The 57,671-nt window shown below is 44.0% G+C and carries 45 protein-coding genes (1 of these 45 running past the window's edge); 26 read left to right on the top strand and 19 right to left on the bottom strand.

Going from position 1 to position 57,671, the window contains the following annotated elements; translation table 11 throughout:
- Nucleotides 1-730 carry the 5' portion of a glutamate racemase gene (gene murI, locus FTV13_RS09830; protein WP_166138033.1) on the bottom strand. The gene continues 149 nt to the left of window position 1, outside the view, so 730 of the gene's 879 nt are visible here — the first part of the coding sequence; it begins with the start codon at nt 728-730; its stop codon lies off the left edge, out of view.
- 49 nt (nt 731-779) lie between these two features.
- Nucleotides 780-1,391: a DUF1285 domain-containing protein gene (locus tag FTV13_RS09825; protein WP_159123934.1), complete on the bottom strand. Its 612-nt coding sequence runs from the start codon at nt 1,389-1,391 to the stop codon at nt 780-782.
- 187 nt (nt 1,392-1,578) lie between these two features.
- On the opposite strand from FTV13_RS09825, the gene FTV13_RS09820 reads away from it, so the two are divergent.
- Nucleotides 1,579-3,291: an electron transfer flavoprotein-ubiquinone oxidoreductase gene (locus tag FTV13_RS09820; protein WP_005232462.1), complete on the top strand. Its 1,713-nt coding sequence runs from the start codon at nt 1,579-1,581 to the stop codon at nt 3,289-3,291.
- Between the two features lie 69 nt (nt 3,292-3,360).
- On the opposite strand, the gene FTV13_RS09815 is transcribed toward FTV13_RS09820, so the two are convergent.
- The 5 genes from FTV13_RS09815 to tusA all read right to left on the bottom strand — a co-directional run bounded on the left by FTV13_RS09815 (nt 3,361) and on the right by tusA (nt 9,419).
- Entirely contained in the window at nt 3,361-4,323 is a 963-nt protein-coding gene (locus FTV13_RS09815) for an IS30 family transposase (RefSeq protein WP_180011878.1), read from the bottom strand.
- A 248-nt stretch (nt 4,324-4,571) separates the two neighbouring features.
- Entirely contained in the window at nt 4,572-4,994 is a 423-nt protein-coding gene (locus tag FTV13_RS09810) for a hypothetical protein (protein WP_180011876.1), read from the bottom strand.
- Nucleotides 4,995-5,012: 18 nt separating this feature from the next.
- Complete coding sequence (locus tag FTV13_RS09805; RefSeq protein ID WP_180011874.1) at nt 5,013-6,131, bottom strand: hypothetical protein; 1,119 nt, start codon at nt 6,129-6,131, stop codon at nt 5,013-5,015.
- On the bottom strand, nt 6,128-8,914 hold the full coding sequence (locus FTV13_RS09800; protein WP_180011872.1) for a type VI secretion system Vgr family protein: 2,787 nt from the start codon (nt 8,912-8,914) through the stop codon (nt 6,128-6,130). The genes FTV13_RS09805 and FTV13_RS09800 overlap by 4 nt, the downstream gene beginning before the upstream one ends.
- Nucleotides 8,915-9,158: 244 nt before the next feature.
- Nucleotides 9,159-9,419 carry a sulfurtransferase TusA gene (gene tusA, locus FTV13_RS09795; protein ID WP_004781744.1) on the bottom strand — a complete coding sequence of 87 codons (261 nt, stop codon included), beginning with the start codon at nt 9,417-9,419 and terminating at the stop codon, nt 9,159-9,161.
- 200 nt (nt 9,420-9,619) lie between these two features.
- Here tusA and FTV13_RS09790 point away from each other — a divergent pair, with 200 nt between their 5' ends.
- Both FTV13_RS09790 and lnt read left to right on the top strand, forming a co-directional pair.
- Nucleotides 9,620-10,459 (top strand): HlyC/CorC family transporter, encoded by an 840-nt coding sequence (locus FTV13_RS09790; protein ID WP_004781742.1) that lies wholly within the window; start codon nt 9,620-9,622, stop codon nt 10,457-10,459.
- A complete protein-coding gene (gene lnt / locus FTV13_RS09785; RefSeq protein WP_180011870.1) occupies nt 10,456-12,015 on the top strand; it encodes an apolipoprotein N-acyltransferase in 1,560 nt (519 codons plus the stop codon). Before FTV13_RS09790 ends, lnt begins: the two co-directional genes overlap by 4 nt.
- A gap of 160 nt (nt 12,016-12,175) precedes the next feature.
- On the opposite strand, the gene FTV13_RS09780 is transcribed toward lnt, so the two are convergent.
- From FTV13_RS09780 to gspF, 3 genes are all read right to left on the bottom strand, one after another.
- Nucleotides 12,176-12,511: a hypothetical protein gene (locus tag FTV13_RS09780; protein ID WP_034705833.1), complete on the bottom strand. Its 336-nt coding sequence runs from the start codon at nt 12,509-12,511 to the stop codon at nt 12,176-12,178.
- Between the two features lie 284 nt (nt 12,512-12,795).
- Complete coding sequence (gene gspG, locus FTV13_RS09775) at nt 12,796-13,293, bottom strand: type II secretion system major pseudopilin GspG (RefSeq protein ID WP_218946463.1); 498 nt, start codon at nt 13,291-13,293, stop codon at nt 12,796-12,798.
- A gap of 70 nt (nt 13,294-13,363) precedes the next feature.
- On the bottom strand, nt 13,364-14,569 hold the full coding sequence (gspF, locus tag FTV13_RS09770; RefSeq protein WP_034705070.1) for a type II secretion system inner membrane protein GspF: 1,206 nt from the start codon (nt 14,567-14,569) through the stop codon (nt 13,364-13,366).
- 149 nt (nt 14,570-14,718) lie between these two features.
- On the opposite strand from gspF, the gene FTV13_RS09765 reads away from it, so the two are divergent.
- The 8 genes from FTV13_RS09765 to FTV13_RS09730 all read left to right on the top strand — a co-directional run bounded on the left by FTV13_RS09765 (nt 14,719) and on the right by FTV13_RS09730 (nt 23,050).
- Nucleotides 14,719-16,941 (top strand): primosomal protein N', encoded by a 2,223-nt coding sequence (locus FTV13_RS09765; RefSeq protein WP_180011868.1) that lies wholly within the window; start codon nt 14,719-14,721, stop codon nt 16,939-16,941.
- A gap of 73 nt (nt 16,942-17,014) precedes the next feature.
- Complete coding sequence (locus FTV13_RS09760; protein WP_180011866.1) at nt 17,015-18,871, top strand: cation:proton antiporter; 1,857 nt, start codon at nt 17,015-17,017, stop codon at nt 18,869-18,871.
- Between the two features lie 50 nt (nt 18,872-18,921).
- Nucleotides 18,922-19,797, top strand: a complete 876-nt coding sequence (hslO, locus tag FTV13_RS09755; protein ID WP_180011864.1) for an Hsp33 family molecular chaperone HslO — start codon at nt 18,922-18,924, stop codon at nt 19,795-19,797.
- Nucleotides 19,798-20,014: 217 nt separating this feature from the next.
- The gene (locus tag FTV13_RS09750) at nt 20,015-20,464 is read left to right on the top strand and encodes a DUF2147 domain-containing protein (RefSeq protein ID WP_179991985.1); all 450 of its coding nucleotides are present in this window, start codon (nt 20,015-20,017) and stop codon (nt 20,462-20,464) included.
- A gap of 277 nt (nt 20,465-20,741) precedes the next feature.
- On the top strand, nt 20,742-21,203 hold the full coding sequence (locus tag FTV13_RS09745) for a DUF2147 domain-containing protein (protein WP_180011908.1): 462 nt from the start codon (nt 20,742-20,744) through the stop codon (nt 21,201-21,203).
- A gap of 187 nt (nt 21,204-21,390) precedes the next feature.
- The gene (locus tag FTV13_RS09740) at nt 21,391-21,852 is read left to right on the top strand and encodes a DUF2147 domain-containing protein (protein ID WP_159123422.1); all 462 of its coding nucleotides are present in this window, start codon (nt 21,391-21,393) and stop codon (nt 21,850-21,852) included.
- A gap of 511 nt (nt 21,853-22,363) precedes the next feature.
- Complete coding sequence (locus FTV13_RS09735; protein WP_004781729.1) at nt 22,364-22,693, top strand: chaperone modulator CbpM; 330 nt, start codon at nt 22,364-22,366, stop codon at nt 22,691-22,693.
- 93 nt (nt 22,694-22,786) lie between these two features.
- Nucleotides 22,787-23,050 (top strand): YdcH family protein, encoded by a 264-nt coding sequence (locus FTV13_RS09730; protein ID WP_004781728.1) that lies wholly within the window; start codon nt 22,787-22,789, stop codon nt 23,048-23,050.
- 110 nt (nt 23,051-23,160) lie between these two features.
- Here FTV13_RS09730 and FTV13_RS09725 read toward each other — a convergent pair whose 3' ends face one another.
- From FTV13_RS09725 to FTV13_RS09700, 6 genes are all read right to left on the bottom strand, one after another.
- A complete protein-coding gene (locus FTV13_RS09725; RefSeq protein WP_016653396.1) occupies nt 23,161-24,030 on the bottom strand; it encodes an IS982-like element ISAcsp2 family transposase in 870 nt (289 codons plus the stop codon).
- A 161-nt stretch (nt 24,031-24,191) separates the two neighbouring features.
- Nucleotides 24,192-26,279, bottom strand: a complete 2,088-nt coding sequence (gene pnp / locus FTV13_RS09720; RefSeq protein ID WP_180011906.1) for a polyribonucleotide nucleotidyltransferase — start codon at nt 26,277-26,279, stop codon at nt 24,192-24,194.
- Nucleotides 26,280-26,528: 249 nt separating this feature from the next.
- Nucleotides 26,529-26,798, bottom strand: a complete 270-nt coding sequence (gene rpsO / locus FTV13_RS09715) for a 30S ribosomal protein S15 (protein ID WP_004637724.1) — start codon at nt 26,796-26,798, stop codon at nt 26,529-26,531.
- Between the two features lie 894 nt (nt 26,799-27,692).
- Complete coding sequence (gene recD, locus FTV13_RS09710; protein WP_373686354.1) at nt 27,693-29,465, bottom strand: exodeoxyribonuclease V subunit alpha; 1,773 nt, start codon at nt 29,463-29,465, stop codon at nt 27,693-27,695.
- Nucleotides 29,466-29,536: 71 nt separating this feature from the next.
- Complete coding sequence (locus FTV13_RS09705) at nt 29,537-33,658, bottom strand: UvrD-helicase domain-containing protein (RefSeq protein ID WP_180011902.1); 4,122 nt, start codon at nt 33,656-33,658, stop codon at nt 29,537-29,539.
- Complete coding sequence (locus FTV13_RS09700; RefSeq protein WP_180011861.1) at nt 33,655-37,368, bottom strand: exodeoxyribonuclease V subunit gamma; 3,714 nt, start codon at nt 37,366-37,368, stop codon at nt 33,655-33,657. The genes FTV13_RS09705 and FTV13_RS09700 overlap by 4 nt, the downstream gene beginning before the upstream one ends.
- A 181-nt stretch (nt 37,369-37,549) precedes the next feature.
- Here FTV13_RS09700 and FTV13_RS09695 point away from each other — a divergent pair, with 181 nt between their 5' ends.
- Complete coding sequence (locus FTV13_RS09695; RefSeq protein WP_159123426.1) at nt 37,550-38,053, top strand: hypothetical protein; 504 nt, start codon at nt 37,550-37,552, stop codon at nt 38,051-38,053.
- A 48-nt stretch (nt 38,054-38,101) separates the two neighbouring features.
- Here FTV13_RS09695 and FTV13_RS09690 read toward each other — a convergent pair whose 3' ends face one another.
- Nucleotides 38,102-39,523: a phosphate--AMP phosphotransferase gene (locus tag FTV13_RS09690; RefSeq protein ID WP_159123427.1), complete on the bottom strand. Its 1,422-nt coding sequence runs from the start codon at nt 39,521-39,523 to the stop codon at nt 38,102-38,104.
- Between the two features lie 206 nt (nt 39,524-39,729).
- On the opposite strand from FTV13_RS09690, the gene FTV13_RS09685 reads away from it, so the two are divergent.
- The 6 genes from FTV13_RS09685 (at nt 39,730) to FTV13_RS09660 (ending at nt 45,613) form a co-directional block, all read left to right on the top strand.
- A complete protein-coding gene (locus tag FTV13_RS09685) occupies nt 39,730-40,434 on the top strand; it encodes a hypothetical protein (protein WP_104426682.1) in 705 nt (234 codons plus the stop codon).
- 260 nt (nt 40,435-40,694) lie between these two features.
- Nucleotides 40,695-41,639, top strand: coding sequence for a bifunctional demethylmenaquinone methyltransferase/2-methoxy-6-polyprenyl-1,4-benzoquinol methylase UbiE (ubiE, locus tag FTV13_RS09680; RefSeq protein WP_005232491.1), 945 nt, complete (start codon nt 40,695-40,697; stop codon nt 41,637-41,639).
- Nucleotides 41,640-41,653: 14 nt separating this feature from the next.
- Nucleotides 41,654-42,367 (top strand): SCP2 domain-containing protein, encoded by a 714-nt coding sequence (locus tag FTV13_RS09675; protein ID WP_159123428.1) that lies wholly within the window; start codon nt 41,654-41,656, stop codon nt 42,365-42,367.
- Between the two features lie 12 nt (nt 42,368-42,379).
- Nucleotides 42,380-43,999, top strand: coding sequence for an AarF/ABC1/UbiB kinase family protein (locus tag FTV13_RS09670; protein WP_159123429.1), 1,620 nt, complete (start codon nt 42,380-42,382; stop codon nt 43,997-43,999).
- A 158-nt stretch (nt 44,000-44,157) separates the two neighbouring features.
- Nucleotides 44,158-45,234: a patatin-like phospholipase family protein gene (locus FTV13_RS09665; protein ID WP_159123430.1), complete on the top strand. Its 1,077-nt coding sequence runs from the start codon at nt 44,158-44,160 to the stop codon at nt 45,232-45,234.
- Between the two features lie 61 nt (nt 45,235-45,295).
- A complete protein-coding gene (locus FTV13_RS09660; RefSeq protein ID WP_159123431.1) occupies nt 45,296-45,613 on the top strand; it encodes a hypothetical protein in 318 nt (105 codons plus the stop codon).
- Between the two features lie 54 nt (nt 45,614-45,667).
- Here FTV13_RS09660 and FTV13_RS09655 read toward each other — a convergent pair whose 3' ends face one another.
- The gene (locus tag FTV13_RS09655; protein ID WP_159123432.1) at nt 45,668-48,019 is read right to left on the bottom strand and encodes a Tex family protein; all 2,352 of its coding nucleotides are present in this window, start codon (nt 48,017-48,019) and stop codon (nt 45,668-45,670) included.
- Between the two features lie 336 nt (nt 48,020-48,355).
- Between FTV13_RS09655 and ompR the strand changes: the two genes are divergently transcribed.
- The 4 genes from ompR (at nt 48,356) to FTV13_RS09635 (ending at nt 53,518) form a co-directional block, all read left to right on the top strand.
- A complete protein-coding gene (gene ompR, locus FTV13_RS09650) occupies nt 48,356-49,120 on the top strand; it encodes a two-component system response regulator OmpR (protein ID WP_004781707.1) in 765 nt (254 codons plus the stop codon).
- A gap of 310 nt (nt 49,121-49,430) precedes the next feature.
- Entirely contained in the window at nt 49,431-50,891 is a 1,461-nt protein-coding gene (locus tag FTV13_RS09645) for an ATP-binding protein (protein ID WP_180011859.1), read from the top strand.
- Nucleotides 50,892-51,096: 205 nt separating this feature from the next.
- The gene (locus tag FTV13_RS09640) at nt 51,097-52,614 is read left to right on the top strand and encodes an acetyl-CoA hydrolase/transferase family protein (RefSeq protein WP_159123434.1); all 1,518 of its coding nucleotides are present in this window, start codon (nt 51,097-51,099) and stop codon (nt 52,612-52,614) included.
- 208 nt (nt 52,615-52,822) lie between these two features.
- A complete protein-coding gene (locus tag FTV13_RS09635) occupies nt 52,823-53,518 on the top strand; it encodes a DsbA family oxidoreductase (RefSeq protein ID WP_159123435.1) in 696 nt (231 codons plus the stop codon).
- Nucleotides 53,519-53,574: 56 nt separating this feature from the next.
- Here FTV13_RS09635 and FTV13_RS09630 read toward each other — a convergent pair whose 3' ends face one another.
- Nucleotides 53,575-53,775 (bottom strand): dodecin family protein, encoded by a 201-nt coding sequence (locus tag FTV13_RS09630; RefSeq protein WP_005232506.1) that lies wholly within the window; start codon nt 53,773-53,775, stop codon nt 53,575-53,577.
- A gap of 416 nt (nt 53,776-54,191) precedes the next feature.
- Between FTV13_RS09630 and FTV13_RS09625 the strand changes: the two genes are divergently transcribed.
- The 4 genes from FTV13_RS09625 (at nt 54,192) to FTV13_RS09610 (ending at nt 57,505) form a co-directional block, all read left to right on the top strand.
- Nucleotides 54,192-54,359 (top strand): hypothetical protein, encoded by a 168-nt coding sequence (locus FTV13_RS09625; protein WP_004781698.1) that lies wholly within the window; start codon nt 54,192-54,194, stop codon nt 54,357-54,359.
- A gap of 256 nt (nt 54,360-54,615) precedes the next feature.
- Entirely contained in the window at nt 54,616-54,795 is a 180-nt protein-coding gene (locus FTV13_RS09620; RefSeq protein WP_004781696.1) for a hypothetical protein, read from the top strand.
- Nucleotides 54,796-54,804: 9 nt separating this feature from the next.
- Nucleotides 54,805-56,223: a hypothetical protein gene (locus FTV13_RS09615; RefSeq protein ID WP_159123436.1), complete on the top strand. Its 1,419-nt coding sequence runs from the start codon at nt 54,805-54,807 to the stop codon at nt 56,221-56,223.
- Between the two features lie 94 nt (nt 56,224-56,317).
- Nucleotides 56,318-57,505, top strand: coding sequence for a hypothetical protein (locus tag FTV13_RS09610; protein WP_180011857.1), 1,188 nt, complete (start codon nt 56,318-56,320; stop codon nt 57,503-57,505).
- The last annotated feature ends 166 nt before the right edge of the window (nt 57,506-57,671 follow it).

Genomic DNA, 57,671 nt, shown 5'->3' with positions numbered 1-57,671 from the left:
ACCCATTTTTGATCAAAATTCGGGCCGTTTGTCTCGCAACCGCGAATCCTGAGTCAATTAATGTCAGCTTTTGACCAAAAATATACTGAATTGACGATTTTAGGAAGGGGTAATGTGTACATCCTAGCACTAAATAATCAGCACCCTGATCAACAACCGGTTGTAAAATCTGAGTTAATGTCGCCAGACACTCAGGACTCATCTGCTGACCGGCTTCTACAAAAGGCACCAGATCCAGACAGGTCACCGGAATTACTTTGACCTGTGCCGGCTCGGCAAAACGGGTCATGACATCCTTAATCAGCTGGCCACGAAAGGTTGCAGGTGTGGCCAGAACGGCCACCGTTTTGGATTGGGTATTGAGGACTGCAGGTTTGAGCGCTGGCACCAGTCCAATGATAGGAAAGTTTTCACCATAATGCTCACGTAAATAATCCAGGCTAAATGCAGAAGCGGTATTACAGGCAACGACTGCAACTTTACAGCCTTCACGATACAGCCATTCAATCGCTCGCGCAGTTAGGTCACGGATTTCCTGATCTTTACGGGGCCCATAAGGTACGTAAGCCGTGTCGGCATAATAAACAAAGCGTTCATTGGGCAAATACCGGGCAATTTCCAAAGCAACCGACAACCCTCCCACACCAGAATCAAAAATCCCGATAGGTGCATCAGCACTGGCTTTAGGCATGGGATCTACTAAGGGATAAATCGGTTGGATAGCGCTCATAACGTTGCTAGTTGCTTGTTTCAAATGACCTTGCGACAAAGCTTAAACCTCAGGTGCTTAAATGCAAGTCTAAATCACCACTTTTCAAGCTTAAAACCGTCTCTCCAGCAGCATTTTCACCAAGCTCGCCCATCTCCACCAGATGTAAAAAAGCAGCCCGCTGAATAAGCGCATTGATTCCAAAACGCACATGCACATAAGGGCGCAATTCATCCTGATACTGACGCATAAAGATAGGATGTTCGCTATCGACAATAATGATGTCCTGAGTCGTGGTGGTCAGTTGCAGGTAAGTCCTGCCTTCAATCTTGACCTGATCGACCTGATTTACAAACAGAGGTTCATCTTCGACCTCGATTTCAATCATTTCAACCGGCGTCTTTAGATAGAATTTTCCTTCTTCTTTCCAGAGTACCGTGGAAAACAGGTCTATCATCGGCTGACGCTTGATCAATTGACCTTCGTGCCACCATTCTCCATTGGCCAAAACCTTGAGATCCATTGCGCCACAATGCTTTGGCTGCCATTGATCCAAAGGCGGGATTGACCTTTTGTGACTGCCCTGTGCATCTTTTAAGTATTGTGCGATATCCATTAAATTTTTATCATCGCTAGAAGCTACTTTTTTCGTCGGATTTTTATCGGGTGCTGACTTATTCATATAAAGAAGACCTTAATGACGGAAAAATAATATGTTTCAGCCAATTGGCTTAACCTGGGTTTAAAACTATACTAGCCCAGATGCTTAAAGACACTACTATTTTTGTGTCTAGGAATTCAGAACACTCATGGCAGCACCCAATCATCCGATTATGGTTGCCACCGAATAGAAATATGAGGAGTCCTACATGGAACACATCGAACGTGAATCGATGGAGTTTGACGTTGTGATCGTAGGTGCGGGTCCTGCCGGCCTGTCTGCTGCAATCAAGATCCGTCAACTTGCAATTGAAAACAATTTAAATGATCTGTCCGTTTGTGTCGTAGAAAAAGGCTCCGAAGTCGGTGCACATATTCTTTCGGGTGCTGTGCTTGAACCACGTGCCATGAACGAACTATTCCCGAACTGGAAAGAAGAAGGTGCACCTTTAAATGTGCCAGTGACAGAAGACAAAACTTTCTTCCTTCTTTCAGATGAAAAATCACAAGAAGCACCGCACTGGATGGTGCCTAAAACTATGCATAACGATGGTAACTACGTGATCTCACTGGGTAACGTGGTGCGCTGGTTAGGCCAGAAAGCCGAAGAGCTGGAAGTATCGATCTTCCCGGGCTTTGCTGCTTCTGAAATTCTGTATCATGAAGATGGTACGGTGAAAGGTATCCAAACCGGTGACATGGGTATTGGTAAAGATGGCGAACCGACGCATAACTTTGCACCAGGTTATGAGTTGCATGCCAAATACACCATTTTTGCTGAAGGCTGTCGCGGTCATTTAGGTAAACGCCTGATCCAAAAATTCAATCTGGATAAAGATGCTGATCCGCAGCACTACGGGATCGGCATTAAAGAACTCTGGGAAATCGATCCAGCGAAACACAAACCAGGCCTGGTAATGCACGGTGCAGGCTGGCCTTTATCTGAAACCGGTTCTTCAGGTGGCTGGTGGCTCTACCACGCTGAAAACAATCAGGTAACCCTAGGCATGATCGTGGATCTTTCTTATGAAAATCCACACATGTATCCATTTATGGAAATGCAGCGCTGGAAAACCCACCCACTGATCAAACAGTACCTGGAAGGCGGCAAGCGTATTTCATATGGTGCGCGTGCAGTAACTAAAGGTGGCTTTAACTCCCTGCCGAAATTTACCTTCCCGGGTGGATCTTTAATTGGTGATGATGCAGGCTTCCTGAACTTTGCCAAAATCAAAGGCTCACACACTGCGATGAAATCAGGCATGTTGTGTGGCGAAGCAGTCTTTGAAGCGATTGCTGCCGGTGTAGAAAAAGGTGGTGATCTGGCGATTGCGCGTGTGACCGAAGGCGAAGACTTCTTTGTTAAAGAACTCACATCTTATACAGACAAGTTCAACAATAGCTGGCTGAAAGAAGAGTTGTATAGCGCACGTAACTTTGGCCCGGCAATGCACAAGTTCGGTCAATGGATGGGTGGTGCATTCAACTTCATCGACCAGAACGTGTTTAAAGTGCCGTTCACCCTACATGATCTGGTGCCAGACTTTAAAACTCTGAAAACGGTCGATGCAGTGAACTTCAAGCCGAACTATCCAAAACCGGATGGCAAGCTGACCTTTGACCGTCTGTCTTCAGTATTTGTATCGAATACGGTGCATGAAGAAAACCAGCCTGCGCACTTAAAGTTAACTGATGCTTCGATTCCGGTAGATGTGAATCTGCCGAAATGGGATGAGCCTGCACAGCGCTACTGCCCGGCAGGTGTGTATGAAATCATGGAAAATGATGACGGTTCGAAACGCTTCCAGATCAACGCCGCGAACTGTGTGCACTGCAAGACCTGTGACATCAAAGATCCATCTCAGAATATCACCTGGGTAACACCGGAAGGTGGCGGTGGTCCGAACTACCCGAATATGTAATGCTTAATTAGCTTGCATAAGCCTCTAAAATAATTAATTACTTTAGAGGCTTTTTTTATATTGGCGGATTCAAGCGGCAAGTGCAACAGTATAAAAACCAGCCATAACTTCACTCGGTGTATACCAACCTAGTGTTTTTCTAGGACGATGGTTGAGTGCAAATTCTATCTGCTCTATTTGTTCGTTTGACACGCCATCAAACGATGATGATTTTGGCAGATATTGCCGGATTAAACCATTCGTATTTTCATTTCTAGCTCGCTGAATAGACTTGTAAGGATCAGCAAAATAAGTATCTATGCCGACATCAGTAATTCTTTTGTGTTCGGCAAATTCCTTTCCATTATCAAATGTTACACTATAAGCATGGCTCATTCGTAAACGATCTAATGCACAAGTAATCGTTTTAGAGGATTCTCTCGTTGGCCCTAAATGAACAATATGTACGTACAGGCTCTTTCGATCAACGAGGGTCAATAAAGCTCCTTTATGATGTTTACCAATTACCGTGTCACCTTCGAAATCTCCTAAACGTTGTCGTTGATCAATGACCTGGTCTCGGCAGTAAATACTTGTTTTATCAATGATTTGACCCCTACGATCCGTGTTTTTGTAACCGCGTTTTCGATATTTCTTCTGATGCCTTAAATGTAGATGAAGTTTACCGCCTTTTGATTTATCTTGATAAATGTACTGGTAAATCCACTCATGTGAAGGTACATCCAGCCAACCGCGTTGTGTTAAAGCACCTGAAATTTGTTCGGGTGACCAGTCCAAACCAATCAAATAATCAATATAAGCGAAGGCAAATGCTGTCATTGATGATGAAGGACGGTACCGTCTTTGACTTGCAAATTTAGCTGCCTGTTGAGCTCTATATCCACGTTGCCCAGTATTTCTTTTTAATTCACGGTAGATGGTTGATCGTGAACGTCCTAATTCCCGAGCAAGGGTAGCGATTGAACTTTTACTTTTCAAAGTAGCATAAATTTCGTATCTTTCATCTTGAGAAAGTTGGGTGTATTTCTTCATTGTGTGCTTTCCAATTGCGAGTTGAAAAAGTCTAATGATTCTATGAATACACCTAACTTTTTCAACTAACTACAAATGTGTTGCACTTGGGATTTGAATCTGCGATTTATAAGATTATGAAATAAACATCATTAAATTTTTTTAGTATTGAATTACTTCGCTTTGAAGTTTTGACTAGATAAAGGACGCTAGAAAACTAAAATTATTCATCACTTCATTTAATTTTAGTGTGCAAGAAATAATTAGCTTTAAATAGATTTAAATATTTTATCTGCATCATGGCGCTGCCAAATATGAAATAGGCTGTTATGGGTACAATTCATAGCTTTTAATATTTCTGCTTGGGTTTGAACTGAGTTGTAACCTTCTATTTTTTTATTAAGAACCTCAAAAAATAATTTATCTGTATTATTTAATTCATTCGGTATATCAATAATGTCTTTTATTGTTTGCACAGTCCAGATTGGTTGAGGGAGTAAATCTTCCTCATAAACCATAATAGATATCCTTACGATGTCTATATAAGGTATTTTTATTATTACATCATCTATATTTACGCCCACAATCTGATCATGCTCTAAGCTAAAATTTTTAATTTTAGTTTTATAATTACTCGTATCTAAATTTTTATTAGCTTCTTTTCTTACTAACCTTTTTAAAAACTTAAACATACAGGCTACCTACTGGAATTAAAATAAAGTCCATTCTGTAAAAGCTTCCAACTCTTCATCATAAGCTTCAACTAATTTATATGCTCCATACCCTCCCGCTAGACCGCCAATTATTACACCTACTGTTGAACATATGGGAGACCCGGGGCCACAAATTCCTCCTGCAATAGCGCCGCTCACAGCGCCAGCTGCCACTCCTGAGCCTATGGTTGCGACTTCTTTATAAAATTCCTTTTCTTTATTCTCAGCTGAATAAATTTCATACCAAGCATAGGAAATTGAAATAACGACAATTACTTTGCCTAGTGGTTTCATATACTTTGCTGCTTTATCAAAGGTTCCATGGGATGACCCTGATCCTTTAACTACACTATAAAAAACTTTATTTTTATCTGCTGTTGAAAGTGCCTGAAAATATGAATTTCTTGTACCTATTGATGCTTTTACATAATTATCCAAGGTTTGTCTTGACTGATCTTTCAGTTTTTTCCATTTACCAGGATCTTTTAATTTCAATGCATAATATTCTAAGAATTGATCTAAACTTTTAGCCGCTATTTTTTCTTTTTGTGATACTGCTAACGCGATTGGAGAATTCTTTTTCCTGGTCTGTTCTAAAATATCATTTCTTAATGTATGAGCCTCTTTCGAAGCGTCTTTTACAGTCATTCTTCCATTTTCGACATCCTTTAAGTAATCATGACTCATTTTTTTAATTGCTTTCATATAAGCAATTCTTAAGGAGCTATCATGATCTAAAAAGTTATTACTAAAGTAAAGTGCTGTACCATGTAAAGCTTCAAGTGCTATTTCTAATTCATTTTTAACTTTAACAGGTACTTTATTTGATTCTGCTTGTTTTGTTGTACCTGTAGTTGATTTTAATTTATATATCGATTTATTAAATTCGCCATTTTCTAGTGCGGGAACACGTACTCTGGCAATTTTTGAATTATTTAAAATTAACTCTACAAAGATTAAATCTAATTTATTGCAATTATAGATTTTGGTACAACCATTCGGATCAATTTTTCCTCCATAACTTTTTTGAGTTGTCGTATTTAGTAAGGTATAGCTTAATTTTGATAAAAGGTCTTTATTATCACAGGATACTTTTAAACGAGCCGTATAAGTCATTCTTCTAACTCCGATATCTCTGCATCATATTTATGCACCATAACCGTATATTCTTCTTCCTTATTTTCTGAGGTAATTCTAATAATTCCATCTTTGGGAATCTCTCCTGTTCGTACATTCCCCTTAGAATCGATAAGACTAAAAATTGGAGAGCTTTCTAATAATTTATTGTTTATTTTATGTCGCACATCGAACTCTAAAACATAGGAACTATTATGCGAGGCAGGGAGATAAGGAATATCATTTATTACCTTTTTCTCTGATAAAAATTGATGTTGTCCTGCCTTTATCTCAAAATGACCACCCGTCGTCGGCAAAATTCCGGCACTACTGATCTCAACTTGAGAACCGCCCGCAGTTAAAACAATTTCCTTCGCTGCTGTAATTTCGATCTGATCTTCAGTAGAGACAACTTTGATACCTTTACGCGCAATAATATCCATCCCATCATTTTGCGCCTGTAGTTCAACTTTGCCTTTTGCGGCATAAGCTCTTAAGCCTTGTTGGGCTGCAAACAGACTCACTTTAGAAGAGGCATGACCAATAATCTTTTTCTGCGAACTTAGGTTAATACTGTCCGCTGCCTGGTGGCTAATTTGACCTTCCGCAGACAAATGAATATCCTGCTGAGTACTCAGCGCAATGGATTTTGGTGCTGTCAGAATCATGATTGCCTGTTTAAAGGCAGCTGCTTTGTCTTGATCTTGCTGTTCAATGTGCTCAATAAAGCTTTTTAGGGTCTCAAAGATTTCAAGCGGATCAGTTTGCTGGTTTTCAGCAACATCACTCAGTGCTTGGCTCATCTGCAAGCCTGATTCAAGCTGGCTTTTCGCTGGTTCAGCATCCATATGTGAACCATCTGCAGCTTGCTGTTTATGAGCCGAAATCAATAACCCTTTACCTGCACGGACTGCACCCCATTGGTCAGTTCTAAGTTCAAAGCCTTCACCCCGTCCTTCATTTTCAGCCTGTTCTTTTGAATAACTTAAGTTACCCAGATTGAGCTGACTGGCAGCTTGACTACTATGTAACTGTATACTGATCTGGCCAGTCGTATCATCAAAACGTAACTGGTTAAAGCCTTGCCCCTGTACTTCTTGCGAGCGAATACCACTGAGTTTTTTGGTATCTGGTAGTTGTCCTTTTTGATCAAACTTCGTCGGAGAACGTTGGCCTTCATGAATCCGACCTACCACAAAAGGCCGATCAATATTGCCATCAAAAAAGTCGACGACCACAATTTCACCAATGCGTGGCAAGAAACGGACCCCATAACCTATACCTGCCCACGGGGTCAGAACATCTACCCAGGCTGAATCTGTATCACTGTCATTGCTGCCTGCGCCACCATCGTGAGCATGGTCATCCGGACGAGTGAACAGAAAACGGATTTTGATCCGCCCCCATTCATCCACATAAATTTCTTCATCTTCTGGCCCGACTACCTTGGCGCATTGCGGATAGGCCTGTGGCCGCTGCAATAAAGGTTGATACTCAGGAACCAAGTGAATATGGCGACGTTGCAAGACTAGCTGGTTGGCCTGACGCTCACCTGCGTCCTTGGATTCTGTCATCTGCCAACAGCTTTGCTGAATTAAAGCATGAACCTGCTCATTTAAGTCTTTAGGCAAATTATTTTGGTTATAAAATTTCCTAGAGATGATTAAAAATTCTTTATCTACTGCTGGATGCTGGTCAATTTCAGGATGCTGATCCAGCCGAAACCAGTAACCCACTTGGGCATCACGTACCGTGGATGTTGCTAAAAATTGTTTGGCCTGTGCATCATAGAAATGCTGCAAATTTTGGTTTATTTTCTCGATTTGTGCATCCGAGGCTAGAGTTGCCTGATCTGCATGCCTAAGATCAGTGATCCATGCCGGGCTGATGTTCCAGCCTTGTTCCAATGCCAGGCTGGCATTATCCTGAACCTGACTCTGCTGGTGCTTGCTTTGTACTGAACCTATGCCTTCTTCCTGATTCAAGCGACCGGCATGCCAGCGCTGGATATGTACAGCGGTCGGCTGCAACTGTCGTTCTGCAATAAAACTGGTCATGCTATCTTCTTGTTCAGTAGCACTGGAACGATGGAAACGGATCGCTCTGCGGCTTAAAGCTTGGTAGTAGCTATTGTCATCAATTAATCTAAGCTTTTGCGCTGCAATCGCTGCAGATGAATGCACAACTATAAGCTCAGACTCATCAATCAGCCAGTTAATCCCTTCACTACGCCATAAACGGGTTAAAAAGTCATAGTCGCTTTCATTCAACTGCATAGTAAAAGGACGTACATCATAAGTTTGCTGCAAACCGGATAAATCCAGCTTAAGTGCAGCCGCAAATAATGGACTCTTACCCTGCCATTCTTTGAATAAGATTTCAGTAATCTCTCGGACACTCTTGTCCATGAACACACGACTATTACGGCGTTTATGCCATAGCGACGTTGCATCTTCCAGGGTGAGTTTATAAAGCACTAATGCACCACTCTGTCCCTGAGTTGCTGCAGTAATAATTCCGGAACTGCGAAATAACTGTCCTTGATCCGTGACCTGATCTATCGCTACTTGAGTTCCAATAAATTCTTTAAGGGGAATCAAGGCATTAGTCGACACACAAATCAGCTCAATCTTTAGTCCCTGATTTAGGACATGTTGGCCATCAATACGTTGCAGAAAAACTTCGGAATTAAGTTTTTGATGGGAAAACTGAACAAGCAAAGCACGCTTCTGTGCGCTAAGACCCAATTGCTCTAATACTTGAGCGATATGATTTTTTATCATTTTTAATTGTTATAAATATTTTTGCGGCATTATAGTGAATTATTTATATCCAGCCTAGATTCATTGGTCTGGCCATGGTTCCGATTCATCACTGTAATTCTGGAAGAGGCTTTAATATCAAATTTTTATTTTCTGAAAGTCAGGAACTTCAAGCAGATCAAGTATTCAAAAAAAATAGCTTTCTTTTCATTTTAATCTTTCAACAATATGGGCAAATAAATCACTCATCTGCCCAAAAAATCTCTTAACCGCCTTTTTTCACCAGATAATGGAACTCTTTATTGCCATTTTCATCCAGACGTTCTTCTTGAAGCAGCAGTTCATGGCCGAGATGCATACAGAATTTTGGAATATCCCAAGAGGTCGAATTATCCGTAGCAAAAACTTCAACTACATCACCAGCTTTAGACTTACGGATGGCTTGATGCAACATCATCACTGGCTCAGGGCAGCGTAATCCACGGGTATTCAATTGCAGGCTTGGCGTAATTTCGGCTTCAGACATCGACAGACTCAGGAATTTAAGATTAGCCTATTTTAGCATAAAGCGGCTATCGCATTGCAGCCCGCGCTTTGAACCAATTCACAAAACCATACTGACCCGCGCGATCAAGTCTGCGCAGCATAATTACAATAGACAAGCGTATTTTCTGCGGTATGATAAAATCACGTTTTTTTAGATATTAAGAGTCTTTAGGAAAGATCATGCACGAGGAATCAGGCCCGTCGTGGGGTATGCGCGGCTTACGTAAATGGCTGGGAACTGCACCCGAAACTCGCGACGAACTGCTAAAATTAGTACAAGATTCACGTCGATTTTTAGAACCCGATACTGTTGCAATGCTGGAAGGCGTATTGGATCTGCCAGCCACCAAAATTCGTGAAGTCATGACGCCAAGAACGTCCATGATTAGCTTGCAGGAAGATGACCAACTTCTGGAAATTCTGCATGTTTTAGTTGAATCTGCGCATTCGCGATTCCCTGTGTTCTCATCGGATCAACCGGATAATGTAGTTGGTATTTTACTGGCCAAAGATCTGCTTCCTTTCCTGACCGAGCCTTCTTCCAAAGTCGATATTCGTGCCTTGATGCGTCAGCCGCTGTTTGTGCCGGAAAGTGCGCGTTCGGATCAGGTTCTACGTATGCTGAAAAATACCCAGACTCATATTGCGGTAGTGATTGATGAGTACGGTACAACTTCAGGCCTGGTGACATTAGAAGATATTCTCGAAGAAATTGTGGGTGAAATTGAAGACGAACATGATATTGCGGATGAAGAAGCACAATATATTGTTCCGGATCAAGACCCGAAGACAGCCAATACCTGGGTAGTACAAGCGCTGACGCCAATCGAGCATTTTAACAATATGCTAGATGCCAATTTCTCCGATGATGAAGTTGAAACCATGGGCGGTTTGTTATTACAAGAAATTGGTCTGGTAAATGATTTGGAAGGTCAGACGATTGAACTGGAAAACTGGCAATTTACCATTCTTGAGGCAGATTCACGTTCTATTCGTTTAATTCGAGCTGTGCGCCAATGAGAGCATATTTCGATAAGCTATTAAATCCAGCCCAGCAGCAAAAGCAGCTAGCCTTAATTTATCCTGTATTGATTGCCTTATTTGCCGGCGCTATTTTTAGCCTGGCACTGGCACCTTATCATTACTGGTGGCTGGCGATTCTCTCTCCTGCCTTACTGTATGCTTGCGTCCGTGGTCGTAGTGCGAAACAGGCCTTTGGGATTGGCTGGGCTTATGGGATTGGATTGTGGTTTGTGGGTGCATTCTGGCTCTATACCTCTATTCATGTGTATGGCGATACCAGTGCTTTCCTGAGCGTAATCATGATCCTGATCATGGCGATCGTCATGGGACTGTTTACTGCGCTTCAGACTTTTATTTATCGTCGATTTTTCCCGGAAACACCCCTTACCTTCGCCCCACTTTGGGTGATCTTTGAATGGGCCAAAACCTGGGTATTTACCGGTTTCCCATGGCTCTTTGCAGGTTATGCTTTTACTGAGCTCTATCTGGATGCCTATGCGCCTTTATTTGGCGTATTTGGGGTGTCCTTTGTGGTGATTGTTCTAGCCTGTGCACTGGTTGAAATTTTAAGTAAACGGGTCTTCTGGATCGTTCCTTCTGCACTCTTGTTATTGGGTGCCTGGGGTGCTGCACAACTGACTTTCGTGCAAGAAAAAAATGAAAAGCCGCTCACTGTTTCTCTGATTCAGGGCAATATCCCTCAGGACCTGAAATGGTTAACTGAATATCAGGTAAAAACTCTGCTGATCTATGCCAATCTGAGCAAGACTGAATGGGGACGTGACCTAATTGTCTGGCCAGAATCTTCGATTCCGATGTTCCAGACCGACATCGAACCTTTCTTGGATGCCATGAAAATTCAGGCAGAAAAATCTGGAACAGCTTGGGTCACAGGTATTCCGTTCTGGGATCTGGCTGAGTCACAGGAAGCAGGCACGCCAAAATATTACAATAGCATCATGGCGACCGGTAATGAGTCGAGTGGTTTGTATAAGAAGCAGCGTCTGGTGCCTTTTGGGGAATATATTCCACTTTCTGGCGCACTTAGCTGGGTACTGCCAGCTCTGCAAAACGACCCTTCGGTGAGTGGTTTCTCGCGTGGTGCGGATATCCAGAAACCATTAAATGTGAAAAACCATCCTCTAGGTGCGGCAATTTGCTATGAAGTGGCTTATCCAAACCTGACTCGTCGTAATGCCAGCCAAAGCGATTTTCTGGTGACCGTATCTAATGATGCCTGGTTTACTGGCACTGCCGGTCCACAGCAACATTTACAGATGGTACAAATGCGGGCCAAGGAAAATGGTCGCTGGTTTATTCGTGCTACCAATACTGGGGTAACTGCGTTCATCGACCACAATGGTCATATTGTGAAACGTGCACCCATGGATAAAGAAGCTATACTCCGCGGTGAGCTACCCGCCATGCAGGGTGAAACGCTTTACATGAAACTCAGCGACTGGCCAGTATTGATTTTCTCCGTATTGTTATTATTACTGGGTTGGCGCTTCCGCCCACGTAAAGTGGATATCAGCTTTAAGTCTAGAAGATAGTTCTCTCAAAAGCCCCCTTTGCAAAAGGTGAGTCCTATATGGCGCAAGAAGGGGGATTAATTTTCTAAACCCCTCCCGACCTCCCTTTTAAAAAGAGAGGGGCGATAAAAAACCGAGGTTCATGCCTCGTTTTTTATCTATATATTTATTAAGAATGTTATTAAAACTGGATCACCAGATAAGACAACATGCTCGCCAGTGACAACATTGGAATATAACGATAGATCTGTACAATACCGTTTTCAAATGCAGAAGCCTGTTCTTGTTTAAACTGCACGACAGATGCTTTTAATGCTGACCAGAAGCATAGTACGAATAAGGTACTCATCATGCTAATGGCAAAGAAACCCACCATAATCTGGCTGCTGCCTTCAGTGGTCTGCCATAAATGCAAAATTCCTTGGCTGGCTGGAAGAATGCTTAAAACCAAAAGAACAGATTTCAGCATCGACCAATGAAACTGGTTTATTTCATCCGACAATATTAATGCTTTCATACCATTCTCCTTTGGCTAAAAAAGGGCCATTAAGAATATTATGAGCTATTTTTTGTAAATAGAAAGTCTATATTTATTCACATTTTACGATAATTGTAATAGATAAATATGGGAATAATTCTTATTATAACTATCAAATCATCAATATTATAGTAATAGCATTAAATTCAGTTATTTATATTATATTTTATGATTGAGAGTTATTATCACTTCACCCAATATTGAAACAATCAATCAAGTGAAGTGATATATTCAATAACCTACTAATTTATAATAATTATCAGTTAAGGTTGGTAATAAATATCAGCATCAGTTCCTTCCCCACCTGCCTGTCCATCGGCACCAAAAGAGTACAAATCAAAAGCACGACCATTGGTTCCTGGAATCACGTATTGCAGGTCATTATCCCAGCTGTCTTTTGGGTAACCTCCTTTCACATAGCCACCTGGGAGCCAGTTCTTCGCTGTTGCTGGCTGATTTACCAGTGCATCCAAACCACCTTCTTGCATGCTTGGATATTTGCCATTGTCCAGCTTATATTGATCCAGTGAACCCGCAATACTTTGCAATTTGATGACTGTGGTATCCACTTTAGCCTTTTCACCGCGTCCCATTACATTTGGAACAATTAGGGCCGCAAGCACACCGAGAATAACAATAACCACCATTACTTCAATCAGGGTAAAACCTGAGGCACGATGGGCACGTAACTGGCTCACACGTACGGTAGGTTTAACAGCTGTAATTGAAGGGGCTTTGGCTTGATTTGGATTCCTTTTCATTCAATATCTCTCATTCATCTTTAGAAAGTTTCAGGCACTTTCAATTCTTCGTAGACGTTACACATGTTATTTAAATCATATTATTCATATTGACAATTGGCAGCATCACCGCGATCACAATTACCAGCACAATACTGGCCATGAGTACCAGCATCAGCGGTTCCAGAAGCGCGAGTAATGTTGATATCAGCGTGGTCACTTCCCGATCCTGCATGGTCGATGCCCGTTCCAGCATACGATCCAGCTCCCCCGAGGCTTCACCACTTTTGATCATTTGTACCATCATCGGGGGGAAATAACCACTACGTTCCAGCTGGGTAGCCAGGTTCCCACCTTCAGTGACTTTTTCAGCAGCCAGATTAACCGAATCCCGGATCACCCAGTTATTGCTTACCGCTGCCCCGATGCGTAAGGCATCCACCAGCGGCACACCAGACTGGGTTAGAATTGATAAGGTACTGGCAAAACGGGCAGCATTAATGCCACGTGATAATTTTCCGAATAAAGGTAGTTTCAGAGTCAGGCGATCAAAAGCATAATGCCCAGCCGTTGTTCTTAAAAACCGTACCAGAAGAAAAATACCTACCGCACTCCCTATCAATAAAAATGGCCACGCGATCCGGATAAAATCGCTGGCTTTCATTAAAGTCACTGTAATCCAAGGCAAGGCATCTTTACTTTGATCAAAGGTCTTGACGATATCCGGTACTACATAGGTCATCAGACCCATCACAATTGCAAAAGACATCAAGAGCAAAATAATCGGATAGATCATCGCCCCTTGAATCTTTTTCTGCATAGCAAAACGGTTTTCGGTATAGTCAGCTAACTGATCCAGAATCAGGTCCAAGTGACCAGAACGTTCACCAGCCGCAATGGTGGCAATATACAGCTCTGGAAAACGTCCAGACTGTTGTAGCGCCTGAGCCAAGCTATGTCCTTCCAGCACTTTAGAACGTACTGACATCAGCAGATTTTGCACATGAACTTTTTCGCTCTGCTTGCCGACGGCGCGAATAGCTTCTTCCAGCGGAATTGCGGCAGCGACCAGTACCGAGAGTTGTCGGGTCATAAGAGCCAAATCATAAGCAGTAATGCTTTTTTCAAACCATTTGCGACGGTAGTGCTGGTCTTTTTTCTCAACCGGATCTACAGAGACCGGAATCAGCGCCTGATCCCGAAGCTGTTGCCGGATTTGTCGTGCTGAATCCCCCTCAAGCACGCCTTTTTGCTGCTTCCCTGAAGCGTCAAGCGCAGTAAACTGATATGCAGGCATTGTAATGCTCTAATTTTCCAAAATTTTGCTTAACGCTGTTGCGTCAGACCATCAAAATCATTCATATTCTTCAATATAAATTATCTGCTCACTCTAACATAACTGAACTTTGAGCACGACGAAATTTCATCAGGACCCACTCTGTTACTATGCCAAATTCTGTTCCCGTTACTGCCCCTGTTTATCGTGTTCGTGTTGCAGTGCCGGTGCATCTGTTTGACTGTTTTGACTATAGCTTGAGTCAGGAACAATATCAGCAGGCAGAAGTGGGTGCCCGAGTCGCGGTTTCTTTTGGCCGGCAAAATCTGGTCGGCGTGATTACTGAAAAATTACCGCTAGATGCTCCGATTGATCCCAGTTTCAAACTGAAAGCAATTACCGAGCTTTTAGATGACCGTGCCATTATCAATTCCCAGGTTTTAAGTGTATTGACCTGGTCAGCACAGTATTACCAGTTTCCTATCGGGGAAGTGATCCAGACTGCCTTGCCGACCTTATTGCGTCAGGGCAAACCTTATAACCTGCTGGCCCGAAACTGGAAATTGCTGGATCATGAGGCTGAAGCCAAGGTTCGCCGTTCCGAGAGGCAACAGGAAGCCTATCGGATTCTAAAACTACATCCGGTGGGAACAACTGAGAATCTCTTAAATCTGGCCGGAATAGAAACAGCGACTTTAAAAGCGCTCGAAAAAAAAGGGATTTGCGAATGTGTACTGGAAGCACAGGATTTTAGCCCGCAACCTGTACAACTGGCCCAGATGCCATTAACGGCCAATCCGGAACAAAAGCATGCGATTCAGCAAGTGCTGAAATACCGCAAGCAATATCAGGCCTTTTTACTTGATGGCCTGACTGGCAGTGGCAAAACTGAAGTCTATCTTCAGATCATGGAACAGGTACTTAAACAGGGCAAGCAGGTACTGGTACTGGTGCCTGAAATCGGACTGACGCCACAAACGATTAGCCGCTTTCAGTCTCGTTTCCATTGTCATATTGCCCTGCTTCACTCTGGCCTGAATGACAGTAAACGCTTACAAGCCTGGCAAGCCGCTGAAACCGGTAAAGCGTCCATTGTGCTTGGCACCCGTTCTGCGATCTATACACCGATGCCGAATCTGGGTTTGATCATTCTGGATGAAGAGCATGACCTGTCTTTTAAACAACAGGAAGGTTTTCGCTATCATGCCCGTGATGTGGCATTGTACCGGGGACATTTACAGCAATGTCCAGTCCTCTTGGGTTCGGCCACCCCCAGCATTGACAGCTATGCGCTGGTGCAGCAAGGCAAAATGCAGGTGCTGGAACTGAATCAACGCGCGGGTACAGCACTAATGCCAAAAATCCATATTCTGGATTTAAAAGTGGCACCAAAGCAGCATGGCATCAGCCTGCATCTGATTGAAGAAATCAAAAAGCGCCTGGCTAAAAAAGAACAGGTACTCATTTTCCTAAATCGTCGTGGTTATGCACCCGTATTGATCTGTGGCAGTTGTGGTTGGCAGGCGCAGTGTCCGAATTGTGATGCCAATTTCACTGTGCACCGGCAACCTTATCAGCATCTGCATTGTCATCATTGTGGCACCATTCATCGTATGCCTGAACAATGCCCGCAATGCCAGCATCAGGAGTTGGCTACTTTAGGCATGGGGACTGGAAAAGTTGAAGAACATCTGAATGAGCTTTTTCCAGATTTTGAAGTGATCCGGGTCGATCGCGACTCAACCAGCCGGGTTGGCAGCTGGCAGAAAATCTATGACAAGATTCAGAAAAGTGAGCCTGCGATTCTGCTCGGCACCCAGATGCTCGCCAAAGGCCATCATTTTCCTTATGTCACGCTGGTTGCAATTTTGGATATCGATTCTGGTCTTCTTAGCGTTGATTTCCGGGCCACAGAACGTACAGCACAATTGATCGTACAGGTCGCAGGTCGTGCAGGACGTGGGGAACATAAAGGGGATGTATATTTACAGACCCTAAGACCTGATCATGCGCTGCTAAATACCTTAGTCACTGAAAATTACCGCGCTTTTGCCAAGCAGACTTTGACCGAACGGCAAATCGCCCAGATGCCTCCTTTTCGTTATGCCGTGCTGATTCGCTGTGAATCCAAAGATCAGGCACAAAATACCGAATTCTTACAGAAACATGCTGCCCTGCTCAGGCAATATCCCGATCTGGTGCTGGACATCTGGGGTCCCATTCCTGCCCCGATGGAACGCAAAGCCGGACGCTATCAATCCCATATGGTGCTATTGTCCGCAGACCGTGCCCGTTTGCATTATTATGTCCGTAGCTGGTGGCAAAACCTGTTACAGGATAAGCCATCCAATATGAAGCTGACACTGGATATCGATCCACAAGAACTCAGCTAAAATATTGAGACCATCTTCATTTGATAAAGGCTCAACTTTAAGACTGGATGAAAATAAAATTTAAGGCGGAAAAATGTCGATACTGTTACAAATAGCGCTGGTTCTGGCGATTGCACTGTTCATGGTGCCACTGAGCCATAAACTCAGACTGCCAACAGTGCTGGGCTATTTACTGACAGGTTTAATCATTGGGTCGAGTGCCTTAGCGCTGATCTCTGCTCCTGAGGTGATGCAGACTTTTATTCAAATCAGCCTGTTGGCCCTAATGTTCTGGATTGGTCTGCAACTCAGACCACAACGAATTCTTCAGCTTGGGCAACCCCTGTGGTTTATGGCCATTTTACAGGTACTGAGCACGGCCCTGATTTTGAGCCTGCTGGCCTGGTTCTTTCTCGATCAGCATCTGGTTTCCAGCATTGTCATCGGACTGGCCGGCAGCCTCTCTGCCATGACGTTGGTGACCCAGTTTTTAAATAATCAGCAACAACTGGCGACCAGTTATGGTCAATCCGCTTATGCCAACACCCTGATTCATGCACTGATTGCAATTCCTATCATTGCAGCGATTCCGCTTTTTGCTGGGGTCAGTTCAACAGAACATGGCATAGCTTATTTTGCGGCCATGATGGCTACCTTTACTGGCTTATTTCTATGTAACCGCTATTTCATGCAGCCGCTCTATCGCTGGATTGCCAAAAGTGGTCGTCATGAATTGCATAGCATTGTTACCATTGTCATTTTCTTGGGCTTACTAGTCCTGATGGATACGCTGGGACTGAATCTGTACCTGGCAGCATTATTTTCCGGTATGTTACTGGCAGATTCTGATTTCCGGATTTCGATTGAAAAGAGTCTGCAGCCTTTTAGCGGTTTATTGATTGGGTTGGCTTTTATCAGTCTGGGCATGTCATTGCAGTTTGCCGATGTGCTGACGCAACCCGTATTGATTATTGCCGGAACACTTTCGCTGATCCTGATTAAATTTGCGATTACCTTAGGATTGGCACGTTATTATCAGCATAGTTGGCGCAACAGTACGCTACTGGCTGCCAGTGTGGCACAAAGTGGTGAATTCGCTTTTCTGGCACTCATCATTGCACTTTCGCAGCAGATCATTACTCCAACCCTGCTCTCTCCATTAATGTGGATGGCAAGTTTATCCATGCTACTCACACCGGCATTTTACTGGTTATTGCATAACCAGATTCTGCCACGACTGGATCGGCAAAATCATTTGGCAGCGACCTTTGACATTGAAAGCCTTCCACCAAATACCGCACCAATTTTATTAATCGGTTTTGGCCGTTTTGGCCAGATCATTGCCCGTATTTTGCTGCAACAGCAGCAAAAATTCAGTGTAATGGACAGCAATATCGAAGCAACTGAATTGCTGACCTCTTACGGTATTACCTTCTATCAGGCCAATGCGACTGAGCCAGAGGCTTTAGCTCAGGCAAATCTGGATACGGTTCAGCATGTGATTGTCGCCATTGATGATATTGAAGATTCACTGCTGACCGTCCGACATCTGCGCTTAAATTATCCTGACATGTCTTTATGGGTACGGGCACGTAACCGGCATCATGTCCATCTACTTCAGGAGCTGGGCGTGGAACGAATCTGGCGAGAAACCTATGCTTCTGCACTAGAACTAAGTCAGTGTCTGCTAGTTCAGCTGAGCGGACTGTCTGAAGAACAGGCGCAACAAAAGATCCATGAGTTTCATACTCATGATCAGAAACTGCTCAATCGTCAATTTCATCCGGATACGGAGAGTCCGTTTAATTTCGCAGGCTCAAGGAATACACTGGCAGAACTGGAGCATCTTCTTGCTCAGGATCAGCTAAAAAAAGCACCAGAACAGGATACGGACACGCAACAGGACAACAACGCTTCAGGAATTGATGCCATAAGAGATGATCTGGCATAACTTGTGTTTTACAATAATGCCACCATTAAAGCAGGGTTATGGAGAATTTTATGTCTGATTTACGCCAACGCTTTTTTATTGAAGATAGCCCTGTTCGTGGTGAAGTGGTGCATCTTGAAGAAGCTTTACAAACAATTTTGACCCAGCGTGACTATGCGCCTGCAGTAAAAATCCTGTTAGGTGAAATGCTGAGCGCCACTGCACTATTGGCCAGCACCCTGAAAATTAAAGGGCGTATCAGCCTACAAATTCAGGCTTCAGGCACATTTAAATGGGCAATGGCTGAATGTAACCATCGCGGTGAAGTACGTGCACTGGCGGATTATGAAGAAGATCCACACTTTCAGGCAGCAGAAGATAGCAGCACAGTTTTAAAATCACTGACTAATCCAGTGCTGTTTATCAATATCGAGCCTGAATTTGGTGAACGTTATCAGGGTATTGTTCCGCTTGATCAGGAAAATCTGGCTGGCTGTCTGATGCAATATTATGACCTGTCTGCCCAGATTCCGACACGTATCGTGCTGGCCAGTGATAACAATCGTGCAGGCGGTTTACTGATTCAACTGCTACCGCGTAACAGTGAAGAAGAACAACGCCGTGTCGATGAAGACTTATGGCCACGTCTGACCATGCTGACTGAAACATTAAAAACAGAAGAACTGGTCACTCTGGAGGCCAATGAAATTCTCTATCGTTTATATAACGAAGAAGAAGTGCGCTTACCAGAAGTAGAACATTTGCAGTTTGGCTGTACCTGTTCTAAAGAACGTTGTGCGATTGCCTTACAGCAGATTGGTGTAGAATCGGTTCGTGAAACTTTAGAATTCCAGAATCCAATTGAGATGGACTGTCAGTTCTGTAATAGCCGTTATATTTTTACGGCTGAAGAAGCTTTGAGCCTGTTTGGTGAACACCTCAGTTAATAACAGCCCCTGCTCGACTCAAAAAAAGCACTCAATATTGAGTGCTTTTTTCATTTTATATTTTCATAAAATATTGACCAAAATTCCTCATAAAAAAAAGACAAATGTACTTAATTTCAAGCTTGCCTCATGATTAAAATTTGCACACCGATAGAATCAGAAGATCAACGGTATTTTCAAAGTAAAAAAATCAAAAAAAATAAGTGGAAGATTTTAAATGAAATTTCGATATTTAATGGGTGTGATGTTATGTGCTGCGCAGAGCTTCAGCTATGCAGCCGAAATCACGGGGACATGGAAAGCCATTGATGACAAAACGGGCTATGCGCGTGCTGATGTTGAAATCAGTAAACTCAATAATGGTACTTATCAGGGTAAAGTTGTTCGTATCCATGCCATTCCAAATCGTCCTGCACATACCCACTGTTCTAAATGTAAAGGCGCACTGAAAGACGTGCCTATTCTGGGTCTATCTGTCTTATCAGGTCTAAAACCAAATCCAGAAAAGAAAAATGAATTCGTTAATGGAGCAATTCTCGATCCACTAACCGGTAATGTCTATAAAAGCAAGGCAACTCTGAATTCCCGAGGCAATGTACTGACGCTTCGTGGCTATGTAGGTACACCCATGCTCGGACGAACAGTATCCTGGGTGAAAGTCGAATAAATCTCATTTTTTATAAATTCTCATCTGCAAGCTGTCTGGCCAGATCAAAGGCTTGGACAGCTTAAAATCATTATCTTTATCCCATTCCTTATCACGTAAATACTTACTCATTCTCATCATGCTGAATGAACGTAATTTTTAACTCATATTCATTTTTCTTAATTTAATGTGATTATTGACTGGTATTTAGTGTATTTTTCACGCTATATTAATCCCATAATTTTTTTATGCCTTTAAGAAGTTAAATATATTTTCAATAGCATGGGGTAATGTGGCAATGAGATTCAAACTGCTTTGTTCTATCATTCTTACAGCAGTAAGCACCATCAGTCTATCTGCTTTCGCCAACAGTGATCCATTGCTTGGCCACTGGAAAACCATTGATGACCGTACCGGTTATTCCCTGGCAGATGTGGTGATTAGTAAGGATGCTCAGAATCACTATATTGCCAAAATTGTGCATGTTCGTGAGATTCCAGGGGCAGCTCGACAGCAGACTTGCACCCTATGCAAAGGCGCATTGAAGGATCAGCCGCTCATTGGACTGACGATGCTTAAGGGACTGAGTAGTCATCCCGAGCATAGCAATGAATTTATTAACGGCACTCTGCTCGACCCGGTTTCTGGTCAGCTTTATCAGGCTCGTGCCCGCCTGAAAAATAATGGCAGGCATCTTGCCATTCATAGTCGTGCTGAAGGTGCACCGGTCGGACGCAATATGACCTGGATTAAAAACTAGTTTCGAATTCAGAGTATTAATAAAAGCTCCTTAGGAGCTTTTTTATTTTAGGTCATGTGATAATTCACATGAATTCATTAGTTTTATGCCAATCTCATCACATTTTGTGCTATTGATTTCGTTACATTTTATGAATAAATTAGAGTAATAAATCTAATACGAATAATCATTGATCAACAGGCATGTTATGAAGAAAATTTTAAGTCGCTTAATGATGGGGATCACATTGGCAACAGCAGCAGGTTTAAGCTTTGCTTCTGAAGATCCACTACTGGGGAAATGGAAGACTATCGATGATCAATCCGGTTATTCTCGTGCTGATGTCGAAATCCGTAAAAAACCAGATGGCAGCTATGAGGGAATTATCGTAGAAACCCGTAGCCTGCCAGGTGCAGAAAAACTGGGAATCTGTAGCAAATGTCCAGGACAGCTTAAGAATAAACCATTTATTGGCTTGCCATTTATCTGGGATTTTAAGGCAGACCCCAAAAAACCTCGCGAATTCCATGATGGCAAGATACTTGATCCAATCAGCGGTAAAGTTTACAAAGGTAAAGCACGTTTAAGCGCCAATGGCAAACGCCTGACCCTGCGTGGTTATGTAGGCGTTTCGGTTATCGGACGCAGTGTTACCTGGGTAAAATACTAATTTTTGTCAGTTTTCCATGCCCCTGTTTCAGGGGCTTTTTTAATGGTTATGATTTGAAACAATTAAGTACAAATAAAAACTGTTTCCCTTAGCGCAAACTCATAATAATGAATTGAAGACGGTTATTTTTTATTCACACAATGATCTATCTTCAGCTGCAATTCAATCTGCTAAGGACTCTGAAACGGAGTATTCATGCGACATGTATTCCTCAATTCATAGGCATGGGTAAATGTGTGTTGCAAACAGCGGATGGTTTGCAAATGACAGATAAAACTATAAAAACAGATGCCCGCCTAGATCTTTGTTTCCCTGCTCAGACTGAGCTGTTCAGGTTCAAGCAGGATTTCCATAGGATAGGAGTTCCTCTTCTAGGCAGGATGCTGGTTCAACTAGCATCCCATACCGTTAGGGCACAGCGCAGCGGCCATAAAATATTATGGCATTCCCCTACTTCAGGACGACCTTCCTTTCTGAATGTCTCAAGCCTGGCTGTTTAAGGAGTAGAGCTATGACTACAATTCAATATAGAGAAAACTTTTCCAACGGTTATATCCCCTCTGAAATCATGGATGATCGTACCTTTGATTTGTTCCACTTTTCTGAAGCATGTGGCCAAAGTCCGGAATGGGTGATGCAACTCATTGAACATGGAATTTTGCCGAACCGTTCTAAAACGCATCCTGGTACCTTCCTCGGGGAAGATATTACTCGAGCACAACGGGCTTACCGTTTGCAGCGTGATTTTGATGCTTCCTTTAGTGCCGTTGCCATGATGCTGGATCTCATTGATGAAGTGCAGGAATTACGTCGTGAGGTGAAACATCTGCATTTCAAGTAATGCGTTTTAATGTCCGGTCTGCTTGAGTTAGATCAATGCGGACTAGGGCATATTTTGCTTTTTTCTTTTATTTTTTGAGTGATAAATATCCCTATGAAAACCAAAGACTGCAATAAAAAGATCAAATATATGTTCCCAGAATACCGTGATTTAATTGTGCAATTACGTGAGGAAAATCCGTACTTTGCCCGACTGTTTGAGGAACATAGTGAATTGGACAAACAGATTAGCCAGCTTGAACTCGATCCAGTCAATCATATCAATGATGATATCGATGCGATTAAACGCAAAAAACTAAAACTGAAAGACGAAATTTATCGCATGCTGAAAAACTCTGAAGCCGATCCGCTTACCTAAATGAGAACAGCTTTCTCAACCAAGAATGTTTCAATATAAGGTTTAATCATCCGTTTTATCTACAATGTGATTATTAAATGATTTCGGTTCTTAAATAACCCGGATCCTGCTTAAGCCGATGATTCCTTAATTTGAATTGTTGGCTTATTTTGATGGGTTAATTGATATGCACATAGTGAGGCGTAAATTCCACTCAGAAATCCATGAAGACTACGTGCTTTACTCGTCACTAAATTGTATTGCCCCTTCAATAAACTAAATAATGTTTCTATCTTATTGCGTTGTCTTAGGTGATATTCATCTGATGCACAGAGTTGAATAGCCTGCATATTCTTTCGATGATAAGTAATTAAATCAATACCTTGATCTTTCAATCTGATTTTTAATTCTTGGCTGATGTAACCTCGATCCCCGTAAAGTTTTGCTTCTATACCAGCAACCAATTGCTCAACCATTTTTATGTCAGCAACATGTCCATTCGATAAAGCAGAACAGGCAATTTCACCAAATTGATTCATCGCAATATGTAATTTACAGCCATAAAACCAGCCCATTGAGCTTCTACCACGTGACGCAATTTGGACTAATGATTTATGGCGTTGAATACGTTGATTTTTACAAACTGGCAGAGTTGTTGAATCAATCCATAAATATTGTGTAGCTTGGTCTTTCATCAGCGCCACATGTAAAGCGTGTAGGGCCAATTGGTGCATATTGATCAGATGAATCATCCTTTGATAGCAAGGCAAGTACTTAAATAAATGGCTTTTATCTTCTTTTAACCAGGTGAAAAAGGCTTTGAAATTATTGAAATGAGAGCATTTGTACCAAATGGCAATAAAGCAGATTTCTGAAATTGTGAGTTGAGCAGTTCTGATTCTTAAGGAACCACAGTTTTGTTTGAGAAACTCCCAATAAGTTGATTCAAATTTAAGAAAAAAATCATCAATTACGCAGAATAATTCGGTACTATTGAACATCAGGACTAGAGTTGTGAGTTTGGTGTGGTAACTCAACTGATGGCTCTAGTCCTCTTATTTTTCAAGTCAATTTCTTATCCGCGATTCGGGTTAAATAAAGAATCTGTCCAAATAAAAAAGCCCGCATGATGCAGGCTTTTTCAGACTTAAAAGTAATCGAATTATGCTTGTTCGATGTCTTTCATGGTCAATTTAATACGACCACGGTTGTCAACGTCAGCAACTTGTACTTTCACTTCCTGACCTTCTTTCAATACGTCAGCCACGTTGGCAATACGTTCGTTAGAGATTTGAGAAATATGAAGCAGACCGTCAGTACCTGGCAGGATGTTCACGAATGCACCGAATTCAACGATACGAATCACTTTACCTGTGTAGATTGTGCCTGGCTCAACTTCAGCAGTCAGTGCCTGGATTTTTGCAATCGCAGCCTGTGCAGCAGCTTTAGTTTCACCAAATACGCGTACTGTACCGTTATCTTCGATGTCAATCGCAGCTTTAGTTTCTTCAGTGATTTGACGGATAGTCGCACCACCTTTACCAATCACGTCACGGATCTTGTCAGGGTTGATGTTGATCACTTGGAAAGTCGGCGCGTGCATAGAAATTTCTGGACGAGCACGTGAAATCACTTGATTCATTGCGTTCAGAATGTGCATACGACCTGCATAAGCCTGGTTCAATGCAACTTCCATGATCTCTTCAGTAATACCTTCGATCTTGATGTCCATTTGTAGTGCAGTAATACCGTTAGCAGAACCCGCTACTTTAAAGTCCATATCACCAAGATGGTCTTCGTCACCCAGGATGTCAGAAAGTACTGCGAAACGTTCGCCCTCTTTCACTAGACCCATTGCAATACCCGCAACTGGTGCTTTAAGTGGAACACCGGCATCCATCAATGATAGAGAAGCACCACATACAGATGCCATTGAAGATGAACCATTAGATTCAGTGATGTCAGATACGATACGGATTACGTACGGGAAGCGGTCAGCTGCTGGAAGCACGGCTTGAACACCACGACGAGCCAGACGGCCATGACCGATTTCACGACGTTTAGGACCAGACTCACGACCTGTTTCACCTACAGAATATGCAGGGAAGTTGTAGTGAAGCATGAAGTTGTCAGTTTTAGTACCAGCCAAGGTATCTACCATCAACGCATCACGAGTATTACCCAGAGTAGTAGTTACCAATGCCTGAGTTTCACCACGTGTGAATAATGCAGAACCGTGAGCACGGTCTAATACGCCAACCTGTACATCAAGGGCACGAACAGTTTTAGTATCACGACCGTCAATACGCGGTTTACCAGACAAGATGTTGTCACGTACGGTACGGTATTTAAGATCTTCAAATAATTCGTTTACGTCATCAGCAAGACCAGTTTCGTCACCTTCTGGAACGAACTGAGCGAGCGCTTCTGCTTGAAGTGCATCAAGTGCTGCATAACGGTCTTGTTTCACCGCAATGGTATATGCTTCAGAGATTTTCGCTTCGAATGCTTCTTTCAGTTTTGCACGAAGGTCTTCGTTTTTCTCAGGAGCCACCCAAGTTGATTCTTTCGCACCAGCTGCGGTCGCGAATTCTTTGATTGCTTGGATCGCGATTTGCATTTCATCATGACCGAACAATACTGCACCCAGCATTTGGTCTTCTGAAAGTTCTTTCGCTTCTGATTCAACCATCAGTACTGCAGATTCCGTACCTGCAACGACAAGATCAAGATCACTTTCTTTCAATTGTTCAAAGCTTGGGTTTAGAACGTATTCACCGTTGATCAGACCCACACGTGCCGCACCGATTGGACCACGGAATGGTGTACCTGCAATCGCAAGTGCTGCAGAAGTACCCAGCATTGCTGCAATGTCAGCTTCCATAGTCTTGTCAGAAGATACAACAGTCGCAGTCACCTGGATTTCGTTATAGTAACCTTCTGGGAACAATGGACGGATTGGACGGTCGATCAGACGTGAAATCAGCGTTTCAGATTCAGATGCACGGCCTTCACGTTTACCGTAACCACCAGGAATACGGCCAGCTGCATATTGTTTTTCTTGATAGTTAACAGTCAGTGGGAAAAAGTCTTGACCTGCTTTAGCAGTTGGTTGAGCAACAACAGCAACTAATACAGTTACGCCGCCCATAGTAATCAATACGGTATTGGCCTGACGCGCAACACGACCTGTTTCTAGGACAACCTGATGTTGGCCAAATTGGAATTCTTTACGAACAATATTAAACATCGACATGTTTTATTTTTTCCTGATTTTATTCTAGTGGAGACCCCTAAGGTTTGGCATTCACATCCAAATGGACGGGTAAATGACAAAGCTTAGAAGCCGACCTCACCAGAAATAAACACTATTTTTAAACACAAAGAAGGAGCGAACATTCGCCCCTTCCCCTGATCTAGCCAAAGGCTAAACCGACTTTAGTTTTCAGCAATAAAGCATAAGGCATGCGATAAACCCGAAAATAAAGTTTAAATCGAATTAACGACGTAAACCTAAAGCACCGATCAATGCAACATAACGACCGTGGTCTTTACCATTTAGGTAGTCAAGAAGCTTACGACGTTGGTTAACCATACGGATCAGACCGCGACGGCTATGATGGTCGTGTTTGTGCTCTTTGAAGTGACCTTGTAAGTCATTGATTTGAGCAGTTAAAAGAGCTACTTGAACTTCTGGTGAACCAGTGTCGTTTTCAGCGCGAGCAAATTTAGCAATGATCTCTGCGCGATCTGCGTTTGTTAAAGCCATTCGATTTCTCCGAGATGCTTATATATCTTGATAAAAATCAAAGTAATGAGAATTCAATACATTGACTGCCGTGCATCACTACAGCAAGTTGCATATTTTAAGGGAAATTGCGTCAGATTGCAAAAATAGATCATGAATTTTGATAGTTTTAGCTGCCAGATGTCTTTGCTTATTTACTGATATGAAGAAATCCCATATGGTTCAATTTACAACGGATTTCAGGAATTGGACTTGATCTGGCTTACGAATAGCTGTTTAGATAACTGCAGAAATTAACTGATCTTTTTATATTTAAAATATTTCTGGTCGCGCTTAGAAATAAATGATAAAAAAAAGCCCGAGTAAACTCGGGCTTTTTCGCGCTGTAGTTTCTTCTATTATCATTTTTTATTTATTGTTTTTTTTAGTGCGTTTTACGCTTTATTATTTTCAAATCTTCCTGACTAAAAATAACTTCCTTGTGTGGTAGATTTTGCCATATTGTCGAAATGCTCATAGAGGCATTTATCCTCACTCGCTGTAAGCCATTGCGTACAAAATTGTCATCGAAATTTGCAAAATATTACACTTATATATCTTTTAATTACACTATTTACTTAAATTTACTTATTCTGCCAACTTAATTGAACTATAAGATTACGGCAAAATTCCATTAACGGCAGATATAAAAAAGCCTTGTAGTCTCTCCCAAAACTACAAGGCTTAGCGGCTGTAAGTTTCCTCTTTCACTTACTTCACTGTAAGTTCGCTGTCTGGTGACATTCTTGTTCTTATTATGCGATTTATACCCAACTTTCCGTGTTGAGTTCTTTTGTGTGACCAATCTTCTCAAAAACCGAGTAAAAGCTCCATGCGCCAATTTCCTGAATCCATGTAAGCATTTACCTACAACAGTTATTTATTTTTTGCCAATAGATTGTTGCATTGTTCAAGTATTTTTTCGCTTAAGCCACTCTTTCGTGTGGTTCTGACGCATAGCGCTTGTGTAAACGCGTCGCGATCTACCAGTAAGCTCACAACTTTTTTGGCCCGGGTAATCGCTGTATAAATCAGTTCCTTACTCAGCAAATTTTTGGCCTGTTGATCGAGTACTACAGCCGTATGAGTAAATTCTGAACCTTGCGATTTATGAATCGTCAAAGCAAATGCCGTTTCGATACTTTTCGGTAAGCGGGTCGCCAGCACCCATTTTTCTAAGCTCGGGAAATACACTTCAAATTGTGACTGTCCTTCTTGTTCTCTCCAGAAACAGATGCCAATATCACCATTGGACAGACCCAGCTGATAATCGTTATAAGTCATCATCACTGGTCGACCGGTATACCAGTCGCCCTGTTTTAACTTGCCTACACTGGCCAGAAAACGCTGTTCAATCTGCTGATTGATTTTATTCAAGCCCAGATCACCATGCCGGATTGCGGTGAGAATCCGGTAATCATCAAAGTACTGAATTGCCTGCTGCACATATTGATCAAAATCAGCCTGATCCTGAGCCAGCTTGATCGCGTCTGCATAAGCCTGATAGCCATACATCAGTTGATCATAATATGGGTCTAACTGTAGACCTGTAGTTGGGTTTATTTCTGGCAGATATTGCAGTTGCAACTGGTCAATCTCTACCTGATCCAGTGCAATTGCTTGCAGCTCACTCGCAGCAACCACTTGCTGTTCAAACTGGTTTAAAACCGATGCTGGAACATGTTCCTGCTGGATAAAGTGCGCCATCGCACCAATCCGGGCGCCTGAAGCAAAACGGCGTGTCGTGATTAAATTGACCCGATTATCTGCCAGAACAGAAGTCTGCTGTAAATCTGCCAGTACAGTGCCGACATCCACCGAGGCCAGCTGGTCTGCATCGCCTAATAAAATTAAGCGGGCTGAATCTGGCACTGCAGCAAGAAGCATCTGCGACAGGCTTAAGTCCAACATGGATGCTTCATCAACCACGATCACATCATAGGGTAAAGGCTGCTTGGCATGAAACCGTGGGCGTCCCAACCGCCCCAAGCCCAGTAAGCGGTGCAAAGTAACGGGTTGAACCTGCTTTAAAGCCTCCAGCTCAAAAGCGTGTAACTTTTCACTATATAAAGCTTTTTGCAAGGCTTCTTGCATTCGCTGCGCAGCTTTACCCGTCGGAGCGGCCATCGCAATCCGGATATTAGGCAAGGCTTCATGCAGTACAGCAATCATATGTGCCAAGGTGTAGGTTTTACCAGTTCCTGGTCCACCGGTAATAATATTCAGCCCCTGCTTGGCGACCATTTCCAGCGCTTGCTTTTGCTGTGGATCTGTCAGGAGATTACGATCACGCTCATTTAAATCAACCGGCATGATGGCTTGAGACTTGATCCGGGCGATCTCTGTAGCGACTGCCTGCTCCAGCTGCCAGTAGCGGTATAAATACAACTGCTGGTTTTCAAAAATAAAAGGTGCAATGCCTTGAGCCTGCTGGCTACGATCCAATACCAAATGATGCAATAGAGCTTTTTGCTCGGCACTAGCCGGAATACAACTATTGCCCTCCTGCATCGCTTCAAGGAGCTGCTGAATCAGCAATTTTGCGGCAGCATCAAAGGTCGCCGAACTAAATGGTGGCTGACATAAATAGTCAATCCAGGCCATTAAATGGGCTGATTGCTGAGACACGTGAATTTGCTCATTTTCCACACAGTTATCCTCAAAGTTATCCACAGGATAATCTTCTGTTTAAACTCTTAAAATTTTATAAATCATCAAAATTATGCTGATTTTTTCTGCTCAAAATAGCCCAGAATTTCATCCAGTTTCAGAATAAATTCCAGACCAGGCTGCCAGTGATAAGCGCCTTGTTCAGCCTGACCATTCATACCGCGCAAATACAGATAAGTCCCCCCACCCAGATGCTGCTGCATGTCATATCCCTGCATGTTCACGCTTAGATAACGATGCAATGCCACCAGATATAAGGCCGCTTGCAGCCAGTAACTGGAGTGGGTCATATTCTGCTGGATGGCCTCGGCCGTGTAATGCTGCTGATCCGGCCCGAGAAAATTGCTTTTATAATCGGCAATATGATAACGCTGGCCATCAAAATAAACCAAATCGATAGAACCGGTCAGATAGCGTGCCGATTTTGCCTCATTAAAATCAGGCATGAGAATATCATGCTCGGCAAACAGTTGCTGGATCTGACGAATCTGTAACGGTGCATCGGTTAAAGACAGATAAAACGGAAACTCGGACAGATACGCACCTTGCTGCAACTGTTCCAGGCTGAAGTCTTCCTGTAGGGGTGCAGCCAGAATTTCTTTGAGCCAGTCATGAACCCGATTGAGTAGAAGATCCTCAGTCATCTCATCAATGAAATGATCGAATGCCTGCTGAAAAACGGCTTCTACATCCAGTTGCGCTGCTGTCTCAGCAGGCGTCATCTGCGCTATTTCCTGTTCGAAAAACTGGATAAAAGGTTCATCATCCAGTTCTGTAAAATAGCGCTGAAACTGCCCTAAGAAGTTCAACCATTCAGAGTGATCGAATGTTTGAGCTGAACGGAAAAATTGCTGCCATTCCTGACGATAAGCTTCACTCTGATTATGCAGGCGAATTCCGGTCAGGATTTTATAATTCAGGCTGGAGAGTACTTTTTGCATACTCTGCTGCAATTTTTCCGGCTGCATTTGACCTTGACGGGCCACCTGACTGAACAGGGTCTGTAAATTCACACAGGCCGTCTGATAGCTCGGGGTAAATGCCTGCTGTAACAATGGACGAATATGAAAGGCCTGATGAAATTTCTCTTTCAGTTCCTGCCAGATTTGTGGCGCCGTATTTTTAAAACGACGACGGATTTCCAGATTCCAGTAGCTGCGATCCTGAAAATCGATATGCTCAAAAATACTGTGCAGGAAGGTTCCGGCCACCGTGCCTTTAGGAAAATTCAGCTTGATCCAGTCCAGTGGTTGGCTGGCTACCTGCTGTTCCAGTTCCAGCAGATTCATTTCATCTGCGGCACTGTCCGGACGTTCAGAAGCAATGACCAGATCATCCTGCAATATTGCCTGATGCGGGAGATGCTGTGACAGTGCAGTAAAACTGGTTTTAGTCCGCGGATAGAACTGTCGCTCCGGTAAAGGATGAGCCTGCATCTGTAACGGTGCTTCTGTCTGTTTTGCCACAATTCTAGGCGGCTCAGAAGCCAGAGGTTGTTCCAGCAGACTTAGGGCATGCTGAAAGGCCGCCTCACCTTGTCCACGCCAGAATGCCAGGCCTGAATCCGCCTGTCCGCTCTGATCTTGCAGCATGGCATAAACCCGGTGACTGGCCCGGGTCAGTGCCACATACCAAAGCCGGTGATTTTCTGCGGCATTACGGGCCGCATTTTGCAAAATCGCCTGCTCATGCAAGTCCTTATGATTAACTGCAATCACCCGGGATTGTTCCAGTACATTTTCCGCGGCTGACAGGGAAAAGTTCAGATTTCCTTTATTCACATCAAAAGGTGCATCGGCACCTAACAGGAACACCACTTTAAATTCCAGACCTTTGGAAGCATGGATGGTTAAGAGCTGTACCCCATGATCGCCAGAGAGTTTTCGCTCTTTTTCGTTATCCTTGCCTGAAGGTGATTGCAACTGACGCAAATACCAGTGATACAGCTTTTGAGCACCCTGATAATATTCACTTTGCTGACACAGGATCTCGGTTAGGTGACGTAAATTCACCACCACCCGTTCATTGTCCAGGCTCTGGCTTGCAACCAGATTGGTCCAGACCTGAAACAGGTTTAAGGCATAATTCCAGGCCGTCAGAAACCCTTTTTCAAACCACATTTCCCGGATAGCATCAAAGTCTGCAATATAACGGCTCAGACCTTCGCTCTGCTCTTGCAGTTCGATTAACTTTTTCAGGTTAAAGCCCAATAAACGGGTCAATAAAGCACGTTTGACTTTGGCTTCGTTAAAAGGCTCCATGATCGCGGTCAGAACAGCTGCAACATCCTGAGCCACCGGACTGGCAAAGACGCTCTGCTTAGATTCCTTATAACAGGGAATCCCCATGCGTTGCAGACGCTGCTTGACCTGTTCCAGCGCATAATGGCCAAAACTGAGAACTGCAATATCATCCGCTTTTAAGTGCTGAACGTTGTCACCCTGCTGGAAATACAGTTGCTGCTGTTCAGACTGATTCAATAACTGGCGGATTTTCCAGACCACCTGATCCGCTTCAACATCCTGTTCACCGAGTTGAATCCAGCGCAGTGGATGCGGATTGCTCAGCGTTTTATCGATTAAATCCGGATGTGGCCGGCTCCCCGCCTGAATCAGGGTGTAATGCACCTGTTCACCAAAATCCATCTGGCGTTGAAACAACGCGTCCACCACCTCGACCAGAGGTTTTACCGAGCGATGGTTCTGGATCAGAGTATATTCACGGCCCTGCTTTTGCAGCACATCAGCACGCGCCTTGTTATAGGTCAGCATGTCGCCGCCACGGAAACCGTAAATCGCCTGTTTCGGATCGCCCACCATGATCATACAGCCAGCTTTGACCCGATTCGGATCACGCCAGATTTTAGCCAGCAGATCATCCTGATCCTGATTGGTATCCTGAAATTCATCGACCAGAATGAGTGGATAACGTGCCTGTACAAACTGGGCAAAACGCTGACCTTGCTGTCCCTGTAAAGCTTCAGCCAGAGTACGGATTTGTTGGGAAAATGTGGTTTCACCCTGTTTTTGCAGGGTTTGTGGCAGACGGTTCTGCACACTACGAATAATATGATATTCCAGATAGGTGGTCAGCTGCTTCAGCTGTGCATCCATCTTTTCTTTGAATTCGCACAATCCATCAATGGCCTGAATCAGGCTATGTTGCAGAATCTTCTGCTGCTCTGCTTCCGGACAGCTTTTGTTAAACACTTGTGTCGTCGGCTGAAAATCGGTTTTCTTGCGGCGCAAATAACACAGATTCAATAAGATCGCATGCAGTTCTGGATCAAAAAAGCTCATCACACCTTTGGTTTTCAGTGCCGCCATCCAGGTCATAAAGTTTTCACAGACATCACTTAATCTGGTGAAAAAACTCTTATGAAAATACTTGGGAGAATTCTGGCAATACTCCCGAATGATCTCAATTTCATGTTCATGTACATCGAACAGGCGCTGAATGCAGTGCTCTAGTTCAGCTAGATCCCATTCGACTTTTTCTACCTTCTGAAAGTATTGCACACGGAAATTTAGAGCATCACGAACTAGTCCAGTATAGTGTTCTACTGGTTTCAACAGGTTTTGCAGATATAGATGATTGACCATATACTGCGGCTGCTGCTGGATCCATTCTCGTAGCACATCATGAATCAGCTGCTGGATATATAGGTCCTGATCTTCAGTCAGTTCGGCCCGTTCAATCTTGCCGCTTTCAAAGGCAAATTCACGTAATAATTTCTGGCTAAAGCTGTCCAGTGTCCCGACAAACAGCTCATCTAGCTGGTTCAGTACCAGACGTAAACGGCGCCGGGCATAGTCCATGCGTGAGCCATAATCTTTCAACACCTGCTGAAATAGTGGATCCGATTCAGTCTGGATTTTGGCGGTGATTTCGACCGAATTCAGCTCCTGATGACGCTGAATGAAGGCTAGCGTTTCCTCGACTCTGAGACGTACCCGGTTTTTCAGTTCAGCTGTGGCTTTACGGGTAAAGGTTGTGGCAATCACCTGATGCGGATAATACTGATCCAGAAAAATCCGCACCATCAAACTGGATAAGGTATAGGTCTTACCCGTCCCCGCCGAAGCTTCAATCCAGTGCAGGCCGCTAAAGCGCATGTCCTGAATCGGATTGGTTGAAATCTTTTTACTGCTCTGGTTCGGTAACATGGTCATTGTTCTTTTATCCATTCCAGATGTTCATGAATCGGCGCATATAGCGCATGGGCAAAGTCATGGCAACAGCGTTGCAAGGCCAGATCCGGGTCCTGATCCTGCAAAATAAACTGCCAGTCCTGATGCAACTGGCTGGATTCATCGCTGGCCAAAGGCTTGGCACTTTCATAGCTGTTGTTCCAGGCTTTTAGCAGTTCCTGCATCTCGGCAATGGTGATCTGTCCCTGTTCATTTTCGGTCCATTCCCAGGCCTTTTTCATCAGCAATTCGGCAGGCAATACCAGCGGCTGGGTCTGTCCCACTTCCCAAGCTTTCAACCAAGCCTGTAAATGATGACGTGCCTGACTAGAACGCAGTCCGGAGAATTTCAGGGTTTTATTACTGAAAATGACAATCCGTTCCAGCTGTGGAGACAGTTCATCATTGTTCAGATAGGCCAGCCAGAGCAAATATTCCAGCCAGACCTGTGCCCGACGTTTTTCTGAGGCCGAAGATGACTGCATGCTGAGCCAGTAACTGCTGTGTGGCACTTGTGGCAAGGTAATATGAATCAGCAGTTCAGGGTTATATTGCCAGGTTTGCTGCGTTACAGGTGTCAGCTCTTTATTCAGCTGCAATAAACGTTCTTTTAGCGATTGCTGTTCCTGCTGACTGCTGAGCCAGGTCGCTTCCTGAGTTTTTCCGACCGGTAAGCGGTCCAACATCAGCTGTGGCTCAATCTCTTGATCCTGTTGTAATAGGAAATCACGGACCTGATACTGTTCCAGTTTATTCAGCAATAAGGGTTCTCGTGAACTTGGCAGATCGGCATATCTCACACTGGAAACACCGATACTTTTCAGGAATAGACGTGCTGGGAAAATCATGTCACGAATCCACTCATCCCCTTTCAGCACCCGGATTTCTTTCTGCATCAAGGCCGGATAATGGGCATTGATCCAGCTGCTGCGCTTGCCCTCTGCACTGCGAATATATTCTGCTACAGCAAACCACTGGGTCTGATAACGTGGAGTATGAGATTCGACGTAACCGATCGGATCGAACGGCTGTAGTGGATGCACATGATAGAGCTGACGGATATGCTTGGCCACGCTCAAACCATTCATCTCAACCGTTTCATCGACTTCAGCATCGGGCTGGTCTGACTGGCAAATCAAGGCAATATGCTGGATCAGTTCCTGCAATGAAGTGGATGGATCACGCGCTTCACCATCATCAACATCAAAGCCATTATAGAACAGCCATAAATTGTCCTGCGCCAATAGCAATGCATCCAGAAAAGCACCTTGGTCATCATCCAGACGGGAACGATCCCCTAGTTGCGGCTTCAGACTGTTCATCAGGTCAAATGGCACCTGCTGATTCCGGCTCGGAAATTTACCGGTATCTAGATTCAGCATCACCACCAGTTTATATGGCAACGGACGGATCTGGCCGATTTGACTAAAGGTAATCTGTCCGGTCGGCTCGGCCTGATCCAGCTGCATCTCCAGTGTATTCTGAATTTCTTCCAGTACATAAGGCAAAGGAAGGCTTAAGGCGACCAGCTCCTGGCTGGCCTGCGGATCATCCTGATCATGGTAATCGGCCAACGTCAGCATCCGCATCTGCTTGTCAATGATTTCTGCGACCGTCTTTAAGGACTCAACCCCGGCTTCACGGAACTCATTCAAGTCTTCACGCAGATATTCCAGCCAAGTTTTTACCGGGGTACGTTGTCCCTGTTCATGCAAAATCAGCCAGTCACGGCGCTGTACCAGATCCTGATAAATCTGGATCAGAGTCGAAATGAGAGGAAAATCACTACTCAAGACCCGAGCATAGCTTAAGGTATCCTGAAACAGGGCATGTTCCGGAACTGCAAGCCCGAGTGCCAGCCGATCCAGCGCAAACTTAAAACTGAAGCGGTAGTCTTCATCACCGGCAGTCAGGCTTTGCTGTAAATGCTGCTGATCCAGACCGCGTTTAAAGCCCGCTTCGCCCAGTAACTGCAACATGCGCTCAACTTGCGCGTAGTCCAGCGCATATAGTTGCTGGGTCGCATTCAGACTGAGCCAGTCGGCAAAATCTTCGATACTGAAACGTCGATGCACCAGCTGAATCCGGCCCAGTACCGCGCGCCAGGCATTACTGACATCGAGTCGTGACACCCCGGCAATCTGAATCGGTAAATACAGATTATCTTTTTGCAGACGCTGGCTATGGCCTTCCCGTTCTCGCGGTGGTGGTGCAAAGACACTCCGGATCGCTGGTTCCAGCTCTTTCAGGTTCGGGGCCAGCACCAGAATATCACTCGGCTGACGTGGGGCATCTTCCGTGCCTTGGGCCAGCCAGTGAATCATCTGTTCTTTTAAGACTTCCAGCTGGCGCAGTGAGGAATGACAGACATGAATCTGTACCGAATCATCGTCGGGTTTGAGCGGATACTGGTGTTTTTCCGGTTCCAGCAGGTACAAAATATCCGACTGGATTTTGGCCAGTAACTTATCCTGATATTCATCCACGAAAGCATCGGCCCAGAGACCTTCTTCACCTGAAGACAGTTTGGACAATAACGAGAAATGATCACGTGCCTGCTTGCCAAAGCGGGTCAGCAAGGGATGACGCGATTCCCGGTCTTCGGCATTAAAGTTCAACTGAAAGGCTGCAAAGAAATGCTGGATTTCGGTATCAGTCGGCAAACGTCCCTGAGATTTTTCAAATTTCTTGATGAAACGTTCCTGCACGCCAAGGTCATAACGTGCTTTCCAGTCTGGATCGACACTATCGGCCCAGTATTCCTGTGACGGGTTAAAGTGGAAAATATAAATATCGATGTATTGACCGAGACGGCGCAAGAAATCCAGCTGACTCGGTGGCAATTCTAGCAAGGTAAAGACCACGACCTGTTCTGGCAAACGTTTTAAAGCCTGTACCTGAGTATCTTCATTTTCCAGACGTTCCCAGTACATCTGTTCGATGTCCAGAATCTTGGCATAATCATCCTGAAAGACATGCTGCCACAACCAGCGCTGCCAGGCTTCCAGTTCGCGTGCCTGAATCTTGACGAAGTCTGCCACCGGAATTTCATGGCCATTTTCATCTTTAGGAATATAGATCATCTGCTCAACATCGAGCGCAATATCCTGCCCCCAGGACGCCAGCCAGTTAGTGGGACAACGACATTCCTGTGGTGGGCAATTCCGCGCGCAATAACCACGGTAATCCATATAATGGCTAAACAGGCGCGAGACCTGTTCGGATACCCAGTACAGCATGCTTTGTTTTTTCAGCTGCTTCTCTATGCCTTGTTCCAGACGATCTGCGCTGTCATAAATCCGTTTGATAATCGAATACAGTGGATGATCGATCTCTAATGGAATCTGCTCAGGCAAAATGCATTTACGTAATGCCTGAAATACCCGCCATTTAATAATAATTCGGGGAATATTGGCTTCACGAACCTGTTCGACTTCTTTGGGATTATTCAGCACCCACTGATAGGAAGTCCACTGAAAGGCACGGATCCGGTGATGAAACTGGGTATTGGCACTGATGCCCTTTTTCTCGGCAATTTTCTGGGTGAGCCAGGCCTCGACTGCAGGAGACGGTACAATAAAATGCCGTGGCTGTAACACGGCCAAGGGATTTTTTGCGCTCTGGTTGACGATACGCAGCATACTATCCAAAAGCACATCAATGCGTTGACTCTGAATAACATGAATTGCCATCGTTTCCCCTGAAAAATGAGATGGAGCAGTACTACAAAATGATAAAGATTATTTACTATACTTACCGAACTGTCTATGTCACTTTTTAAAACTCATACTTCAGTCAAAAAAGTTCTTTGAAAAAAAGCATCTTATTGATGTTTGAACAGAAAAAAACAACATCTAGCTTTAGGTAATGCCCATGAAATTAGACAAAATTCCGGATCGTATCGATCCAAGTTTAGATTTAGACAGAATTCGCAACGAGTGCTTAGAGCTAACCAAAAAACGTGCCTATTATTCTGCCGGAGCAGCTGTGATTCCGGTGCCATTTCTGGACGTGGTCATTGATGTCGGCATTCTGTCGCAACTGATTCCGGAGATCAATGCCCGCTTTGGTCTAGCCCCTGAACAGATCAGTGTGTTTGATCCTGCAACCAAACAGGTGCACTGGAATGAACTGCGTAAACGCGGAATCGAGTTTTCCGGTCTGGTGGTAGCACGTACAGCAGTCAAAAAATCTTTGAACAATGTTGCAGCGAAAGTGATCACAAAGCAAGTCACAAAATTCATTCCACTCGGTGGTCAACTGGTAGCCGCGAGCCTCGGTTATTTTGTCATGAAAAAAATTGCTGAAGCGCATGTGGAAGATTGCTATCGCACAGCAAAAAATATTCAGCAAAAACAGATTGCTCAAGGCAAATAAATTTCCCGCCCCATTTTTTATCCCCAAACTTTTCAAAACTCAGGCAGATTAATCTGCCTGAAGCTGCTTTAAAATTGTTTTTAAAATTTCGACCCGAGCGGTGTTTTTATCATCAGTGGCGATAATGTGCCATGGTGCCTGTTCTGTCGACGTACGTTCAAACATGTCGGCGGCCGCTTTTAAATAATCATCCCAACGTTCCCGGTTACGCCAGTCCTCATCGGTGATTTTAAAGCGCTTATGTGGGGTATCTTCACGCGCCTTGAAACGGGCCGCCTGCTCTTCCTGGGAAATCGCCAGCCAGAATTTAATAATTACGGTTTGATGGTTAATCAGACTCTGCTCAAAACGGTTAATTTCATCATAGGCCCGTTGCCATTCTGCCGGACTGGCAAAGCCCTCTACCCGTTCTACCAGCACCCGACCATACCAGGAACGGTCAAAAATACAGATATCATCATCAGTTTGCAGCTTGTTCCAGAAACGCCATAAATAAGGTCGATTCAGTTCATATTTTTCCGGCGCCCCGATGGTCTGGATTTCATATTCACGTGGATCCAGCTTTTTCACAATCCGCTTGATTGCTCCGCCCTTGCCTGCTGCATCCATCCCTTCAAACAGCAAAATCACATTACGTGGGTCTGAGCGCAGCGCCTTGGCCACCTGAGGAGACAGTTTTTTCAGTTCCGCTTTATAGTCCTCTGTCTTGGCAAGTTCTTGCGAAGGATGCTGCAATAATTCTGGAATTTTGGCCTGTTTCCATCGTCCTTTGGCCCGAACCGGATGATTGGGACAATGTTTTAGCGCCTGCAAAATATACTGTGCAAACTGCTGGTCACGCTGTTTTTCATCTTCCCCGTCAATGATCAGCCAGTCGTCGTCTTTAGTAAACCGCTCTCGCAAACGTTGCATGGTGTCGTACTTTTTTTTGTCGCGCCAGTCCAGCCCATGCAGTTTGTGCCATTGCATTTCACTCGGATCCATCTGATCCAGGCGTTTTTGTAGCGTTTTCCAAGGTAAGTCGAACCAGACCTTGACCACATCAACATAGTTATTTTTTAGATCCTGCTCAAAGACACGCATATCTTCCAGATAGGCATCAAACTGGGCATCATCAATGGCACCAGTCTGCATGGTGGTTCTGAGCAGATCGCTGTACCAGTTACCAAACAAGACCATGATCTGGCCTTGGGCAGGAATAAACCGTGTATAGGGTTGCCAGAAGGTCTGTTTTTCTCCTAATACTTGCGGCTGATCGGCCTTCACCTGCAAATAACGAGGATCTACCCATTCACGTAACTGTTTGACTGCTTCGCCCTTACCTGCCAGCTCGATTCCATTGACCAGAACAATCAGGCTTTTGCCATTTTTCTGTCCCTGGGTTTTTCTCAGATCATACTGGGCATTGATCAGCGCAAGGGATAACTGGTCTTCATCCATTAACTGGAAACTTTGTTCTTCTGTACGCATGGAGATCCCTCATCTTTTATTCTTGTGGGCAGTATAGCGAGGAGTCTGAACGCAAAAATAGCGTTAGCAACGTTTTTCACACGATTAGATTGTCTGTTTAAACAGCAAATTGACATTCAAATAAGGAATCATTGATCAATTTGTCATAGCGAGATTGCGCCACACCCTCTAAGATTCTGAGATCGAAAAATCATATTTGAAAATACATGTCCAAACTTGCCCGATTAGATGAACTCTTAGAACAGTATTATCAGCTGAAGTATCACACTCAGCCTGAAATTTTAAGCCGTTTACAGGATGTGCAGGCATGGCAAAAGGCACGGATGCAGCGTAGCCATCATCAGCATTTTTCTGAAAAAAACAACCAGCTGATGGCCGAATATTTCCTGAATCGGCTCTATGGCGGCCCAGACTTTGACGCACTGGCCGAACAGATTGCCCGACTGATGAAATATGCGCACAAGGCAGAAAAAATGATTCCGGAAAATGCCCTGAAAACCGGAACCTCAGGTGTCGAACTGGCGATTCTGGCGGTACAGCTGGATGAACAGGTCGCAATCCAGCTTTTAGAGGATTATCCTGCCAACGCACCATTGACCGATGAAATGATGCGTGTGACCTATCTGAAACTGGATCAGGGTGAGGCGCGCTTGAAACAGCTGGCATTGCTGGATCAGCTGGGTGTCAGCCTGGATAAATATATGCGTTCCTTTGTGGTTTATACCGCCTTCAAGATGTGTAAAGGCGCAGCCAATAAATATCATTTTCAGGTGATGTATGAGTTTATGCAGGACGGTTTCCAGGCCATGAAACCGTTAAAGTCGGCAGAAAAATTCGTGCATGACTTTACTGCGATTGAACGTGGCATTATTGATAAGGTGCATTCAGGCGATCCAACACCATTCCAATAATAGATTCCTTTCCCATCCATGATGAGGAAGGCTTGCAGTCCTGCCTGATCCTGATATTTTCAGGTTTTTAGGGCAGGCCATCGCCAGTGATAAATCATATGAATTATTCGATCACTGGCAGTGAAGATTTCCGCCCATATTCCTATTTTTCTGTATATTATTCATAACAATTGCATCATGATTGCTGAATAACATCCAAGAATCTGTCATTATGCAGGCAATGCAAGATTAACCCGATTGATATGTTAGGAGTGACTCCAATGTCGAATGAAAATCAAACGCCTACCCCTACACCCGAGTCGGCACAACAGACAGACAAAGTGAGCCCATTCTTAACCACTCCGCTTCCGCAAGGCGCTCCACAAGGTCAGCAACAATCTCTAGAACAACGCCTGACCGATACGCCTGTGACTGGAACTGTCCCTAAATATAACCTGCCACGCGGTGCCAATACCGGTAACGTCGGTCCAACCACGCACTTCGGCTACAAGACTGTGAGCAGTGACGAAAAAGCCCAGAAAGTGGCTGAAGTATTCCATTCGGTGGCCAGCAAATACGATATCATGAATGACCTGATGTCATTCGGCATTCACCGTCTGTGGAAACGTTTTGCGATTAATATGTCAGGCGTGCGCCGTGGCCAGCATGTGCTGGATATTGCTGGCGGTACAGGCGACCTGGCCAAAGTATTTAGCCGTGAAGTGGGCCCTACCGGTCATGTAGTACTGTCTGATATTAACGAATCCATGCTGAATGTTGGCCGTGATCGTCTGATTGATGCCGGCTGTACCAATGTTGATTTCGTTCTGGCGAATGCAGAAACTCTAGAGCCATTTGCCGACAACAGCTTTGACCTGGTAACGATTTCTTTTGGTCTGCGTAACGTCACCGATAAAGATGCTGCACTGGCTGCGATGTATCGTGTGCTTAAGCCAGGTGGTCGTTTACTGATTCTGGAATTCTCTAAACCAGTTTTTGAGCCATTCTCAAAACTGTATGACCTGTATTCATTCACCGCTTTACCAATCATGGGCAAAATCGTGGCAAATGATTCAGAAAGCTATAAATACCTGGCTGAATCAATCCGTATGCATCCGGACCAGCGTACTTTAAAAGGCATGATGGAAAATGCTGGCTTCCAGAACTGTGATTATCACAATCTGACCGGCGGTATCGTTGCCGTTCACCGTGGCTTCAAGCTTTAAGGGTCGTACCCGATATGTGGTCACTTCTCGCACTCGGTGCTGTTGAACGCCTGATTCATCATATGATTGATCTGGATGCGATTACCCGCATTCAGCTCAATGCTTTGGCTGGAAAAATGCTGCGGGTGGTCATTACTTCACCGCAGCTGTCCGTCGATGTCTTCTTTGATGAAGGCAAGGTTCGTCTGGAGCCAACGCCAACCGGCCATACTGAAGAATCTTCGATTTTTGAACAGCGCCCTTATGAAGCCAATAGTACTCAAATTCCTGAAGCAACGGCGACGCTACAGGTGAATAATGTCGTAGAGCTGCTTAAACTGCTGCTTGCTGATGAAGTCGGTAATATTCCATTGCAAGGTGACTATAAACTTCTGCAAGAAATCCAGCGCATCATGCAGCAGGCAGAACCTGATCTGGCGGCGCATTTGAGTCCTTGGATTGGCCCTGCTCTGGCACATGAAATTGGCAAGTTGCAGCTGGCTCCGAAGCATTTAAAACGCACTTTGCAAAGCCAATTATTTTTCGCTAAAGATGCCCTGAAAGAAGATAGTGGCCTTTTTGCCCCGCGCTGGCAAATGGATGACCTGAATCAGGATACTCGTATCCTGAACCAGAATTTAGATCGCGTCGAAGCCAAAATCCGTCAGCTTCAGGCTCAGATTGAATCTGACGATTCCACTGATCAGCCTTTTACTCCTGCTACACCTCATATTCCTTCTCAATACTAGGTACACCGCTTTATGATTCCGCATGTTTCACGTTTACTCGAACTTTGGCGCATCGCCGCGCACTATAGACTCGACACGTTGTTTCCTGCGGAAGAACTTCCTGAGAAAGCCCGGCATATTTTATCTTTAATTCGTATGCATCCGGCAGCCTGGTCTAGCCGTGAGCGTAAGAATCCACTCAAGCTGAAATTGGCCCTGGAAGAGATGGGACCGCTGGCGATCAAGTTGGGGCAGTTACTTTCGACCCGTCGTGACCTGATTCCACCTGAAGTGCTGCAACAACTGGTTCTGTTACAGGATCAGGTCAAACCCTTTGATAATGATGTCGCCAAGATGCGTATTCAGGAATCCTTAAAAGCGGATGTAAATACCCTGTTCGCCCGATTTGATGTTCAGCCACTGGCAGCCGCCTCGATTGCACAGGTGCATACCGCAGCCCTGCATGATGGCCGTGAAGTGGTCGTCAAAGTGACCCGTCCGAATATTCGACAGCAGATCTTGCAGGATTTTGAAATTCTAAGCTGGCTGGGTGATTTTCTGGAGAAGCGTCTGGAGGCAGCGCGTGCCCTGCATTTGTCTGAAATTATTCAGGACTATCGCCAGATCATTCTGAATGAACTGGACCTGACGCTGGAAGCGGACAATACCCGCCGTATGCGTCATTACTTCACTGGCTCCAGCATGATGTATGTGCCTGAAGTTTATATGGACAGTAAGGACGTGCTGGTGGCAGAACGGATTACCGGTGTTCCGATTTCGGATATTGCCACCTTTGATGAACTGGGTATGGACCGTGCGGATCTGGCACGTAAAGGTCTGACGATTTTCTTTACCCAGGTCTTCCGCGACAACTTCTTCCATGCGGACATGCATCCAGGCAATGTCTTTGTCGAAACCATCAATCCGGCCAATCCGCGCTTTATTGCGCTGGACTGCGCAATTATGGGAGAGCTGTCCAAGCATGACCAGATGACGGTAGCACGTATGCTGCTGGCGGTCATGAACAGTGACTTCATGCAGCTGATTCAGATTGTGCATCAGGCGGGCTGGATTCCACCAGGTACTGATCAAGACGCACTAGCACGCGAAATGCGTCGTACCGTGGGTCCAATGGTCTCCAAGCCAATGCATGAACTGGACTTTGCCGGGATTCTGATTCAGGTCATGGACATCGCCCGTCGTTTCCATCTGGAAATCCCGCCACAGCTAATGTTGCTATTGAAAACACTCGTGCATGTGGAAGGTCTGGGAACAGACTTATATCCTGAGCTGGATATCTGGAGTCTGGCTAAACCGATCCTCACCGATTGGGTCAAAGCCCAGATGAATCCGCAAAAGAATATCAAGGAACTCGGACAAAAAATCCCGGATCTGCTTTTGGGTGCGCAGGATTTACCGACCTTGATGATCGACAGCCTGAACGGTCTGAAAAACCAGTCCGCCTGGCATGCCAAGCAGCTCAATGAATTGCAAAGCATGCGCCTGCAAATGGAACATCAGCAAAAGCGTAGCTGGATTTTTGGCAGCATCATGGCCATTCTGCTTTCAATTGCGATCATTTCACCATGGTTTGTGTCAGTGATTTTGATCGTACTGGCAAGCGTACTCGCAGTCTGGCGGATTGCAAAATAACTGAAATAACCTTCTTAAAAGACCTGACATTGTTCAGGTTTTTTTATTTTTCTCCTTCCCTATGACTGCAAAGTCACCTTAGGGTATATCTTGCCATTGGGCTTTGTGACCAGATGCTTAAAATATGTCCTCATTGGTCAAATATGGGTTGAACCTTTATGCAGATTTTACAAAAACATGCGCCTGCTCTGAAAATCCGCGCTGGGCATCAGGCTCGTGAGCTGATTCTGAAAGAAGGTTTGCAACCCGAACAGGTCGATATTGTGCCGGGTGCTGCAGGTGGCCCCAAGGGTATTGGCATTCAGGGACTGGACCAGGCCATTTTTGGCGAGTTTTTCCCACGTGCTCCTCAGCGTAGAACCTTAGTCGGTTCATCCATTGGTAGCTGGCGTTTTGCCAGTGTCGCGGCGTGGGGAGCCAAAGCAGGCACTGAACGTCTTGCCGACTTGTATACCCATCTGTACTTTCACAAGAAAATGACCCGTAAGGACGTCAGTGACGTTTGTCGTGGCATGCTGCTGGATCTGGTACAAGGCAAAGAAACCGATCTGGTGAATCATCCAGATTATCATCTAACGGTATTGTCGATTAAAGCCCAGCACATTTTCCAAAGTGACAAGGCGCTCCCCCTACTCGCCTCTGTAGCTGGCATTGTGGGAACTACCGCTGTAGCGCGCAAACATAGTCGCCATTTTATGCAACGTGTGATCAGCCAACCGAATGCAGGTGAACAGTTTAAAATTGCCGATGATGGATTTACTACACATTATCACGCCTTGACTGAGCAAAGTGTTTTGTCATGGCTGATGGCCTCTGCTTCTATTCCGGGCGTGATGGCAGCGGTCAATAATATTCCGGATGCACCGCAAGGTTATTATCGCGATGGTGGCTTGATTGACTATCATATTGACCTGCCGTTTCAGAGCAAAGGCATCGTGCTGTATCCGCATTTTACTGATAGCATTACTCCTGGCTGGTTCGATAAACTGTTTAAACGCACGGCAAGCCCGGAAAATCAGGCACGAACTTTGCTAATTTCACCTTCTCAGGAATATTTGCAAAGTTTGCCTTTGGGTCGTTTACCGGATCGTAAGGACTTTACTTTAAAAGGTTTGGATCAAGCCCAGCGGATTCAGCTCTGGAAGCAATGTATTGCTGAAAGTCAGCGCCTGGGAGATGAATTTCTGGAACTGGTCGAGAAGCAGAATTTTGCCGATGTGATGCAAAGCCTGTAATGGGCACAGCCTGTCCGAATTGTTTGTATAATTGCCTTAATTTTTTGAACTGTTGAGATTTATGCAGAAATTTTTAGTGATCCTGCAATATGCATGTATAGCCTTTGGACTTTATCTGATTTATAGCGTTAGCATGTCGCTGTATACCCAGCAATTTGAGCTGATGGAACTGGTGGCAGATATTGGCACCATTCTGATCTGTCTGGATTTGGGTGTATTTTTATATACCAGTAAAGGCAAACAAGGCATCACCATGGAAGAGTATGCTAAACAGCTAGAACAACCACCGTCTAAACTGGTTTATGTGACACGTAAACTGGGACATCTGGGTATTTTATTGATTATTACCAGCTGGATTGTTCCAATCGTGAACTCATAAAGATTCAATAAAAAAACCTCCCAAAAGGGAGGTTTTTCGTTTAGAGCCTAAAGATTATTTCGAACCTTTAATCCCTGCTTGCAATAACAATGCCCCTAAACCACCAATTTTATTTTCTTGTGGTTTAGCCGCTTGAGGTTTCTTGCCATGCGGGCGATCACCTTGCGGACGCGCATGCTGTGGACGTTTGCCTTGTGGCTTGCGCTCACCACGTTGCTCATTGTCACGGCGTGGTTGACGTGGTGCTTTCGCTGGCGCTTCCGAACCTTCAGGACGCATCGACAGATTGACACGGTTACGTTCAACATCGACGTTCAGTACACGAACTTGTACGATTTGACCTGGTTTCACCACTTTATGCGGATCAGCCACAAATTCATTCGCCAATTCAGAAATATGTACCAAACCATCCTGATGTACACCAACATCCACGAAAGCACCGAAGTTAGTCACATTGGTGACTACACCTTCCAGTTGCATGCCTTCAGTCAATTGAGCCACTTCAGTAATATCATCACGGAATTTTGCGGTACGGAATTCTGGACGCGGGTCACGGCCAGGTTTTTCCAGTTCAGCCAAAACGTCCTGAACGGTTGGCAGCCCGAATTTATCATCGACAAACTCTTCTGCATTCACTTGACGAATGATTTCAGTATTACCAATAATATCTTTTACAGTGGTTGCTTTCGCTTCAACAATTTTAGATACCAGTGGATAAGACTCAGGGTGAACTGCAGACGCATCTAGTGGTTCTGAACCTTGCTGGATACGCAAGAAACCCGCTGCCTGTTCAAAAGTACGTTCACCTAGACGTGGCACTTTTTTCAGGTCCTGACGGTTGTCAAAACGGCCATTTTCCTTACGGAAGTCCACGATTTGCTGCGCGATTGATTTGTTCAGACCTGCGATATAACCCAAAATCGCAGCAGATGCAGTATTCACATCCACACCGACCGAGTTCACACAGTCTTCAACGACTGCTTCAAGAGTTTTTGCCAGACCGGTCTGGTTTACATCATGCTGGTACTGACCTACACCAATGGACTTAGGATCGATTTTCACCAGTTCTGCTAATGGATCTTGCAGACGGCGTGCAATTGATACTGCACCACGGATCGATACATCCAGTTCAGGCAATTCCTGAGAAGCCAGTTCAGATGCTGAATAAACAGAAGCACCCGCTTCTGAAACAGAAACACGAGTCAATTTCAGGTCGCTATTTGCAGCCATCATTTCAGCAACCAACGCTTCAGTTTCACGGCTTGCCGTACCATTACCGATTGCAATCAGGTCAACATTGAATTCGCGGCAAAGACGTGCCAATTCAGCCAGTGAACCTTCTTTATCATCTTTCGGTGCAAATGGGTAAATGGTGCTATGTGCCAATACATCACCTGATTCATTCACCACTGCCAGTTTTACGCCAGTACGGATACCAGGATCTACGCCCAGTGTCGTACGTGCGCCTGCAGGCGCAGAAAGCAGTAGATGACGCAGGTTTTCAGCAAAGACCTGCATTGCTTCAGCTTCAGCAGCCAGACGTTTTTCAGTCAATAATGAATGTTCGATCGTTGGACGAACTTTACCAAGCCAGAACAGTTTCGCAGTTTGCTTTAAGAAATCCTGACGAGATTGCGGCTGAATGGTATCCAGGTTGTATTCAGTTTCAATACGTGCCAATGGTGCATCATCTTCACCATCCACTTTTAGGCCCAGTACATTTTCCTGACGGCCACGTAGCATTGCCAATAAGCGATGTGAAGGTACCTTGTTCAGATTTTCAGAGAAATCGAAGTAATCACGGAATTTTTTACCAACTTCTTTTTTCTCTTCGCTAGCGACCAGACTTTTCAGCACAGCAGTTTTAGCAAACATTGCTTTAAGTTCAGTGGTCAACGCAATATTCTGTGCCCAGTCATCAATCAGGATGTGCTGGATCGCATCGAGCTGACTTTCCTGATCTGGATAATCTTCATGGCTAAAGCCCGCCAAAGCTTCTGCTGGATCCACGGCTTCAGTAAAGATTTTCTCTGCAATCGGACCTAAACCGGCTTCTTTGGCTTTAAACGATTTGCTGGTACGTTTTGGACGGTATGGTGCGTAAATTTCTTCTAGGGCATTTTTAGTTTCTGCCGCATTCACCCGTGCCAATAAATCATCAGATAATTTATTTTGTTCTTTTAGTGATTCGATCACCTTTTCACGGCGTTCATACAAATCACGCAAATACGATAAACGTGTATCGAGCTGGCGTAGTTGCGTATCGTCTAAGCCCTGCGTTACTTCTTTACGGTAACGTGCAATGAAAGGAACGCTGGCACCCTCATCAATCAGTTTGATGGCAGCTTCTACTTGATTTGGACGTACGGCAAGTTCTTTTGCCAACTGCTGAACTAAGTCAGTCATCGTGTTTGATCCCACAAGGATAAGTACTAAATGGCATGATTATAAAGACCAGGTCTATAAAATCCACCATTGTTTTTATTAATTTATATAAGCTTCAGATAACCGTATACGATCGTTTTCCAGTTTTTCCACTAAAGTTTGCATGAACTTTGCATTTTATTCTTGTTCCGGGGCGATTTTTTTCGCATATAGATGTATATATTTGGTATCTATGTCTTGATTTTAACTGCAATATTTGATGCTTTAGAGCATAGTCAATTAATAGTAATGAATCGTATACTCAAAGCATATTTCATTTTTTGTTTATGACGACAATAAAGAATAAAGGAGCACCTCATGAGTTTAGTGGTACCTGCTGAAAAACCCGATGCTGTACATACCGAAACCGACCGGGTCGAGCGCATCCTGGTTGTCGATGATGATGTGCGTCTGCGTACCCTGTTACAACGTTTCCTTGAAGATAAAGGCTTCGTCGTTAAAACTGCGCACGATGCTACCCAGATGGATCGACTATTACAGCGGGAACTGTTTTCTCTGATTGTGCTCGATTTTATGTTGCCTGTAGAAGACGGCCTCAGCATCTGTCGTCGCCTACGCCAGTCGAATATTGATATTCCAATCATTATGCTCACCGCACGTGGCAGCGATTCAGATCGTATTGCAGGTCTGGAAGCCGGTGCAGATGATTACCTGCCTAAACCATTTAATCCAAATGAATTGCTGGCACGTATCCGTGCAGTTTTGCGTCGTCAAGTCCGTGAAGTTCCAGGCGCTCCTAGCCAGCAAATGGAAGTGGTATCCTTTGGCCCATGGTCACTGGATCTGTCTACTCGTACCCTGACTCGTGAGGGCCAGGTAGTGACCCTGACCACTGGTGAATTTGCAGTATTAAAAGCGTTGGTACAACATCCACGTGAACCTTTAACTCGTGACAAGCTGATGAATCTGGCGCGTGGTCGTGAATGGGGTGCGATGGAACGTTCAATTGACGTTCAGGTATCACGCTTACGTCGTTTGATTGAAGAAAACCCTGCCCGTGCGCGTTATATTCAAACCGTTTGGGGTGTCGGTTATGTGTTTGTTCCAGATGGTGCTGAATAATTTTCTTATTAGAAGAAAGTAAAATATTCGTCCGTCTATCAATTTAGTTTTTAATTACGTGACAAATTCATTCGCAACTGTTTGAGGCAGGAGGTATTCATCTCTAATGTTTCTGCGATAAATTGATTACTTGCCGCAATTTGACGAGTTTTGCGAATGAAAATGGTTTTGCCTACTTTTGCCGAAACAAAAGTAGGTCGAACCGAAGGTTTTAACCTATATCTAAATTACAGATGGTTTGACTCCGGTGTGATAAGGCCTTTTAATCAACTCATAATAATTTGCTGAAGTCATAGCACAGGATTGCTCAGTGAAACTCGACCCCATCGACCCACAAAAATTTACCGATTTTGTCAGTTATTCAGAAAAAAAACGCACCCCTTGGGAACGATTTCTGGACAAGATCAAGCCGCGCTCCGCAGCAATGCGAACCACTGTACTGGTGGTCTTTGTGGTCTGTTTCAGCCTGTTCATGTCAATCTGGTTTTTCTGGCGTACCCTCTATTTACCTGAAATTCAGCAACACGCGCGTTATCTGGCCATGGAGCTGGAAATTCTCAACAATTCGGACCTGCGTCTTTATCATAAAGAACAGGAAGTCGATATTGATACCTGGCTCAAAAACCGGATCGGAATCGAATATGTCACCAATCCGGCTGAATACCCCAATGTAAAAGACAAGGTTATTGCTGAATTCTTTACTAACCAGATTGAAACCAAACTGGCCAAAGAATTAAGAATCGAACAGGCAACCGTTTATTTCCAGTTCAAGCCAAGTCCACGCATCTGGATTCAAACCCCTGAAATGAATGGCAACTGGGTACGTGAACCTCTTAAAACCTATGCCAACTATAGCCCTGAACTGATTCTAGGCTGGCTGTTGGGTACACCACTCATTGCCGGCATTATTATTCTGACCCTAGTTCGTCAGCTGAACCGTCCTTTACGCCGCCTACAGAATGCAGCAAACAGCTATAGTAAAAATGGTTCCGCTCCTTATCTGGATACCAATCATGGTCCGCTGGAAATCCGTCAGGTGAATCATGCCTTTAACCAGATGATTTATACCTTGGATCAAACCGAGCGTGATCGTCGAATCATGCTCGCGGGGATTTCACATGACCTTCGTACGCCGTTGACCCGTATCCGTCTTAGCGCAGAAATGATGCCGGATGAAGACTTCCTCAAGGAAGGTCTGATTTATGACGTGGAGGATATGGATGCCATTCTGAACCAGTTCATTTCCTATATGCGGGATGGCTCCGATGAAGAACTGCAAGAAACCAATGTTAATGTGCTGTTGCAGGAACTGGTCAAGCAGTTTAAACCACTTGATATTCGCTTTACACCTCAAGAGATACCGCTGGTTGAAGTACGCAGCATGTCGCTGAAACGCCTAATTGGCAACCTGATCAACAACTCGAAACGCTATGGTGCGGAACCGATCGAGCTTGCTGCCTATGTGCAGGATCATAAACTGATGATCAGTGTGGCCGATCATGGTGAAGGGATTCCGGAAGACCAGATTGAAGCGCTGATGCAACCCTTTGTTCGTGGAAATTCTGCGCGTACCGTACAAGGTAGTGGTCTGGGTCTGGCCATTGTCAAACGTATTGTAGATATTCACTCAGGTGAGCTGCATATCCAGAATCGGCCTGAAGGCGGTCTGGAAGCCATTATCGCCTTACCCCTGAAAACAGCAGATTCCGAGGCACCCGCTGCCCCAACCACCTTAGATAAAATTCGTCAAACGCTCACTGATCACTTCTAGTAAGTGATCATAAAAGCAACAAACGACTTTTTAGTATTTCTATATAATTCATTTTAATTTTTAATAATTCAATCATTTAAAAAACATCATTTTTCATTATACCTACATTTAGCTAAAAAATTAGACCTTAGCCTAACACCTATGCAAAATACATTTTTTGATCGGTACAATCCGTATCATTATTTAAGAATTTATGAGAGTTGAAATGTCTTTAGATCGTATCCGTTTAGCCTCCCTACACAACAAAGTCATCAGCCCTGAACAAGCTGCTGAATTCATCGAAGATGGTATGACTGTGGGTATGAGTGGCTTTACTCGCGCTGGTGAAGCGAAGGCGGTTCCTTTAGCTTTGGTACAACGCGCAAAAGCAAATCCACTGAAAATCACGTTGATCACAGGTGCATCACTCGGTAACGATTTGGACAAGCAACTCACTGAAGCAGGCGTATTGGCACGTCGTTTACCATTCCAGGTAGATAGCACTTTACGTAAAGCGATCAACAAAGGTGAAGTGATGTTCATCGATCAGCATTTGTCTGAAACCGTTGAACAGATGCGTAACCAGCAGTTGAAAAAACCTGATGTGGCGGTAATTGAAGCGGTTGCGATCACTGAAGATGGCGGCATCATTCCAACAACTTCTGTAGGTAACTCTGCAAGTTTTGCAATTTTTGCTGAGAAAGTGATTGTTGAAATCAACACGAATTTAAGTCCTGCATTTGAAGGCTTGCACGACATCTACATCCCGACTTACCGTCCAACACGTCAAGCAATTCCATTGACTCAAGTGGATGAGCGTATCGGTACACATGCAATCAATATTGATCCTTCAAAAATCGTGGGTATCGTATTCAACAATGAATTGCATGACTCTCCATCAACTGTAACTGCACCAGATGATGAGACTCAATCAATTGCTAACCACTTGATCGCTTTCTTTGAAAAAGAAGTAGCTGAAGAGCGTTTACCGAAAAACCTTGGCCCTCTTCAAGCAGGGATCGGTTCCATTGCAAACGCCGTATTGACGGGTCTGAAAGATTCAAACTTCGAAGACTTGATCATGTACTCAGAAGTACTACAAGACTGTACCTTTGAATTGATCGATGCCGGTAAAATGAAGTTTGCTTCAGGTTCTTCTATTACACTTTCTGCTAAATATGGCGAAAAAGTATTTAACAACCTTGAGCACTACAAAGACAAACTGGTATTACGTCCACAGGAAATTTCAAACCATCCTGAACTGGTACGCCGTTTAGGTATTATCGGGATCAACACTGCGCTTGAATTCGATATCTACGGTAACGTGAACTCAACTCACGTATGTGGTACCAAAATGATGAACGGTATTGGTGGTTCAGGTGACTTCGCGCGTAATGCCCACTTGGCGATCTTCGTAACCAAATCAATCGCGAAAGGTGGCGACATCTCTTCTGTAGTGCCGTTTGCTTCACATATCGACCATGCAGAACACGATGTTGATATCCTTGTGACTGAACAAGGTCTTGCAGATCTTCGTGGTTTGGCTCCGCGTGAGCGTGCACGTGCGATCATCGACAACTGTGCCCACCCAATGTACCGTGATGCATTGAATGACTACTTCGACCGTGCATGTGCGAAAGGTGGCCATACCCCTCACCTGCTTCGTGAAGCATTGTCTTGGCACTCTAACTTTGAAGAAAATGGTCATATGCTTGCAGTAGAAGCTGCAGTCAAAACTGCTTAATTGACCGCTTCAGAAAACGCCCTACGGGGCGTTTTTTTATGGGAAAAATAATAAATAAACAAAGACAAATCTATCCATAAGAATCTGATCAGCTTAACTTCTTAAATATTTTGAATGATTAAAAAACTGCACTTAGTCTGGATGCAGGGCTTTAAATTCCAGTTCTTCACCCTCATACTTCTAACAAGACAAAGATTAGAGACATGACATGCGCGTAGATATTTGGTCAGATGTGGTCTGCCCTTTTTGCTATATTGGTAAAAAACGGCTGGAAGCTGCTGCAAAGGAAAGCGGAATTGAACTTGAAGTCCATTGGCATAGTTTTCAGCTAGATCCTGAAGCACCAGTCCGTCAGGAAGTTTCCAACTCTGAACGTTTGGCACAAAAATATGGCCGTTCAGTGGCAGAAGTTGAAGACATGCAGCGCAATATTGCAGCCATGGCTAAACAGGAAGGCATTGAATTTAACTGGGAAGGTGCCAACTCTGGCAATACCTTGAATGCGCATCGCATCATTCACCTGGCACAAAGTAAAGGCTTGGGCAATGAAGCTCAGGAAGCTTTTTTCTATAGCTATATGACGCAAGGCCTGCCAATTGGTGAACGTGAAACGCTGGAAGATGTTGCAGCGCGTATTGGCCTGAACCCGGTTGAAGTGGACGATTTACTCGACTCGGATGAATTTGCGGACTTTGTTAAATTTGACCAGGAAGTGGCGCGTGACCAGCTCAAAGTTACTGGTGTTCCGTTCTTTGTATTTGATCAACGCATTGCTTTGGCAGGTGCTCAGCCGAAAGAAGTCTTTTTACAAGTTCTTGAAAAAGCTTTAGAGGAGCCACAGCAACAACCAGCAGCTGATCAGTGTTCTACAGATGCTTGTGATGTTCCGGCAAAGCCTGAGTAAAAACTAAATCAAAAAATCCCCATTCAAGATGGGGATTTTTTTATGAATGATGTGAATTATTCAACCAGAAAACTGATCTTTAGATTGACACGATATTCGGTAATTTTATTGTCATTAATCACGACTTTCTGTTCATTGATCCAGGCACCTTGAACATTTTTAATCGTCTCTGTGACTTTCGCGATGCCAGTCTGAATTGCATCCTCAAAGCTTTTACTACTGCTTGAATTAACTTCTACCACTTTTGCAATTGCCATGATTCAACACTCACTCTGTGAAGATAGAAGCATTCATCTTAGTCGATTTAAATTTCTCTACAGCTCTTAGCAAACAAGTGATAGCAAAAACTTACAGGGAATGAACAAATACTGATCTGCCCTTACTGCTTTAAAAAAATTTAAATCTGGACCTCTAGTTTTAAATAATCAACAAATAAATGTTTGTTTAAAAGCTTCTAAAACATCTAAAAAATGTATAAAAAACAATCCAAAACTATCTAGAGTAAATATTCTAATATGTTGTTTTATAGAGTATTTTATCTAAATTTAGTTGCTTTTCTTGCCGATTTGATCATTTTTTATTAATTGCCATTTGATATTATTTTTCACGTGATTTAGGACTAACTTTTTTCTTGTTCAAACTCTTGAACATCCAGATATCAAAAGGTCATGTTATGAAAACTGTTAAATTTTTATGCGCAGCAACTGTGATGGCTTTTTCTCTACAAGCTTCAGCACAAATGGCTCAAGTAGTTTATCTTCCAGATTTCCCTGTGAGCAAAGCTCCAGTTGAAACTGTAGCTACAGATACTGCAACTGCAGAAACTGAAAAAGCGGCTTAAGTCTTTAAGCAAAATCTCCCAGCAGGCTGAATTATTCAGCCTGTTTTTATTTCAGGGCTTCGAAAATTTAACTTGTTTTTCTATTTAAAGAGCATTAAAAACCTCATTATTTTTTATTTTATTTTGATTTCGTTCACTTTTTATTCAAAAAAAACCACCAAATTCGCTTAAAAAATACTCAAAATAATCAAGTATTTTTTCAATCAGATGCTTATAATCAGAACCTGATCTTTTATGAATTTCAGACTTTCTTGTTATGAACCAGCTTCAAGCATTAATACAGGGAAAAATTTCTCCGCAGGCAATTTCTGTGGATTTTTTGATTGAAATGGCTGAGCGTTATCCAGATCCCAACTCTACCGAATACAAACTGGTAGAACTTGCAGTCAATATGATCATGGCCAAGTCACTGGATAAAGCACTCAAATATATCTAGAGAGCTAAAATGAATGCTTTAGAAAAAGCAAAGTTAATTAAAGAATTAAATGAATTGGGGCAGCAACTAGAACATAAATCCCTCAGTTTATATGAAGCCGCCCGAACCAAAAAACGGCTCCAGGATATTTTTCATCTCTGTGATGAACCTGTTTTTAAAAATCAGATTTTAAGTTTTAAATCCCGTGTCCAGCCTGAGCTGGCAGCACATCAGTTTGCGGCGAGCACCGAGTTTCATCACTGTTATCGCGGTTATTTTAAGAATCCTGTCCAGCTGCAACAGGCACTCACTGCACATTCAGAAACAGGCTGGGCCTTTTTGCATCAGCCACAACAAGGCTGGCAAATCTGGCTGGGTCCTGTAGAGCAAACTGATTTTTTACATAGTGAATGGGATGAATTAGCAAATTGCCATCACTGGCTTTTGCAGCAACAGCAACAAGACGCATATTTTCCTCTCGATCCCCAACTGGATATTCCGGCTTTATCTGTTCAGGATGCCGAATTCAATACGCTTACCCTAGAAATCGCGCGTTATCATCAGGGCAGTTTGCAGATCCAGACCAAGATCACTGCACCTCAATTGTCTAAAACAATTAAACCTGATTTAGACAGAGCAACTAGCGAAACAGAAGAAGCTAAAACAGCTGAGCTGTCTATAGAAATAGACAACACGGATAGTTCATCCTCTATTTTGATAATAGATGAAAATATTACTTTCCCTGAATCTATACAGCTAGGTGAATTCTCTGCCCTGCTGCATCCATTAGAACATGCTGGAGCGACTATACGGCGCCTCTGTGCCCTAGAATTACAACCGACTGTCTCCCAACCGGCCGATCTGGAAATAGCGCTATATTATGCCGAGGAAGAGCACTGGCAGGCACGTCCTGTTTATCTCTCCATGCAGACCGATCAGCAAGGGCAAGGTCTGAAATATCTGATGCTCTTAGGCGCACCGAGCCTCTTGCAGGCCAATTCCTGTATCCAGCACTGGGGCACGCAACGTGGACGGCGTTGTATAGAGATAAAATCCATATCATGGGCAGCTTTAGGTGCCTGTCTTGATCAGATAGATCTTTTCAGTGAAATATATCTGCAACAAGCCGAAACGGTCTGGATGCCTGAGGAAAGCTATGCCTATATTCCGGCTCGGTGTATTCATCAAAAGAAATTTATCAATTTTGAGGAAGCGCCCGCTGATTTTTCTACTCCAATTTTATTGCTACAGGAACATCAGAAAATTCGGGTGATTCATGGAGAACGTCGCCTGGCATTGTCCAATCAGGAAATCGCTTATCCTTATTTAATGCTCAAACGTGATAAGGATTTGAATTGGCAAAAAATTCATCAAATTGTTTTAGGATTGTCACAGCCGGTACGGGTTTTAGATCTTTATATGGCAATTCAGGCACAAATCATTAAATAATTGATGTAGTTATGTAGTTTATCCTTGCTTTTTTTCCTTATTTTTTAGAAAACTAGCGCAGTAAATAAAATACGATAAGAGCAAGAATCAACTCATGCGAATAAACCAAATTACTCGAATCTTATTGCTATCACTTGGCGTGGGATTAAGTAGTAGCCCAGTTTGGGCAGAAGCATCTCCTACAGAACCTGCAGAAACAGAACAGCCTACAGGTACAGGTACAGGTACAGGTACAGGTACAGGTACAGGTACAGGTACAGGTACAGGTACAGGTACAGGTACAGGTACAGGTACAGGTACAGGTATTTTAGATCAGATTCCACGCTTGATCGATGCCACGCCTACGATTTTACCTGAACAGTCAGACGAAGCGATGGTGCCCACCACCGAAGAAACAGAAGATAAATCTTGGGCTGACAAAAAGCAGAAAAGAATCCGTGAATGGGCAGACCGCACCGCACATAAGATTGATAACTGGTTTGGCCAGACCAACCCGGATGAGCCAGCAACTGCGACTTTGCGAATCATCCTGGATAATAGCTGGGACAAATATGAAAACTATGAAATCAAGCCGAGGATTCGAGGAAAAATCAAGCTTCCAACCTTGGAACAAAAGTTAAGTCTGGTCTTTGGTGATGACAGCCTGGATAACGAACTGGATAGCAATGTCGCAATTACCAATGAAAATCCTGGCAATGCCCGGGATAAAAATCTGGATATTCGCCGTACCCGTGAAAACAACAGCTCGTTTGCACTACGCTGGTCAGAATTTTCAAATGGCCTACCTTTCGATAGCGATCTGGATCTGGGGGTACGTTCTGGGGATGATATCTATGTACGGGCCAAAATCAGCAAAGACTGGGCGATGCAGAATGACTTCTCTTTTCATGCCGAACAGATTTATCGCTATGGATTGCAGAGTGAAAATTATTTGCGGACCAACCTGGAACTGATCCATGCTCGTCCCAATGAGGCCTTTTTTTCCAATCAGTTAAGTTTAACCTATGCAGATGAGCAGGAAGACGATTTGACCTGGGACAACTATACCTTCAGACAGCATCAATTTTTCCAGGGCAACCGCTTTAACTATGGCATCTATACGGGCGGCTATCTGGATGATAAAGATTTACGCTTAAATCGCTGGGGACCTTATGTGTCCTGGAGACAGCCTTTCTTACGTGAATGGTTCTTTGTGCAAGGCGACCTGAACTATCTGAATGATGACCGACTGGACCGAAGCCATTATCTGGGTGCGATGGTACGTCTTGAGGCCATTTTCTAAATTTGAACAAATCCGAAACTATAAAAGCCCATAAAATATGTAATGCCAGTCAGTTAAGAGATTGACTGGCTTTTTCTTGGGTATTTTTGAGGTTTTCCTTTTACAACCCTTGGATAACTCCTCACTCTTCTCTCAGGTATAACATACCGATTAGATTTCTCCATTA

It is taken from the genome of Acinetobacter sp. YH12235, from assembly GCF_013417705.1.
Lineage (GTDB): Bacteria > Pseudomonadota > Gammaproteobacteria > Pseudomonadales > Moraxellaceae > Acinetobacter.
The sequence above is the reverse complement of the archived record's forward strand: the minus strand, read 5'-3'. Positions and strand labels throughout refer to the sequence as shown.

Coding starts and splice junctions, on each gene's coding strand:
- FTV13_RS09825 (WP_159123934.1), bottom strand. CDS start 1,391: ATGAATAAGTCAGCACCCGATAAAAATCCGACGAAAAAAGTAGCTTCT.
- FTV13_RS09820 (WP_005232462.1), top strand. CDS start 1,579: ATGGAACACATCGAACGTGAATCGATGGAGTTTGACGTTGTGATCGTA.
- FTV13_RS09815 (WP_180011878.1), bottom strand. CDS start 4,323: ATGAAGAAATACACCCAACTTTCTCAAGATGAAAGATACGAAATTTAT.
- FTV13_RS09810 (WP_180011876.1), bottom strand. CDS start 4,994: ATGTTTAAGTTTTTAAAAAGGTTAGTAAGAAAAGAAGCTAATAAAAAT.
- FTV13_RS09805 (WP_180011874.1), bottom strand. CDS start 6,131: ATGACTTATACGGCTCGTTTAAAAGTATCCTGTGATAATAAAGACCTT.
- FTV13_RS09800 (WP_180011872.1), bottom strand. CDS start 8,914: ATGATAAAAAATCATATCGCTCAAGTATTAGAGCAATTGGGTCTTAGC.
- tusA (WP_004781744.1), bottom strand. CDS start 9,419: ATGTCTGAAGCCGAAATTACGCCAAGCCTGCAATTGAATACCCGTGGA.
- FTV13_RS09790 (WP_004781742.1), top strand. CDS start 9,620: ATGCACGAGGAATCAGGCCCGTCGTGGGGTATGCGCGGCTTACGTAAA.
- lnt (WP_180011870.1), top strand. CDS start 10,456: ATGAGAGCATATTTCGATAAGCTATTAAATCCAGCCCAGCAGCAAAAG.
- FTV13_RS09780 (WP_034705833.1), bottom strand. CDS start 12,511: ATGAAAGCATTAATATTGTCGGATGAAATAAACCAGTTTCATTGGTCG.
- gspG (WP_218946463.1), bottom strand. CDS start 13,293: ATGAAAAGGAATCCAAATCAAGCCAAAGCCCCTTCAATTACAGCTGTT.
- gspF (WP_034705070.1), bottom strand. CDS start 14,569: ATGCCTGCATATCAGTTTACTGCGCTTGACGCTTCAGGGAAGCAGCAA.
- FTV13_RS09765 (WP_180011868.1), top strand. CDS start 14,719: ATGCCAAATTCTGTTCCCGTTACTGCCCCTGTTTATCGTGTTCGTGTT.
- FTV13_RS09760 (WP_180011866.1), top strand. CDS start 17,015: ATGTCGATACTGTTACAAATAGCGCTGGTTCTGGCGATTGCACTGTTC.
- hslO (WP_180011864.1), top strand. CDS start 18,922: ATGTCTGATTTACGCCAACGCTTTTTTATTGAAGATAGCCCTGTTCGT.
- FTV13_RS09750 (WP_179991985.1), top strand. CDS start 20,015: ATGAAATTTCGATATTTAATGGGTGTGATGTTATGTGCTGCGCAGAGC.
- FTV13_RS09745 (WP_180011908.1), top strand. CDS start 20,742: ATGAGATTCAAACTGCTTTGTTCTATCATTCTTACAGCAGTAAGCACC.
- FTV13_RS09740 (WP_159123422.1), top strand. CDS start 21,391: ATGAAGAAAATTTTAAGTCGCTTAATGATGGGGATCACATTGGCAACA.
- FTV13_RS09735 (WP_004781729.1), top strand. CDS start 22,364: ATGACTACAATTCAATATAGAGAAAACTTTTCCAACGGTTATATCCCC.
- FTV13_RS09730 (WP_004781728.1), top strand. CDS start 22,787: ATGAAAACCAAAGACTGCAATAAAAAGATCAAATATATGTTCCCAGAA.
- FTV13_RS09725 (WP_016653396.1), bottom strand. CDS start 24,030: ATGTTCAATAGTACCGAATTATTCTGCGTAATTGATGATTTTTTTCTT.
- pnp (WP_180011906.1), bottom strand. CDS start 26,279: ATGTTTAATATTGTTCGTAAAGAATTCCAATTTGGCCAACATCAGGTT.
- rpsO (WP_004637724.1), bottom strand. CDS start 26,798: ATGGCTTTAACAAACGCAGATCGCGCAGAGATCATTGCTAAATTTGCT.
- FTV13_RS09705 (WP_180011902.1), bottom strand. CDS start 33,658: ATGACCATGTTACCGAACCAGAGCAGTAAAAAGATTTCAACCAATCCG.
- FTV13_RS09700 (WP_180011861.1), bottom strand. CDS start 37,368: ATGGCAATTCATGTTATTCAGAGTCAACGCATTGATGTGCTTTTGGAT.
- FTV13_RS09695 (WP_159123426.1), top strand. CDS start 37,550: ATGAAATTAGACAAAATTCCGGATCGTATCGATCCAAGTTTAGATTTA.
- FTV13_RS09690 (WP_159123427.1), bottom strand. CDS start 39,523: ATGCGTACAGAAGAACAAAGTTTCCAGTTAATGGATGAAGACCAGTTA.
- FTV13_RS09685 (WP_104426682.1), top strand. CDS start 39,730: ATGTCCAAACTTGCCCGATTAGATGAACTCTTAGAACAGTATTATCAG.
- ubiE (WP_005232491.1), top strand. CDS start 40,695: ATGTCGAATGAAAATCAAACGCCTACCCCTACACCCGAGTCGGCACAA.
- FTV13_RS09675 (WP_159123428.1), top strand. CDS start 41,654: ATGTGGTCACTTCTCGCACTCGGTGCTGTTGAACGCCTGATTCATCAT.
- FTV13_RS09670 (WP_159123429.1), top strand. CDS start 42,380: ATGATTCCGCATGTTTCACGTTTACTCGAACTTTGGCGCATCGCCGCG.
- FTV13_RS09665 (WP_159123430.1), top strand. CDS start 44,158: ATGCAGATTTTACAAAAACATGCGCCTGCTCTGAAAATCCGCGCTGGG.
- FTV13_RS09660 (WP_159123431.1), top strand. CDS start 45,296: ATGCAGAAATTTTTAGTGATCCTGCAATATGCATGTATAGCCTTTGGA.
- FTV13_RS09655 (WP_159123432.1), bottom strand. CDS start 48,019: ATGACTGACTTAGTTCAGCAGTTGGCAAAAGAACTTGCCGTACGTCCA.
- ompR (WP_004781707.1), top strand. CDS start 48,356: ATGAGTTTAGTGGTACCTGCTGAAAAACCCGATGCTGTACATACCGAA.
- FTV13_RS09640 (WP_159123434.1), top strand. CDS start 51,097: ATGTCTTTAGATCGTATCCGTTTAGCCTCCCTACACAACAAAGTCATC.
- FTV13_RS09635 (WP_159123435.1), top strand. CDS start 52,823: ATGCGCGTAGATATTTGGTCAGATGTGGTCTGCCCTTTTTGCTATATT.
- FTV13_RS09630 (WP_005232506.1), bottom strand. CDS start 53,775: ATGGCAATTGCAAAAGTGGTAGAAGTTAATTCAAGCAGTAGTAAAAGC.
- FTV13_RS09625 (WP_004781698.1), top strand. CDS start 54,192: ATGAAAACTGTTAAATTTTTATGCGCAGCAACTGTGATGGCTTTTTCT.
- FTV13_RS09620 (WP_004781696.1), top strand. CDS start 54,616: ATGAACCAGCTTCAAGCATTAATACAGGGAAAAATTTCTCCGCAGGCA.
- FTV13_RS09615 (WP_159123436.1), top strand. CDS start 54,805: ATGAATGCTTTAGAAAAAGCAAAGTTAATTAAAGAATTAAATGAATTG.
- FTV13_RS09610 (WP_180011857.1), top strand. CDS start 56,318: ATGCGAATAAACCAAATTACTCGAATCTTATTGCTATCACTTGGCGTG.